Raw genomic sequence first — 57,671 nt, 5'->3', positions numbered from 1 at the left:
GAAAATGATTATTCAAAATTATGTAAAGAAAACGGAATTAACTGTTTTTTAGTACCAAATCAGCGATGGTGGTGGGAGGATGCTCCGGGCATGTTATTTGGTACTGATGAACAACGAGCAACTTCTTTTAGAAGCAATATTTCATTTATTTCAGAAAAAATAAATGAGTTTGATATAGATCTTGTTGTTACAAATACTGTAAATATGTTCCAAGGAGCTATCGCAGCTGCAATCGAGGAAATTCCTCATATATGGTTAATTCATGAGTTTCCAGAAGATGAGTTTAGATATTATAAAAGTAAGATGGATTTTATTAATGATTATGCAGATGAAATTTATGCAGTAAGAGGAAAATTAAAAGATCGTTTGTCGGAACTTTTTAAAAAGGAAGTAAAATCCTTTGCACCCTACACGGAGCTAAAAACTGTAAAATTAAAGGAAGCCACAAAGCATAGAATTGTTTCAGTAGGGCGGATTAATGAAAGAAAAAATCAATTAGAGTTGATCAAAGCATATAGGAGATTGGATAAACAAGATATAGAATTAGTATTTATTGGAGCTTGGGATGAACCATACAAGAAAATATGTCTTGATTATATAAAAAAATATCATTTAAATAATATTACTTTTATGGGTAACGTAGCAGATCCGTGGGAGTATGTGACAGATAAAGATCTTTGTGTATTCTCATCCTCAATGGAGACATTCGGTTTAGTTTATGTAGAAGCGCTATTAAACGGTGTTCCAGTTGTTTTATCAGATAATCCAGGGCACTTATCTGCATTTGATTTTTTTGACCATGGATGTGTCTATCCACTAGGAGACATTGAAAGATTGTCTCAGCTTATTGAAGAAAGACTTGAAAACTATGATTTGTATAAAAGCGAGACAGTCAATTTCTCAGTAGAGGCCCAAGAAAGATACCAGATTTCTTTTGTTTATCAAGAATTGATTGAATCAATATACACAGTTTCGACTTCTTTGAAATCTATTCGGCATTTGAAAAATCTACTAACATTAAATGAAAGAAAAAGTAAATTAGCTCAGCTTGAGTTTCGTATACGAAATTTTTTACAAAGAGTCAAGTATAAAATAAAGAAGCACTAGACGTATGATTAGTAAACTTTATTGAAGATAAGAGATTTGTCTAGAGTAAACCTTAAAACTATAGGTGAAATATGATTTAAACTGAAACAGAATGAAAGAATTTCTGTTTCAGTTTTTTTGTGTTCTTATTAATCAAAATGAGTAGGAAAGGATTTGATCTTGCTAGAAGCATTGGCATTGAAACATATTTCACAAGATTCTAACTAATCTTATTCTAGATTGATTAGCTGAAGTTTTGACGCAACTAGCTGCACTTAGGAGTATCGGAAAATGAAAGCGACAAAAAGGCTTTACTAATTCTGCAAAACTATCCTGCAAGGTGATACCACAAGAATATGAATTTCCAAAACGTTTAGAAAAAACTGACGAATCATCATCCTCGTCTCACGCATCGCGGTAATCGCAACAGTTTCTCAAAGGTAGGACATTCATACGAATGAAAGAAGAAAGATTTCATGACTTGTAGTTGGTGGCTGAAACCTGTACGCAATATGTGTTAAAGCGTGAATGATATCAAAATCCATTAAATACTAAAGTCTTGCTCTTTTTATGAACAAATTGAATCGGATAAGGAATTCAATCTGGTTGTCATTGCACGTTCTGGATCACAAAAAAATTTTTGCTGATGGAAGAATGATTATTCCTAACAGAAAAAATATGATTGAAAAAATTTGTTGTAGAATTTATTTTCGATTGGCTGAGTATTTGTTTCGGCATGGCTTATTCTCATATTCTAGAGCAAAAAAAGCAAAGTCCATGGTTGGGCTCAAATTTGATGAAATTGGCGTTGTGGAAAATTAAACAGCTTTCTTGCATATAAAAATAGCCTTTCTCAGAAATCTTCTAGAAGATTTCTGAGAAAGGCTATTTTTATATTAGCGTTTACTTAAGTCACCATTTTAACTAAGGGGCTGTGCCATAAGTCTCCTACAAGTAACACTATCCGAATAATATATTATTGCTCCTGCGGTGCAGTGGCTCCTCGTCGCAAAAGTCAGAGGAATCTATCCTAGCAATAGTATATTATTCGGTTTAACTTGTTGGATGATGACTTATGTCCCAGTCCCAATAGAACAGACTCGATAGTGAATCAACTATATAAAGATTTATTGCGGGAAAAACATTAATAATTAATCAAAATCGTATAATCTCCAATTGGAAATCAAAGTATTCAATTTGGTGCCATAATTAGGATCTGTTGCATAAGTATTGGTTAGAGCTTTAGTGGCATCTTTAAAAGATGATGTATTTTCACGCCAAACACCTTGATAGCGCAACGAGTCCCAACTAACACCATTTCGAATACGTTTCGAATATCCTTGAGCAGAATTTTGAAAGTCCTTATATTTTGAAAAATCTGCAATAACGTTATAATAGATGCCATTTTCTTCATCCCATTCTTGTGTTTCAGATGGATATATCCCAATTGCATCTTCATTATTACGATATTTTAAGCCAAAATAATTTTGAGCATTTTTTGCTAGAGCACTGGTCCCGTAAGAAGATTCTAAACAAGCTTGGGCAAGCAAAACAGAGGGGTATAATTTATATTTTTGACCAAGCTCTCTGGCTGTCGAGATATGTTCGTTAATAAAATCTGCTTGTTTTGGGGTAGTTCCTAAAGAAGAATCGGCTTTTACTTTCCCGTAAAAGGCGATATTTCCATTGTTGCTAGATAGAGCAGGGAGGTTTTTCGCTTGTATCACGATTTGAATAGCTTCCATTCGATAAGCTAGTCCCAGACTTCCACTGGGCTCATCATTTTGGGTCCATTCAGTCCAGCCTTTCTTTTGAATATGCGTTCGGTAATAGATATCATAGGAAGTTGCAAGTTCTCCTGTCAGACGAATTTGGATCGCTTCTAAACGCTTTGATTCACCTGAAGTACCTGCAAAGCCACCATTTGAGTGATAAGGTTGCCATCCATAAGATTGAACATGCACTCGATATTCTATACCACCACTTAATAAAGGATCAAAAACAGCTAGTGAAATACCTTCCATACGTTTTGCAATACCTGTTGTTCCTCCAGAAACATTTAAGATACCTGATGTTGATTTATTACCTTGTGATTGAATATGAGTGAAAAGGCTTAATTTTGGTAAGCTTGCATAAAAAGGATTGTCTATTTTACCAGGTGCAGGATTGTTTTTAGCAACAATAGAGACTTGAAGAGATTCAATTCTTTTAGCTATAGAAGCAGTTCCGGCAGGCTCACCATTGGATGCCCAATCTAACCATCCTAATGTTTGAACATGTACACGATAATAAATATCGTATTTTTTTTCGAGCTCTTCGGATAGCCTTATTTTGATTGCTTCCAATCGTTTTCCTTGTCCAAAAGAACCTGCCACTTCTCCGTCAGATACATATTCTTGCCAGCCATAACTTTGAACATGCGCAGAATACTCGATTTTACCTCCTGTAACAGACAATGAAAGAGCTTCCAATCGTTTGCCTTCTCCTATTGTACCAGCAGATACAACACTACTAGCAGAGGTTTCTTGCCAGCCATAGCTTTGAATATGACTTGATAATTTTATTAGTGGAAGTGTAGTTGCTAAGTCTTCCTTCTCTGTACCGTCAAGACTGCTCTCCCCCATTATGTGTGTATTCCGTGTTTCTGTTGTTCCATGAGTTGAATCTTGAACTTCAAAATCAGTTGACTTGTTGATTCCATTCTCTGATCCTTGTTCGATCGATTCACTACTTATAGTTTCTAAATCAGAATTATTAAGTGGTGGGCTGAGGCTGTCTTCAGAAGTAGCACTTTGTTGTTCGACAAAACTACTCTCACTTTCGGCAAATATGAGATAAGGTAAATTCAAATTAATAAAAAGGATGGAGAGAAGAGGTAGATAAAAATGTTTTCTTTTCAGTTAAATCACTCCTACTATTTTTTTTAATAATAACATACATTGTGGAGTAAACGAAAATTAATTTCAGATAAATAAACCGTTTTCTACTTTTTAAAATAAGGCCTCAGCTATTGAATTATCACCGCACTCAATAAAATGGATTTTAATGATAAAAAAGAGATTGCTAGAAATAAATTCTTTTATTAGGTAGATTTTATTTCTAGCAAATATGAACTATTGGATATAATAAATTCAAATCAGAATTGATGATTAAAAAATTACAGTTAAGTTCTTTTATAAATTAATCTCAAAGTATACTTCCTAAAAATTTTAAATTAGTTCTTAATTTCAAGATCTGAACCTTGCATGATTTTTTGATTGTAATAGGAAGAATTTTTACTCAGCTCGTTTTTAAAGGTATCGATACCTAGTTGCTCCATTAATGTCTTTTTATCAGAAAAAAGATTTGTTCCTAGTCCCAATCTATCACCTTCTATTGTCACACCTAAAGAAGCGAGTGTTGTTGGGAAAAAATCCAATGTAGAAAAAGCTCTTTTTTGCCTGTTTTCGGTAGAGATTGGGGCATTAAGAAATAGATTAAATACTGTCCGTTCATAGCTCTCATTGACAGAAGCAAAAAAATTAGGGTCCATACTTAAGTGATCACCTGTTATGACGATAGTCGTATTGTCATAGAATGGTTGTTGTTGAACCCATTCGATAAAACGACTTATTAATTCATCAGAGTAATGAATGACGTTACTATATTGTTTATCAAATAGAACTGGAGTGTCAGCGGTCATAAGTCCATCAGGAAAGTGCGTATCAGCAGTTAAAAGTGTGACATTAAATGGTTGCTCAGAAGAAGCCATCTCATTAATGGTTTCTTTGGTAAATTCAAAAAGTTTTTCATCCTCAAACCCCCACCATACTTTGTAATCATCTGGAATCCATTCTTTTTCTACTGCATAATTGTAATCTCTAATCTCATAGTTACCGTGTTGTGAATAAAATTTATCTCGCCCCCCCAAAGCTAGCGTCAGATCCCATTAAAATTGCTTGATTATAGCCTTGTTCGGCCAAGATTGTTCCTATAGAAGTCAATCCGGGCATAAAACTGGTAGTATTCCCATATTCATTCTCGTTGTAACCGCCAGTTACTTTTAGAGGAACTCCAGCACTCTGAGCAACCATCCCACCAACTGTAAAGCCAACACCAGGAACTTGAATAGCGCCCCCTAGGTTATTTTGATGTGAAAAGTTGATACCATTTTCAGTTTGTGCTAGTTCTGATAGATGAGGTAATAAATTTTCCTCTTGTATCCCACCCAACTCTTTTGAAAGATAAGTTGATTCAAGTGATTCAACATATATATATATAAGATTTCTTTTTTGTGAAGGAAAGGTAATTTTCACATCATGTGGATCAGTAAAATAATCCTCATAAAGAGTTGATTTTTCAAAAAAATATGCTTTTAATTCGCTATAACCTATCGTAGATACCCCAGCTAGTATACCTGTACTCATTATTATGAGGCTAACGATAGTTAAGCAGATATTTTTCTTTGAGGAGAGGGTATAAAAGCTTGTATCTTTGTTGGACCAAACAAAAAGAAAGAAGATACGATACAAAAAAACGATTAAAAACGAAAGTACAACGGCATTAAGTAGAGGACCAAGAATAAAAGTATAAATTTGTCCAGCATCAGTTCCAGTCAAAGGCTGCGACAATGTATATAGTATTTCATCAATTCCTACATTACCAAAAAAATTTTTTGTCCATAAAGCACTTTGATAAACAAGAATTCCACTAAAGGTCAATAACCCCATAAAAGAAAAAATAGCCGTAATCAAGATAAATGACTGAACTGATTTATATGTGTAATGAGTGGTCTTATGAAAAAAGAAATATAGCAAGTATAATCCAACTGCTATTGCAAGACTCACACCGTAAACTTTCAATGAATAATCTTCCAACGATAATGACAACAAGTTTGCGCGCAACTTGGTTAAACCAAGTGATCTAGAGATAAAAGCTGTTAATGAAATCTGGAAAGCTGTCAGTACCAATGAACGTGTTAATCTTAGAATAAAGAACTCATCCCTATATGTTAATATAAGGACTGAAAATAATATCAAAGAAACATACATAATATTCCTCCATCAAAAATAGTATTAGATAAATTATACAACAAGTTAACATATAACGTAAAAAAACTTCAAGCATTTCGCTTTTTTTGAGGAAAATAAATATTAGATTTTTAAAGTTGTGAAAGGAAATTAGAAGTTTCTGGATTATCAGTTGAGAATTGTCAGAATGTCGAGTATAATTTTTTAAGATTGGTTATAGTATATTTAAAATTCAAGTGGTTTAAAGGAAGAAAAAATGCATACACATACATTTATTATTTGCGCATACAAGGAGTCCCCTTTTTTGGAAGAATGTATTCAGTCTTGTATGAATCAAAGTAGTGTGAAGAAGCAAATTTCTCGAATTGGTCTTTACACAAGCACGCCCAATAGTTATATTCAAAATCTTGCGGAAAAATATTCTATTCCGATGTACACCAAAAAAGGTGGAAGTATTGGGAGGGATTGGAATAATGCTTTAAGTTTTGTTCAGACAAAGTACGCTACGATCGTTCACCAAGACGATATTTATTTAAAAAATTATGGGGAAGAAATTCTTAAAACGTTTGAATTAAATAAAACAGCCACCATTGTTTTTACCGATTATGAAGAAATTGATGGAAATGGTGAGATTAGGAATCGATCAATTAATCTTAAAATAAAAACTTTTGGGCTAAAAATGATGGACTTAATACCAATCAAGTGGTATCAAAGAAGAATTTATGCATTTGGAAACTTTATTTGCTGTCCTGCTGTTTCCTATAATTTAGATTTGTTAAAAAACTTCAAATTTAATGAAAATATGCGAATGGCCGTTGACTGGGATGCATGGGAAAGAATCATGAAGCTTCAAGGGAAAATTTGTTTTATTCCACTTAAAGAGATGCATCATAGAATTCACGAGGATTCAGAAACAACAGCAACCACTGTTGACAAGACAAGAGAGCTTGAAGAGTTTGAAATGTATCAGCGTTATTGGGGTAAAGGTATCGCTAAGATCTTAATGAAATTCTATGTCCATAACCAAAAAAGCAATCAATTATAGGAAAAGTAAGGGTGTATAGCGTGAGTCCGAGAATATTATTGATTATTCCAGCATACAATGAAGAAGAAGGGATCCTAGAAGTAGTTACTAAAGTTGAAGAGTATAAGAAAAAGTCACCTTATCAGCTAGATTATATCGTAATTAACGATGGCTCCACAGACAACGAGGAAATCGTGCTTTTAGAAAACGACATCCATCATGTGGAGTTAGTTAATAATCTTGGCATCGGCGGAGCTGTTCAGACGGGATACCTTTATGCTCTTGAAAAAAATTATGATATTGCAATTCAATATGATGGAGACGGACAACATGATGTCGAAAGCATTCCTTTGTTAATTGAACCAATTATTCAAGACAGAGCAGATTTTGCTGTAGGTTCAAGATTTGTAGAGGATAGCGAATCGACATTTAAATCTACTGGCGCAAGGCAGCTAGGTATCAAAATATTGTCCAGTCTTATTTTTATGTTAACAAAAATAAGAATTAAAGATGTCACCAGCGGGTTTCGTGCTGGTAACCAGAAGGTGATTAAGCAGTTTGCCCAAAGATATCCAAGTCAGTATCCAGAACCAGAAAGTTACATGCATTTACTTGCAAAAAACATACGTGTCAAAGAGGTTGGGGTAAGAATGTTTGAACGAGCAACTGGACAATCTAGTATTAATTTATTTGACTCTGTTGCTTATATGGTCAATGTGTCTCTGTCTATTTTGATTGCATCGCTCATAAAAAAGGAGGAGTCGTAAGATGCCATTTCAACTGCAAATTATTGCTATCCTCTTATCTATTGGATTTTTTGTATTGACCATTTACTTAATTAGGAAAGATCACGCAGAAGTACGTCAAATGAATAAGTGGCTTTTTTTGGGGATAGTGATGCTGCTCGCTGCATTTTTTCCAAAAATAGGAACAAAAATTGCTCACTTTTTTGGGATAACCACACTAACTTCACTAGCACTATACAGTCTAACTGCATTTCTTTTATTTATCACGTTAACAACTAGTATAACTTTGATAAAGACTCAAAGGCAGGTTAAAACATTGACACAGCAACTATCTTTTCTAAAAAAGGAAATAAGAGAATTGAAAGAAGGAAAAAAATGAGAGGCATCTATTTTTCCCAAGACCTGTCCCATGCTGGTGGAATCGAGAAAAAAATATTTCGACAAATTGAAGAATTTGAAAATCATGGCTTTACGATTTGCCGCCAAATAAATCCTAAACGAAATATTGGTCACTTGTTTCTTAATCTAGTTCCTTTTGTTTCAAAACAATACTTTGTAGAAAAAGGCATTGATTGGACAAACTATGATTTTGTTTACTTAAGAAAAAGTGCTGTATTAGATAAGAGTGTGATTGATCTGTTAAAGGAAATAAAGACAGTAAATCCGCATATGAAAATTATTTTGGAAATTCCTACATATCCTTATATCAACGAATTTAAAGGAATAGTGAAGTGGGACATTCAACTAAAAGAAAAAATTTGGACTCCAAAACTAAAAAAATATATTGACCGGGTTATCACATTTTCTGATGATGAAGAAATCTTTGGTATTCCGTGTATTAATCTTTCTAACGCTTATGATTTTAGTCGCCCAATTAATCAATTAGAAAAAAAAGATCAATCTCTTCATCTTTTAGGCGTTGCTGCGCTTTGCTTCTATCACGGATATGATCGTGTAATTCTAGGTATGGATAAATACTATAATTCCATTGGAAAAAAACGTGATGTAATTTTCACTATTGTAGGGGACGGTCCAGTATTAAAAGACTATGAAAAGATGGTAACACGGTTTCATTTAGAAGACAAAGTGAAGTTCATGGGAAGAGTTGACTTTTCTGAGCTCGATGAGTTCTATCGAAACGCTGATATTGGTATTGATTCGCTCGCAAGACATCGTTCAGGAGTGACGTATAACAGTAGTCTGAAGGGAAAAGAATATTTAGCCAAAGGATTACCAATTCTTTCCGGTGTTAAGACAGATTTAGATGGTCGGAATTTGCCTTTTTATTATCGAGTACCAGGCGATGATACGCCAATTGATATAGCAGATTTGATTGAATGGTATAGTCAATTGGTTAATGATTCAACAAAAGCTGAATTAAGTAAAAAAATTTTTGACTATGGTAAAAATCATTTTAGTTTTGAGCAAACATTTGCCCCAGTAATTGATTATTTAAGAGGTGCAAAACAATGAGTAGTAAAATTAGTATAATAGTACCTGTTTATAATGCTGAGCAATATTTATATGACTGTATTATTAGTCTCTTACAACAAACATATGAGAATATTGAAATTATTATTGTGGATGATGGTTCAACGGATCAATCGTATCATATCGCTAAAGATATCAAAGAAAAAAATCATTCTAAAGATATTAAGCTGATTAATAAAAAAAACGGTGGTCAATCAAGTGCCAGAAATTTAGGAGTTTCTATTGCTAAAGGTGACTATATTGCTTTTGTAGACAGCGATGATTTTATAACTCCGATTTATTGTGAGGAACTAATGAATGCTGTGAAAAAATTTGATACGCAAGTTGCTATGTGTAAATTTACTAAGGATCAAAACGAACTAAATCAATCGAAGATTATTGAGCCATGTTTGCTTGAAGGAACGTTTTTGGAATTAATTGATAAGTTATACGGCTCTGACTTTCCAGCAGTTTCGCCAACTGTCAAGCTATATGATTCTAGTTTGTTCAAAGAGATTAGCTTTTCGGAAGGGATTATTTATGAAGATGGCCTGTTTTTCTATGAACTGATGGATAAAGTTTCTAGTATTTCGTTAGTGGATAGCAAAAGTTATTATTATAGAACAACTGAAAATTCAACGCTAACAAGTTCAATCGATGAAAAAAATTTTGATGTCATCAAAAAAAATGAACTTACAGAAGCTTTTTTTAAAGTCAAACATCCTGAAGCATTAGGACATTTTTACCAAAAAGCCTTAAATCTCAACGATTTTATTGCAGTTAAATGCATTCGAGACAAAACACCTTTGGCCAAGGAATTAATAAAAAAAATTTTTATGATGAATCAAGTTTATTCAAAGAATAAGGGCATGCGAAGTTTCCTTTACAAAAATTATTACCTATACAGTATCTTTCTTAGCATCATGAGCTATGTTTACGTCAATGATGAGAATGGAAAAAAGAATGTAGTTGCAAAACTGATTAAAAAAATTATCTAGTTAAATAGGAAGTAGGATCAATCATATGGATACAAAAATAGGAATTTTGATTCTTAATTACTTAGCTTATCAAGATACTATCGAGTGTATTGATTCATTGCTAAATCAAACATTCCAAAATTTTGAAGTCATTATCGTTGATAATGATTCACCAAACGATTCTTACGAAGTTCTTTCTGACAGATATGCCGATTCTGAGATGGTTACTGTTTATCGCACTGAAAGAAATCTTGGATTTGCAAAAGGGAATAACTTCGGATTAAAAATTTTTAAAGAACGTGGGATCGTGAAAGTTCTAGTGATCAATGGAGATACTTTATTTGAAGATAGATATTTTTTGGAAAAATTAGTAACGCTCCCTTATTCTAAAAATATCGGGATGATCGGTCCGGAAATTTTGAGCAGAGACGGGAAAAATCAAAATCCTATTAAAGTTAATCTTAAAAAAAATAACGACTTGCTTTTACCAAAAATTAAACTAACATTTTTAGAATTAACTTTACGTGTTAATGTTTATCCTATCCTCAAGAAGTTAGCAACTCATTTTGCGGGGGAGAAAACAGCAGAAAAAATTGTCATAAACGAAGAAAAAATCTTGGATCCTTGTGAAGAAACCTTACATGGTGCAGCGATCTTTTTTACTGAAAATTATTTAAACTCCTATGTTGGGTTTTATCCTGAAACTTTTCTTTATTTTGAAGAAGATTTTCTATCTATTGTTTGCCAACGTTTGGGTTTTAAGCAGCTGTATGTACCAACTTTGAGTATCTATCACAAAGAAGATGCTTCCAGTGATTTGCTATATGACAATAATAGTAAAAAATCTTATCTTTTTAAAATTAAATATGCTAAAAAAAATCTGATCCTCGTCAAGGAAATCTTTTCGTTGTCGACTCCTGAATTAAAGAAAAGGATGCGTAACTAGATGAGAAATGCGTTTAAATCTGGAATGATATTTACAGCAATAGGACAATATAGTAACGTTTTGATTCAATTATTAATTAATGTTATTTTATCAAGATTAATACCAGTTGAGGAATTCGGAGTAGTTGCGAATGTTCAGGTATTTTTAGTATTCTTTCAAATGTTTGTGACTGCCGGCTTAGGACCAGCAATTATCCAAAATAAGAAAATGAATGAAAATGATTATGGTATTGTTTTTAACTATACAGTTTTATTTGCAGTGTTATTGGCACTCGGTTTTGGAACTTTTGGCAATATTGTTGCGGCTATTTATGGAAATCCTATATATAAACCATTATTTTGGTTTATGTCAATTATCGTTTTATCGGAAGGAATGAATGTTGTCCCAACAGCTATTTTAAATAAAGAATTGCGATTTCGCGCTCTGAACTTGCGATTACTTTTCTGCAATCTTTTCGGAGCAATTGTGGGTGTTGCTGCAGCCTTTGCGGGTTTGGGCGTATACGCATTGATATTGAGTACTGCAGTTCCAGCTATTGCTACTTTGTTCACAAATTTTGCAATCGTAAAAATTCGTTATACTAAGAACATGGATTTTAAGCCGGTAAAAACATTGTGGACTTTTGCAAGAAATCAACTAGGTTTTACGATTTTAAATTATTTTTCTAGAAATTCTGACAATCTTTTGATAGGTAAGTTTTTAGGCCCGGTTCCATTAGCCAATTACCAAAAAAGCTATCAAATGATTACTATGCCGAATACTGTTTTTTTAGGAATCATTTCCCCTGTCTTACAGCCTGTTTTGTCTCATCATCAAGACGATGTGAAGTTAATACGAGAGACTTTTTTGAAAATTATTCACGTGTTGGGGCTAATAGCTTTTCCCTTAACGGTGTTTATGGTCATAAATTCGAAAGAAATAATCTTATTTCTTTTTGGAACTCGTTGGTATAATGCAGTTGTCCCTTTTTCAATTTTAGCTTTTAGTATTTGGGCTCAAATGTTGACGTCTGCGACGGGAAGCATTTTTATGGCTAGAAACCATTCTAAAACATTATTGAAGACGGGAATATTATCAACTTTTCTAATTCTTGGATTTACTTTCGTAGGGGTTAGCTTTTCATCAATTACATATGTTGCTTTATTTGTTTGTATAGCATATATTCTGAATTTCTTTACTTCCTACTGGATTTTAATGAATAAAGTATTGGATGGAACACTTTTTGATGTTTTGAAGGAGCTTATTACTCCCATTGTGATAAGTGGAATTTTAAGTATAGTGTTGGTACTGTTTAATACATTTGTTGTGTTAAATGTGAATCTCTTTCTACTTTTATTGATTAGAGGAATTCTTTGGTTAGTTAGTCTATTTGGCTCATTAGTCATTACAGGAGAATATAAGAAAATAAAATCTATTTTTTAAGGGAAGTTTATTTAAGGTAGTAGTTATGCCTCAGAGTATCTTTTAAGAAAATTTTATAGTTTTTTATTAAAAAAGGAGTTAAATCTTATATGAAAACAAAAGTTATTCGGTTTTTACTTGTAGTTACGTTGGTTTTAGGTAATGTTGGACAAGTAACTGGGTTTGCAGAAACACTCAGATCTAGTGAAAATGTTGTAAGAGCAACGATGGAATCAAATACTGAGCAGAGCAACATGACCACAAGCTCTTTAACTGATGATTCTGAAACTGTGTCGAGTTCTCAAAATATTTCTGATAGTTCATCGTCATCTAGTGAAGAATCATCAGCTACTTCTACTATTAACTCGAGCAATAATGAAACAATGCCGAGTGAGTCAGCTACAACTTCCACTAGTCATCAAAACGATGATTCATCTACTAAAGAAAACGAAACTGATTCAAAAAAAGTCTTATCTACTCCAGTAATACCTAATTTAAATTTAAAAGTTCACATTCAATCCATAGGGGATGAAGTAGTTCCGCCTTCAAGTAGCGTCACCGGTGGAACCACTGGATTGGCCAAACGATTAGAAGGTATGGAATTGTCCGTAGATCCAAACAGTACTAAGTTGGAAGGAAGCATTGTTTATTCTACTCACGTTCAGACCTACGGGTGGAGTTTAGGAGAGAAGAAGGACGGAGAATTTTCTGGTACAAAGAATGAAGGCAAACGTCTTGAAGCCGTTAAAATTAATTTAACAGGTGAATTGTCTGAAATGTATGATATTTATTATCGAGTTCACTCACAAACCTTTGGGTGGCTTGACTGGGCCAAGAATGGAGCAGAAGCTGGAAGCTCCGGATTTGCGAAACGGGTTGAGTCAATTCAGATTCAACTCGTATTAAAAGGTGAAAAAGCGCCAGGTGCTACGAATAATCCTTATATTTCAAATGAAAGTCTGACCATCCCTACAATGAAATTAGATACTCATGTTCAAACATTCGGTTGGAGCACCTCTAAATCTAATGGGATTGTTTCTGGGGGGGTAACTAATCAAAGCAAAAGATTAGAAGCAATGAAAATCAGCTTGGAAAATAGTGGATATGATGGAAACATTGAGTATCGTACTCACGTTCAATCCTATGGATGGCAATCCTATAAAGCAAATGGCGAATTATCTGGAACTACAAATGAAGCAAAGCGAATTGAAGCTGTCCAAGTAAGATTGACAGGAACTTTATCACAATTGTTTGATGTTTATTATCGTGTCCATATTCAGTCTTTCGGATGGCTGGGATGGGCGAAAAATGATCAGATGGCTGGTAGTGTGTCTCTATCTAGGAGAGTTGAAGCTATTGAAGTTCAATTAGTGCCTAAGGGAGCTGTAGCACCAGGGAATACATCATTACCTTTTATTTCTTATGATACAATTGAAAAACCAAATATAAATCTATCAGCTCATATTCAAACTTATGGTTGGTCAACAACAATTAATTCTGGTGAAGCTGCCATTGGTACGGTTGGGCAAGGAAAACGCCTTGAAGCTCTAACTTTGGGCTTAGAAAACTCTTCGGTAAGTGGCGGAATAGAGTATCGCACGCATGTCCAGACTTATGGGTGGCAAGATTATCAAGCAGACGGAGGAATGGCTGGAACAGTTGGAGAAGCAAAGCGAATTGAAGCTATTCAAATAAGGTTAACAGGTAATATTTCCTTACTCTATGATGTTTATTACCGTGTTCACTCTCAAACATATGGTTGGTTAGATTGGGCAAAAAATGATCAACGTTCTGGCACAAGCTCAATGGCAAAGCGCGTGGAGTCGATAGAAATTAAACTAGTACCGAAAGGACAAGCAGCTCCTGGAAATACTTCAAAACCGTATATCGAAAAAGCAGAATATTTATTTGTAATGGGACATGGAGGAATTGATCCTGGTGCAATAGGAAGTGGTACGAATGAAAGAGAATTTACTCGTAATGAATTGTTACCTTATTTAAAAAAATATGCAGAGAAGTTAAAAGAAAGTAGAATAGTTTTTTATGATGTAAATAGAGATATGTTTACAGATACAAAAGCTTTGAGTGGAGCTCATACAGTAAGTAATTCAATTGCATCTGTTACAGAATTTCATCTAGATGCAGGAGGAACAAAATCTACCGGAGGGCATGTGATTGTGAGACCCAATGGAAGCAATGCTGTTAATTTAGCTTTAGGAAAAACAATAAGATCATTTGTTGGTTTGAACGCTTCATTTGCTTCAAGTGGCGGACTAAGTTATCGGGATGATTTGCTAAACTTAAATGTGTTTAGATCCAGAAATATTGAGTATCGACTACTGGAGTTAGGTTTTATTACGAATTCGTCAGATGTGATGAGAATTAGAAATAACCTAGATAGTATTGCCAAGAGTATAGTCTCAAATGTAACAGGTGAAAATTTATAAAAGATTAAAAAAAGAATGTCGTTTCTTTCCTCCTTATTTTAATGTATAATGTTGTACAGTCATTATAAAAGTTTAAATAAGGAGGAGTTGTTTTGACTAAACAACAACATCCAGAAAAATCAGTTAGGGATCAAGTAATGAAATCGTTAGAAAAAAATAAATCTAATGAGAGTGTCTCAACTGGAAAAAAAATAAACCCAGATACCATCCATTCTCAGAATGGCTCTGTTGGTTCAAGGCGAGAAAAAGGGAAGTTTGATCATCAGACAGATAGAAATAAATCTCAAAAAAAACAACGAACTAAATCAACTAACAACGCTAAAAAAGCTGAGATAAATGAAAAAGTTTCAGGAAAAGATTTTAGAAAAATACAACGAAGTAAAGAAGATAAAATTGTTAATAGAATTGTGTTAATCGTTGTAATCGTTGTGATTTTTGTTGGTGGTATTTTAGGTTTTTCTGCCTATCGCTACGTGACAACAAGTTTGCAGCCGTTAGATCCAGAAAAAACAGAAAAAGTTGCTGTTGAGATTCCAAGCGGATCATCAAATAAAATGATTGGCGAGATTTTAGAAAAAGATAAGATCATCAAAAGTGGTATGATCTTTAATTATTATACGAAATTTAATAATCTGACTGGTTTCCAAGCTGGTAATTATCAGTTTTCTCCAAGTATGACTCTGGATGAAATTAGTGCCCAGTTACAGCAAGGGGAAGGGTCAGTGACATCAGATGCGAAAGTGACGATTCCTGAAGGGTATGATATAGACCAAATCGGAGATGCGCTTGCCAAAGCAACAAGTATCTCGAAAGATGATTTCTTAGCTTTAATGAAAGATGACACCTTCTTTAATAAAATGCATGAAGCATATCCAGAGTTGTTGGATAGCGCGGCAAAAGCAGAAGGCATTCGGTACAAGTTAGAAGGATATCTCTTCCCGGCAACTTATGACTATTATAAAGGAAACACTTTAGAAGAAGTTGTGACCCAAATGATTGATAAAACAAATACTGTTATGTCTAAATATTACGATCAGATTGCAGAAAAAGAAATGACAGTGCAAGAAGTGTTGACGTTGGCTTCTCTTGTCGAAAAAGAAGGTAGTAAAGAAGATGACCGTAAGAACATTGCCCAAGTCTTCTTTAACCGTCTGGCAGTGGATATGCCATTGCAGTCAGATATTTCTATTCTCTATGCGTTAGGCGAGCATAAAGAGTTGGTAACTTACGAAGATACTCAAGTAGACTCACCATACAATTTGTATGTCAACACAGGATATGGTCCAGGGCCATTCAATAATCCAAGCGAGCAATCTATCAAAGCAGTGTTGGAACCAACACCAAATAATTACTATTATTTTGTGGCAGACATCAATACGCAAGAAGTCTATTTTGCTGAAACATATGATGAACATATGCGTTTAGTTGAAAAATATGTAAACAATACTTCGAATTAATTTTTATTAGGATATTAGTTTACATTTAAAAAAAACCATGGTAATCTTTTGTGGACTATTCGCAAAAGATTACCTTTTGCAGTTGATACGAAGTTAAAAGGAGAAATTAAAATGGTAGAAAAAGTATACCCAATGACATTAGAAGGAAAAGAAAAATTAGAGCAGGAATTAGAAGAATTAAAAACAGTCAAACGTGGAGAAATCATTGAAAGAATCAAAGTAGCTCGCAGCTTTGGAGATCTTTCTGAGAACTCTGAATACGAATCTGCAAAAGATGAACAAGCCTTTGTAGAAGGTCGTATTACCACATTAGAAAATATGATCCGGTTTGCTGAGATCATTGATAATGAAGGCGTAGACAATGATGAAGTATCGATTGGAAAAACCGTCACGTTCGTTGAATTACCTGATGGTGATGAGGAAGAATATACAATTGTTGGGAGTGCAGAAGCGGATCCATTTTCTGGTAAAATTTCAAATGATTCGCCGATCGCTCGCGCATTGATTGGTAAAAAAGTCAATGATGAAGTAACGATTTCAACACCAGGCGGAGACATGCTGGTGAAAATCACAGAAGTGAAAAAAAGCTGATTTTTTCGCAAAAGTCTAAGCAGAAGATCCTGATGATCACTTTCTCAAAGAGAAAAGGACCAATCAGGATCTTTTTTCGGACTCGCGACGGATGTATGCCATCGAAGAATCCGTTATGATAAAATAGAATCATTGGGAGGAGGAGCTTATATGAAAAGCCCTTGGCGTTTTTTCTTTGTCGTAGAAGCATTATTATTTCTATTTGCGGTCTGGCAAATTTTATCGAATCCACCGTTATTGATTTTATTGATTTTAGGTGTTGTGACGATCTACTTTGTTTCTCGCAGAGAACGTAAAACAAATTTTAATAATTTTTTGATGGTTACCGGTGGTATCGCCATCTTTATCAGTCTTTTAAATAGTCCGGCTTTGTGGCTGATGTTGATTTTTGCGATCCTTTTTATTGGATTGAAAGGTGTAGAAATCACTGGTGTAGATTTTACAAAAAACACGTTTTGGCGCAAAAAACAAATGATTATTTTAGAAACAGAAGAACCAAAGCAGTTTCATCCTCATAAAACGAAACAGCAATGGATCGGCAATGAGCGGATCGGTAATCAAGTTTATGAATGGGATGATATCAATATCGACATCTTTTCTGGAGATACGATCATTGATTTGGGCAATACATTATTACCAAAAAAAGAAAATATCGTAATCGTCCGTAAGGGATTCGGTCGCACGAGAATTTTAGTACCTGCTGGAGTTGCTATCAAAATGGAACATAGCACCTTTATAGGCACAGTGATTTTCGAAGGCGAGTCAACAGGTCTGAAGAATGAGAAAGTTACGATCTACAGTCCGGATTATGAAGAAAACACCCGCCGACTAAAAATTTTAACGAACACTTTGATTGGGGATATCGAGGTGATTCGGGTATGATTGCAAAATTTTCTCGAGGAATGATCGCTTTTTATAGTGCAGTCACTAGTTTTTTGATGATGATTTTGATTCTTTTTTCGTATCTTTATGCTAGTGGAAAGAAGAATTGGCTGCTAGAAGTCTTTCAAATCAAACTATTCTTTATACCGATCATTTTTCATTTATTAGTTGTTTCGCTGATGGTGGGCCTGGCTGTCTTTCTTTTGATTTCTCTATTCAGAAACCGCCAATACGGGCCAATCGAAGAGAAACTGCGATTGCTTTCAAATGGAGATATTGATAGTCCACTACTTGACACACCTATCCCTCATGCGCAAGAAAATCGGTTGATTGAAGATGTCGATCGAGACATCAGGAAATTACAGGTGAAAATGAAAGATATGTCAAGTGAGCTTCAACAATTAAATGCTCGGCCGCAGCTAGTGGATGGCAGTACAAAAGAAGAAATCCTAGAAGCTGAACGACATCGTTTGGCCCGAGAATTGCATGATTCAGTTTCACAACAATTATTTGCCGCAATGATGATGATGTCCGCGCTGAACGAACAAGCGATTCGGGATGACGCTCCAGAAATGCAAAAGAAGCAATTGGCAATGGTAACGGACATCATCAATGCTTCGCAGTCTGAGATGCGAGCGTTATTGTTACATCTGCGTCCGGTCACATTGGAAGGAAAAAGCCTCAAACAAGGAATCGAGCAATTATTAAAAGAATTGGAAACAAAAATCAAGATATCCTTGAAATGGGATATCGAAGAGTTTACTATGCCAAGCTCTATAGAAGACCAATTATTTCGAGTGATTCAAGAATTATTATCGAATACACTGCGTCATGCCAAAGCGGATGAACTTGAAGTCTACTTGAATCATATTGAACACAACGTGCTGTTGCGCGTGATCGACGATGGTGTAGGATTCGATGTCGACAATCAGAAAGCTGGTAGCTATGGACTGATGAATATCCGTGAGCGAATCAGTGCCGTTGGCGGCACATTAAAGATTATCAGTTTTAAAAATCAAGGAACAAGTATTGAAATAAAAATCCCGCTGCTTAAGGAGGCATAAAAATGATCAACGTTTTGTTAGTAGATGACCACGAAATGGTACGTTTGGGGGTCTCTTCCTATTTATCTATTCAAGAAGATATTGAGGTGATCGGAGAAGCTGAGAACGGCAAAATCGGTTACGAAAAGGCATTGTCTTTACGTCCTGATGTCATCTTGATGGATTTAGTGATGGATGAAATGGATGGTATTGAGGCTACTAAAGCTATTTTAGCAGATTGGCCGGAAGCAAAGATTATCATAGTGACGAGTTTTATTGACGACGAGAAAGTCTATCCTGCAATTGAAGCTGGTGCTGCCGGTTATTTGTTAAAAACATCCACTGCACATGAAATTGCTGATGCCATTCGTGCAACTCAAAGAGGCGAGCGGGTACTGGAACCGGAAGTAACAACGAAAATGATGGATCGTTTAACAAATCGTACGCCGATTTTACATGATGATCTGACAAATCGTGAAAAAGAAGTACTGCTTTTGATTGCTGAAGGTAAAAGTAATCAGGAGATTGCGGATGAGTTGTTTATTACACTAAAAACGGTTAAAACTCACGTATCAAATATATTGTCGAAACTAGAAGTGGAAGATCGAACACAGGCAACCATTTATGCCTTTAAACATGGCTTGACAAAATAAGAATCTCATCATAAGGGTACCTCCTCATAGTCAGTTGAGGAGGTTTTTGATATACTAGAGTAGGATTTGTAAGGTAAAGGAGCGTTTAATGTGAAGCAGAATTACGCGATTATTGGTCTTGGAAGGTTCGGCGGCAGTATTTGTCGAACATTGATAGAATCCGGACAAGAAGTATTAGCCATTGACAGCAATGAGGATCGGGTCAATGAGTATATGAATATTGCCACCCATGCGGTGGTGGGTAATGCACAGGATGAAATGACGTTGCGCTCATTAGGAATTCGTAATTTCGACCATGTGATCGTAGCAATCGGTGAAGATATCCAAGCAAGTATTCTTGTGACTTTGATGGTCAAAGAGATGGGGGTACCGAACGTTTTAGCAAAGGCGCAAAATGAATATCATGCTCGGGTTCTTGAAAAGCTTGGTGCTGATCGAGTTGTCCACCCAGAACGGGATATGGGGATTCGTATCGCTCACAATCTAGTATCGAAAAATATCTTGGATTATATTGAGCTTTCAGATGAATTTTCGCTGGCGGAGATTCGTGTCTCAAATCCGCGTTTCTTTAATAGGTCCTTACTTGATTTGAATTTTCGTCAAAAATATGGATTGACCGTTGTTGCTATTCGTCGAGGACCTGGACAAGTGATCGTTTCTCCCGCAGCTGACTCGATCGTGCGTGAGAATGATAATCTACTCGTGATTGGGAACACGGATGATGTGGATATTCTTGATGAACATATGAATGATTAGGAGTGAAAAATGATGAATATAACTATTACAGAAGCCGCAATTGATTGGTTCAAAAAAGAACTGACAGTCGACCAAGGAAGTGGCGTTCGCTTTTTTGGCAAAATCTATGGGAAAACTCAGATCCATGATGGTTTTTCAGTAGGAATGTCGGTAGATAAACCTGAAAATCCTATCGTTCAAAAGACAGTTTCAGACATGCTTTTTTTTATTGAGGAGGCCGACGAGTGGTTCTTCAAAGGGTATGATCTGCAAGTTGACTACGATGAAAAGCTAGACGAACCTAAATATAGTTTTACTGAAAACAATTAACTAAAATAAAGATACAATGCAACAGTATGAGTCTATGACTGAAGCTTGGTGGATTTCATTTCGCTAACTTTAATCATAGACTTGTTCGTTAGGAGATGAAACCATGTTATCAATTATCGTACCTTGCTTTAATGAAGAGAATAGCTTACCACTTTTTTTTGAAGAGACTGAAAAAGTAAAAGATCAGGTAGGCATGCCTTTTGAATACTTGTTTGTCAATGATGGGTCATCCGATCAAACACTCGCAGTGATGCGCAAGCTGCATCAAGAGCATCCAGAAAGTGTTCGCTATCTTTCTTTTTCACGTAATTTTGGAAAAGAAGCAGCCTTGTATGCTGGCTTAAAAGCAGCAAAAGGAGATTTTGTCACGGTTATGGATGCAGATTTGCAGGATCCTCCAAGCCTTTTACCTCAGATGTTTGACCTGCTTAATGCGAAACAATTGGATTGTGTTGGTACTCGCAGAGCCGACCGTAAAGGAGAGCCTAAAATTCGTAGTTTTTTCTCAGAAGCCTTTTATTCATTGATCAATAAAATTGGTGAGGCTCATTTGGTCAATGGGGCGCGGGATTTCCGTTTAATGCGTCGGAATATGGTAGATGCAGTTTTAGAACTTTCTGAATACAATCGATTTTCCAAAGGAATCTTTAGTTGGGTAGGCTTTGATACAGAATACATTGCCTACGAAAATCGCGAAAGAGTAGCTGGAGAAACTTCTTGGTCATTCTGGAGCTTGTTCAAGTACTCGATTGATGGCATCGTCAATTTTTCTGATACACCATTAAATATTGCTTCTTTTGTTGGCGCGTTGTCTTGTCTAGCTTCTGGAATTGCACTATTATTTATAATTATTCGTACTTTTATTTTTGGTGATCCTACCTCAGGCTGGCCTTCTTTAGTCTGTATCGTATTGTTTGTTGGTGGTTTGCAATTACTTTGTCTAGGTATTATTGGGAAATATATTGGAAAAATTTTTCTGGAAACAAAAAAACGTCCCCTTTACATTTTAAAGGAGACAGAAAAAGATCAAAAATAATTTTTGGGAATAAAAAAGCAGCGCTGGTTGATGATTAATACCCTTTTGTTACATCGACTTGATTTCGAACCAATTTTTTCTCGTGGATAAAATTGCGGAAGTTATCCATAAAGATGGCCATGAATGCTTTTTGAAAATGTGGGGTCAACCCGGAAATATGTGGGGTGATCAACACATTTTCCAGAGTCCATAGCGGGTCATTTGCGGGTAAAGGTTCTTCTTCAAAAACATCAAGAGCCGCAAATGCGATTTCTTTTTGGCGAACGGCTTCTGTCAACGCTACAGTATCTACACTAGGTCCACGCCCAACATTATAAAAAGAAGCGGATGATTTCATACTATTAAAAAAATGGCTATTATAGATTCTTGTAGTTTCAGGTGTCAATGGCAAGATATTGATCACACAATCAGCTTTCTGACTTTGTTCAATCAACTCTTCAAGTGGATAAGTTTCCTTGAAACCATCAACGGCATGCCCCGTTGTATTGATGCCGACAGGTTGGGTGCCAAAAAAATTTAAGGCCTTTGCTAAAGCCTGCCCAATTTTACCTGTACCTGCGATCAGTATTTCTTTATCAGATAATAATGAATAAGGAATACCATGGGGCTGCCATTGTCTCTCAACCTGTTTTTTGATGGCGGTAAAAATTCCTCTGGATTCCATGAATAATAAAGCAATTAAATGATCAGTGATCGATTGTGCATGAATGCCGCTACCATTAGAAAGTAAGATGTTCTTTTGGGCAAACTGTGCTAGAGGTAGGGTATCCACACCGGCTGAAATGCCTTGGACCCATTCAAGAGAAGCGTTAGCCAGTAACTTTCCGGCCCATTCTTCTTTCCAGCCAATCGTGATTGCGACATTTGACCAGTCGATGGAAGTTGCTTTATCATAGTGGATAAACTGATATTCATCACTGATTTCATGAATTTGTGTGATAAATTCATCACGAAATTCTCTGCTAGATAAAATATATTTAGTCATATTTGTTCCTCCTTTATTTTAGTGTATCAAAGAACGAAGAAAAAACCATGCGCAAAGATCTATGCATGGTTGGATAGTTACTAGCTTTTTAATTGGATTTTAGGCGAACCTTTGACGCCTTGAGTGAATAGAAACAGTGCTGCGAATAAGATAAATGTTGTCCCATCAAAATTTGGCATGAATAGTTGGATCAGCACACTCAAAATTGTTGGTAAAGCAGCACTAACGATTAGTATTTTAAGGTTTTCAAAGAAGCTGTAAGAAAAAAGTTTTAGTTTTGTATAAATAGTTGCAATAAATGTACCCATAATCAATGTGATCAATAAATTTAAAAATGTAGGGTAGAGCGCTACTAAGAAAACAATAAGTTGTAGCCACCAAGGAATTTGATTGCTGCTCAGTGTTTCCCGAATCTTTTTGCCATCTAAATTTTTAAATGCTGGTTCATTATAAGAAAATTTTAATTGATTTGTATCCAAGAATGATGTGGAAAGTCCTGTTCCAGGGAAACTGACAACAATTTCTTTTTTTAATAGTCCCACACTCAACACATTTGCAGTGGCATCAGAAGCAATATCAGTAGCGTTGCGCTTTCCTTCAGGGTCGAAAGTAAAAATGATAGAGTCGGTTTGATAGATAAATCCTTCTCCTTGTCCATTCGTTGCTAATTGACCATTTTCAATCGAAAAATTGGGGATTTTTTGCGCAATCTTTTGACTATCTCGCTGGAAATCCTGAAAGATATCATTGACTTGCAAAGTGATTGGTACGGCTAAAATAACGGTAGCTCCAAGTAGAAAAAGAATCACTTTTGAAAAAGCAGCGTCTTTTACATATTTGAGATTTGGGATTTGAATAAATGCACTTTTTAGCATTTGTATGATTGTCATTTGTTTAACTCCTTTTATGTAACTAAAAATAATTGTAACGAAGGCAGCAACAGAACACAAGGACTTATGACAGAAAAGTCCGATTATCTATAAAGTGTTCTTTGCTGATTAATGAGAAGAACTGGAGATCGAGTATGGAAAGTTTAAAAAATGTGAAAAATAAACTACAAGAAAAAAAAATATGGGAGCCGTTGACGTATTTAATTTTTGGTGGATTAACTACTTTGGTCAATTTAGTTGTTTATTTTCTCTTTAGAGAAATCTTTGATTTTCATTATATGATTGCCAATGTGATCTCTTGGGCAGCTTCTGTGTTGTTCGCATTCTTCACGAATAAGATTTGGGTCTTTGAAGCAAAAAGTGAAACAAAAAAAGAATCGTGGCTTGCCTTTTGGAAGTTTCTTTTCTTTAGAGTCCTTTCGCTGGGATTGGATATGGCTTGTATGTATCTATTGATCAGTGTAGTAGGATCCGGTGATTTTATCGCTAAGCTTGTTACACAAATCGTTGTCGTCCTAGCAAACTATGTTTTCAGCAAGTTTCTGATTTTTGCACCAAAAAAAGTTGATAAAAAGTAAGCATATGTTTTGATGAACCACTTTTTATCTGATAATGTTACTTATGTAATCACTATCACTGAGGAGGAATTTTTTATGTCTTACACATTACCAGATTTACCTTATGCTTACGATGCATTAGAACCTTACATTGATGAAGAAACGATGCATTTGCATCATGACAAGCATCACAATACTTACGTCACAAATTTGAATGCAGCAATTGAAAAACATCCTGAATTAGGTGAAAAATCAGTTGAAGAATTACTTGCTGATTTTGATTCGGTTCCTGAAGACATCAAAACAGCTGTCCGTAATAACGGTGGTGGTCATGCAAATCACAGCTTTTTCTGGGAAATCTTGGCACCAAATGCTGGTGGTGAACCAACAGGAGCCATCAAAGAAGCCATCGAAGAAACATTTGGCAGCTTTGCTGATTTCAAAGAAGAATTCAAAACAGCAGCAACTGGCCGCTTTGGTTCTGGCTGGGCTTGGTTAGTCATCAAAGATGGTAAATTAGCGATCACTTCCACTGCGAACCAAGATTCACCATTAATGGATGGTCAAACGCCAGTTTTAGGTTTAGATGTTTGGGAACATGCCTACTATTTGAAATACAAAAATGTACGCCCTGATTATATCAATGCTTTCTGGAGTGTTGTTAATTGGGATAAAGTAAATGAATTTTATGCGAAAGCAAAATAATCAAATTTGAAATATTCTTTTAGCCACCTTAGCTTGAGCCAGTCTTTAGCTAAGGTTTTTTTGTGCAATCATTGATTATATGTGGAAATTGATATAATATGAATTCACTCTGGAAAATAAAACTTCACAATTTTATTTTCAGTAGCCCTTACTTTCATAGGTAAGGGTTTTTTTATTGATAAAATATTGATAACGCTTACGAATTTCGTTATAATACTTTAGAGGCGGTTGCGTCTTATTTTGACTTATTGGAGGATTCATAGAATATGGAACATGGAAAAGTAAAATGGTTCAATAATGAGAAAGGTTTTGGATTTATCACAGTTGACGGCGGGGACGATGTTTTTGTTCATTTTTCAGCGATTCAAGGGGATGGCTTCAAGTCATTAGAAGAAGGACAAGAAGTTCAATTTTCAATTGTTGAAGGTGCTCGGGGACCACAAGCTGCCGAAGTACAAAAAGTTTGATTATAAAGAATATAATTAACTGAAAGAAAATAGTTATAAGGACTTAAAAGTCATTTTCCAAAAGGAAAGTGGCTTTTTTATTGTTATTGATTTTAGTCAGTTTCGTTCGCGTAACGTACGAAACAAAAAAACGCGCGTTTCTACGCGTGGACGAAATAGCTTTAGCAATAAAAGTTTAGCACATACAAGATGGAATTGTAAGTATCACATCGTCTTCACTCCGAAGTATCGAAGAAAAGTGATTTATGGAAAATTAAGAGTAAGTATTGGTCAGATATTAAGAAAATTGTGTGAGATGAAAGACGTTGAAATCATTGAAGCTCATGCAATGCCTGACCACATTCATATGTTAATAAGAATACCGCCAAAGATTAGTATTTCTAGTTTTATGGGCTACTTAAAAGGACGAAGTGCAACCTTAATTCATGAAAAACATGCGAATTTGAAATATAAGTATGGGAATAAAAGCTTTTGGTCCAAAGGGTACTACGTGAGTACGGTTGGGTTAAATCAAAAAACAATTGAAAAATATATTCGAGAACAAGAAGCAGATGATCGAATTAGAGACAGTATAAGTAAACAAGAGTATGTAGATCCATTTAAATAGTTAAAAAGAGATAAGACTGTGAGCGGTTGGTGGTCATTTTAAAAGCCCCTTTTAAGGGGATAGCGAGTGGTGAGCCCTTCTAGGGCTGTTAAAAAGCCACCCGTTTTCACGGGTGGATATTTACTATGAGTATTTTCAATTTTTTCATCAGAAGCGAAAGAATTGATCCAAAGAAGACTGGCGGGGCAAACGAACAAAAGTTAAAGTCCCTTTTATAAAGTACACGAATGATAATGAAATTTTTGTTAAAAGTAAAAAATATTAAATATATATACTAGATCTTTCGTATTTAATTGTATAAAGAAAAAAATAGGATCTTTCTCTTTCGTGTAAGAAAAAGCAACCATTTTAAAAATTGACTAAAAAAATAATAGTTTATGTTTGTCTAATTCTGTTCATATTTCATTTATATTTCAATAACATTAAATTTGTTGTTGATAGATTTCTTACATTGCACAAGTGTCCTTTTTATGGGAAAATTTAAACGATTCTATTAGAACAATTGAGGTGCTTTATGCGAAATTATCAGAAAATAATCGTTACTATTTTATGTGTTTTGGCGCTTGGTATAATCGGATTGACCGCTTACGGTATCAATTTTTATTCTGAGGCCGAAAATACATTTAATAATATCAGTCAACCAGTTGAAAGAACAACAGCGAAAAGGGAAACTCAAGTAAGTATTGAAGACCGTGACGCATTTTCAATTCTATTACTTGGGCTTGATACTGGTGGTAAGGGAAGAACAGAACAAGGCAGATCGGATACTATCATGGTAGTTACTGTGAATCCTAAGAAAAAACAATCAACGATTGTGAGTCTAGATCGAGATATCTATACACAAATCATTGGGTACGGAACAATGGATAAATTGAATCATGCTTATGCGTTTGGTGGGGTTGAGATGTCTATGGATACCGTAGAGAATTTGCTGGATATTCCTATTGATCATTACGCAACCATAAATTTCCAAGGTCTTAGCGATTTAGTTGATGCGCTAGGTGGGTTAGAAATTGATAACAAATATCATTTTGAATTAGATGGTGTTGAATTAACACCGGGAAAATATCATTTAGATGGTGAGCAAGTCCTAGCTTATTCTAGATTCAGAAAGTATGATCCTTATACAGAAATGGGAGATCCTGAAGGAGATGTCGGACGACAAAAAAGACAACGTGAAGTTGTTACAAAAATTGTAAATAAAATTTTGAGTCTGGATGGAGTCAATAACTATCGTGACATTTTAAAAGCTGTTGAGAAGAATACAACAACGGACTTAAAATGGACCGACATGTTGGACATCGCAACCAACTATTTGCCGGCTTTTGATTCCATTAAACAAGATCAGCTTATTGGTGAGGATCAAATGATCAATGATATTTATTATCAAATCCTAGGAATGAATGATTTACTCGAAAAACAAAATTTATTGAAAGAACAATTAGACTTACCTCAAAATGATGAGCTATCAACAGGTGATAAATTTACTCAAGGCTATGTTCCTTATCAATTTTATGACGATAGTGATAATACTTCTAACGGCGATTATTATGAGGATAATGCCTCGGATGGTAACTATTCGAATGATGGGTATTCAGGTAATCAAGAATATGAGGATGATTCACTGAGTGACGATGGTTATTAATAAGCGAATAATATTTAAATAGAGTATCTTAAATTAAAGAACCTAAATGAAGTGATATGCCTCATTTAGGTTCTTTAATTTAAAGTGACTGAAAGAATGAGACTTTTCCACAGATGGAAGATAGGAAAATGTGTTTCACGGGATTAAAATTGGAAAAGATTAAGAAAGCTTAAAGTGAAGCAGATTTTTTCTCAACAAAAAAATCTTTTTGCGTAACTGTGAAACATTACAGTGGATGAGAACGAATTCTTATAATTTTCTCTAAGGATACTTGGATAATTTTGATTTCTTCTGTTTATATTGAAAATTTTTGGTAAAATAAGACGGTAAGCAGTTTGTAATGAGAGGATAGAAGAGATGAAGAATCTAAAAGATAAAGTCATTAAGAATATACGAAAAGGGCCTGAGGAGCCTAAGACAAAATCTTATCGCAAATCCCATGTTCCCTTTCGATTGAATTTTCTCTTTTTTGTGATTTTTGGTCTTTTTGTTGCGTTGATCGTGCAATTAGGTTATTTACAAATCGTGAATGGTGATAATATTGAGAAGCAATTGAAAGCTTCATCCGTGGTAGAAGTCAATGGCAGCTCTCCACGAGGAATGATTTATGATGCATCTGGCAAACCGCTTGTCAAAAATCAAGCCAATGCAGCCATTACCTTTACAAGAGGAAATAAGATGACAGCTGAAGATTTATTGAAGACTGCACAAAAATTAGCTACATTGATCGATATTCCAATCGATAAGAATCTGACAGAGCGGGATCTGAAAGATTTTTGGTTGGCAGATCCTGAAAATTTGAAGAAAGCGCAAGATCAATTAAGTTCTAAGCAAAAAGCGCTCGGGGCTTCTGAACAGTATGCGGCAACTGTCGATAAAGTAACTGATGAGGATATTGCCTTTAATGATGATCAGTTAAAAGTAGCTTCCATTTTTAAACGAATGAATAGTGCACAATCTTTAAGCACTGTTTATTTAAAAAATTCTGATGTATCTGATGAAGAACTAGCAATTGTGGCTGAGAATATGACCGAACTTCCCGGAGTTTCGACCGGCACAGACTGGACTAGAAAAATTGTTGAAGGCAGTTCATTGGCAAGTTTGATCGGAACTGTGACAACAGAAGAACAAGGGATCCCTGAAGAAAATTTGGATGAATATCTAGCAAAAGGGTATGCTCGTAATGATCGTGTAGGACGAAGTTACTTAGAGAAGCAATATGAAGAAGTCCTTCAAGGATCAAAATCAAAGTCTCAAATCACATTAGATAATAGCAATAATATTGAAAGCCAAAAAGAAATCTATGCGGGCTCTAAGGGAGATAATCTTGTACTGACGCTAGATGCCAAGTTCCAAAAAGAAGTTGATGAAATCTTACAAGATAACTTTAAATCTTTGATGGATTCAGGAGCTGCAGAATACTCGCCTGGTGTCTATGCTGTTGCGATCAATCCTAAAACTGGCGGGATTTTGGCAATGTCAGGTTATCAACATGAGGCAGAATCAAGCAAATTGCAAGAGAATGCAATCGGAACCTTCATCAATGCTTTTGTTCCAGGGTCTGTAGTCAAAGGTGGGACGTTAGCAGCTGGTTGGGAAAATGGTGTCTTGAATGGAAATGAAGTCTTATATGACCAACCAATCCGCATCGGCTCTGATGTCAAAGCTTCGATCTTTAACCCGACAGGAGCAAACAACCGTAATTTGTCAGCTGAACAAGCATTAGAAGTTTCTTCCAACTCCTACATGATGCAGGTTGCTTTACGATTGATGGGCATTGAGTATCAGCCTGGGATTTCAATTCCAACAGTTGATCGTCAAACAGAAGCCTACAGTAAGTTGCGTACAGCCTTTGCCTCTTTTGGGATGGGGACGAAAACAGGGATCGATCTTCCTGGCGAAGCAACGGGGATCAGCACACCTGTCGACAAATTAGATACGGTCAGTGATGGCGGTAAGATCCTGGACTTAGCCTTCGGACAGTTTGATACCTATACGACATTACAATTGGCTCAATATGCAGCAACTGTGGCCAATGGCGGCCAACGATTGCAGCCACATATCGTTTCGGGTATCTATGGGAATGATGAAACCGGTGGTTTAGGAAGCTTGAAATCAGCGGTAGAACCTACCGTTTTGAACGAAGTTGGTTTAACTACTGATCAGATGAAAATCATCCAAAATGGATTTTATGATGCCGTTCACGGAACAGATGCTTGGGCTACAGCAACAGGACTAGCTTCTGCTAAAATGGAACTTTCTGCGAAAACGGGTACTGCGGAGACGCCGATTGTCGATGAAAATGGCAAAACCATCAATCTGGTCAACTTAAATATTGTTGCTTATGGACCAAGTGATGATGCAGATGTAGCAGTTGCAGTGGTTTTACCACAGGTTAAATCTTCAACTACTTCGCATCCAAACGTAAAAATCGTGAAAGAAATCATGGATGCTTACTATGATTTATATATGAAATAAGCAAGGCATAATCGTTGAATGAGTAAGAGGGTGTTGATGAACGGTTCGTTCGCTGATGATTTTCCAAATCAGTGAAGGACGGTTCATCAACTTTTTTATAGCAAAATACTTTCTATCGGAATTATTAAGAGATTATCAATAATTCGGAGAGAAACCTCTTTTTTAGTAAGTGGGTCTTGCTATTTTTGGTTGAATGGCATAGAATACTCTCGGTCAACAAGAAATGAAAAAGTAGGATTGGTTTCAATCATTTTTCATTTTAACTGACTTCTATTATAATTGACTAGAATTGCAGGGGGCTATCATGACGAAGCAATGTTTAACGAAACAAGAATTGATGGAACGCCTAGGGGAGTTCTCACCAGCAGAAAAAAAAGAAATCCGCGAATATTTGCAACGGAAGAATCCATTGCTGTTTCGCAAATTTGAACGCATGAAACATGAATTATTTCGTCTAGAATCAAGACGGATTCAATGTGAAATCGAAAAAAATGAAAAGGAGTTGAATCAGCTCGATCATAAGATTCTCATGAAAAAAGAACATTTTCTTGAGTTATTAATCGCAATTCGAAAGAAAAGAGGATAATGGATGGAATTTATTGAACTTATCATCATCATCGCGATCCTCGTGACCTTTTCAAATATTGTCAGCAAAATACTGCCATCAGTACCGATTTTCTTCATTCAGATTATCTTAGGCATTCTGCTAGGATTGACTGAAATGGGACAAGAAATCGCATTTGAACCAGAGATGTTTCTAGTGATGATCATTGGACCGCTATTGTTTCGAGAAGGAGAACGAGCCGATGTTCCGGAAATCTTGAAGAACAGTAAGATCGTTTTGTTTCTGGCCTTTGGTGGTGTTTTGCTGACATTATTTGCAGTGGGAACGACACTGCATTGGCTGATGCCGTCGATTCCTTTGGCTGCTTGCTATGCTTTTGGCGCTGCCTTAGGACCAACAGATGCGGTAGCCGTCTCATCTTTAGCGAAACGCCTAAAAATTTCCAAGAACATCATGCATATTTTAGAAGGCGAAGGTCTTTTGAATGATGCTTCCGGGGTAACAGCGCTCCAATTTGCTATCGTTGCTTTAGTCACTGGTAGCTTTTCTGTTATGGGGGCTGGCTTTCAGTTGCTTTTTTCGAGTATTGGCGGCGGCTTGATTGGTTACTTGATCGTTTGGTTAAAACGGCGGATCATTCGCTTTATTGAAAAAATATCTGCCCAAGATGTCACTGTTTATCTGTTGATCGAACTACTATTGCCTTTTGCAGCCTACTTGATTGCAGAAATGGTTGGAGTATCTGGTATCATTGCGGCAGTTGTTGCCGGTGTAGCGCAAGCACAAAGAAGACGACGAGTCTCTTTGTTCGATGCGGAACTAGCCAATATCTCTGAAAGTACGTGGTCAACAATTGTATTTACGTTGAACGCCCTTGTTTTTTTATTTTTAGGGATTGAACTTTCGCAAGTATTTTCACCCATTTGGGAAAGCAACTCTTATGCGAATGGTCATTTAGTCTTGACCATCGTAGTAGTAACACTCGTTATCTTCTTCATTCGTTTCTTATTCCTTCTTTTTTATTATCAGTTTTTACAATCAAAAAAAATCGTGGACTTGAAGCAAGTAGCTTTGTTGACCTTTGGAGGGGTCAAAGGAACGGTCAGCTTAGCGGCAATTTTTATCTTACCTGTAACGATCAACGGTGACCAATTTGAAGCTCGCAGTTTGCTCTTATTTTTGACGGCTTGTGTCATCTTAGCAACTTTAGTGATCAGTGTACTTGTCTTGCCCTATTTGGCAGATGGTGAAGCTGCCGAATCTGTTGATTTCAATCAGTTGCTGATTTTAGAAGAAGTCATCCAGATCTTGGAAGAAGAAGAGAAAGAAACTACGGATGCCAAAGAGCGCCTAGCGACAGATGCAGTAATCAATACTTATGAAAATCGACGCTGGGAGTTGTATCGCAATAGTTTAACTGATTCTGAAAAGCAAGAGATACAGGAAATTCAAGGATTGATTCTATCCATTGAACAAGATGGTTTGGATGAAGCCTACCGAAAAGGTGAGGTTAGCTCCAATGGGTATCGCTTTTATTCCCGGTTCATTTCGCAGCAGCAGCATTCGTTAGCAAAACAGTTCTTGTCTTTTTTCAGTTTTTGGCTTTTGATCATTCAACGTTTTGTACGGATCATTTTTCATCCCAAGCTGTTTTGGCAGCGCCAGCAGCAGCTGAAGGATGCATTGAAACAAAGAGATATTTCAGAAGTACAAAAAATCTATATCAAAAACAGTGATTATATTTTTCATAGTTTAAGCAACTTAGAAGATGTCTACGATTCATCTTTGATCAACTTCTTTATACGTCAACGGGAAATGAGCTTAAAGCGTTTTGAGCATAATAACTTCATTGAGACCATCATGATTGAACAAGAACCGATTTTTGTCAAAAAAGTTTTACGGGGCTATTATTTAGAACGAAAAACGATCGATGAATATGAGGTAGCCGAAAAAATTCCAACGATCTCTGCAAACGAATATCGACGCAACGTAAATCTCTTGGAATCTTATGCGATGGCTCGCGCAGATGAACAGCCGAAACAGCGAATGTTTCGTAGATAAAACAACAACTTCTTCGTCTCAAGGTTGAGATGGAGCGGTTGTTTTTTTCTTTTTTCTTAAAGACCCTGTCATGCTTATGTGGTACAATGGGCGAAGAAAAATAGATCTCAGGAGGGATTCTGTGAAAGAATTAAAAGTAAGTGAGCTTACAAAAACTTACGGCGATAAAACATTATTTGATCAGCTTTCTTTTCTGATACATGAGAAAGACCGGATTGGCTTGATTGGTGTCAATGGGACAGGCAAATCAAGTTTACTGACGATCTTGGCTGGAATTGAAGCCGGAGATGGCGACCGTCCCTCTGTTTTTAAACCACAAGATTATCGAATCGGCTTTTTGGCGCAAGAAAGTCAATTAAAAGAAGAATTATCGGTTGTTGATGCGGTCTTCCAAGGAACAAGTCCATTAATCAAAACCGTTCGTGACTATGAGAAAGCTTTGATTCAGCTGGAACAAAATGGCTCAGATCCTACAGTGCAAGCTGCCTACAGCAGAGCAGAAGAAGCTATGAATAAAACAGATGCTTGGAATACGGATACAACGGCAAAAATTATTTTGCAGAAATTAGGGATTTCAGATTTAAAACAACCAGTCAACGAACTTTCAGGTGGGCAAAAAAAACGGGTGGGGTTAGCGCAAGTGTTGATCGATGAACCGGATTTACTATTGTTGGATGAACCGACGAACCATCTTGACTATGAAGCTATCCAATGGCTAGAAGGCTATTTGAAAAACTATCGCGGCGCACTGATGATGGTCACTCATGATCGCTATTTTCTTGACCGGGTAGCCAATCGTGTTTTTGAACTCTCTTTTGGTAAACTTTATGAATATCAAGGAAATTATGAAGACTATTTATTAGCCAGAGCAGAAAGAGAACGTATTGAAGAAACCCAAGAAGAGAAACGGCAACAGTTATATAAACACGAGCTGGCATGGATTCGGACAGGCGCCAAAGCGAGAACTACTAAGCAACAAGCGCGAATCGATCGTTTCGACGATTTGAAAGAGAATATGAACCAAGTCAAGCGGAATGGAGAAGTGCAGATTGATGTTGCGACCTCACGTTTAGGTAAACAAGTGCTGGAAATCAAAGAAGGTAGTTATGCAATTGAAGGCAAACCAATTCTATCTCAATTTGATTTATTGATTCAGTCGCGAGAACGTTTAGGCATTACTGGTGAGAATGGTGCAGGTAAATCAACCTTGCTGAATGTGTTGGCGGGACGTCTCTCATTAGATTCAGGAACACGGATTATTGGCTCAACCGTCAAATTAGCTTATTATACGCAAACCAATGAGACGATGGATCCGGAACAGCGGATGATTGCTTATTTACAAGAGGCAGCAGAAGAAGTAGAAAAAACAGATGGTGCCCATGTCAGTGTAGCGGAAATGCTGGAACAATTTTTGTTCCCCCGTTTCATGCATGGAACAAAGATCGGTAAATTATCTGGTGGTGAAAAACGCCGCCTATTCTTATTGAAATTATTGATTGGTCAACCAAATGTTCTATTGTTGGATGAGCCAACGAATGATTTGGATATTGATACATTGACTGTTTTGGAGAACTATCTTGAATCATTTCCTGGTGCCGTAATTACAGTTTCTCATGACCGTTACTTTTTAGATAAAGTTGCTGAAAAATTACTTATTTTTGAAGGCAATGCGCAAATTGTTCGCTTCTATGGTTCGATAAACGAATATTTACAAAAGACAGCAACGAAACAGGGGGCAAAGAAAACGGCAGCCTCACAATCTGACAAAGAGCTACAAAGTAAACCTGTTTCCGAAAAGCCAGTCAAAAAGAAACTAAGCTACATGGAACAAAAAGAATGGGCAACGATCGAAGATGAGATTGCTCTATTAGAAGAACGAGTCGACGCACTAACTGAAGCAATGAATCAGCAGGGGGATGACTTTACGAAATTACAGCAGCTCCAAGTAGAAGTTACAGAAACAGAACAATTGTTAGAAGAAAAAATGACACGTTGGGAATATTTAAGCGAGTTTTCAGACGACTAATAAGGAGGCCCATTATGGAACAAGCATATCTTGATTTAGGGAAAAAAATTTTAGAAACGGGAAATGTCAAAGGGGATCGCACAGGGACTGGAACCAAAAGTATTTTTGGTCATCAAATGCGTTTTGACCTGTCTCAAGGATTTCCATTATTGACAACCAAGCGTGTACCTTTTGGTCTGATCAAAAGCGAGTTACTCTGGTTTCTTAAAGGAGATACCAATATTCGATTCTTACTGCAACATAAGAATCATATTTGGGATGAATGGGCTTTTGAGCGGTATATTAAAAGTGAGGATTATACAGGTCCTGATATGACTGATTTTGGGCGTCGTTCATTAATTGATGAAGAATTCAATGCCAGCTATCAAGAGGAACTGCAAAAATTTTGCGAGCGTATTTTAAATGACGAAGCATTTGCAGAAAAATTTGGTGATCTAGGCCATGTTTACGGTTATCAATGGCGTCATTGGGAAACTACTAAAGGCGAATTTATTGATCAGATCAAAGAAGTGATTGAAATGATCAAAACAACGCCAGATTCTCGGCGCTTGATCGTTTCCGCATGGAATCCAGAAGATGTTCCGACGATGGCTCTGCCTCCTTGCCATACCATGTTTCAGTTTTATGTTCATGAAGGTCGACTAAGTTGTCAGCTTTATCAACGAAGTGCCGATGTTTTTTTGGGGGTGCCTTTCAATATTGCTAGCTATGCGTTATTGACTCACTTGATCGCTCACGAGACAGGACTTCAAGTCGGCGAATTTATCCATACTTTAGGGGATGCCCATCTCTATAGCAATCATATGGAACAAATGAAAGAGCAGCTTTCCCGAACAATTCGTTCTGCACCTACGTTACACTTAAATCCTGAGAAACAATCGATTTTTGACTTTGAGATGGAAGATATCACGATTGAAGGCTACGATCCGCATCCCACGATCAAGGCACCGATCGCTGTCTAACTTATTACAGTTGGGAGTGAGAAGATAGATGACAAACGATTTACAGCGGGGAATCGTCGCAACGCTGCATATTACGTCAAAAGATACCATTTCATTATCAGATGTAGAAAAAACAATTACGATCCTTCGTTCTTATTTTTCGCAAGTCATTTTAGCAGTTTCTGAAGTAACGAGACCTGAAATCAAGCGGTATTTATGGCAGCTGCCGCCGCAGATCTATCTCTTTGAATTGCCAGCAGTCGGTGCTGGTCCAGCACGTCGACAAGCTGTGGCACGCGCTGGAAAGGCATTTCCGCAACTTGCTTCCTTTCAATTATGTGATTTTGATCGTTTGATCACTTGGTGTGAGGAATACCCAGATGAACTGGCAGCTTTGAGCTGTCAGCCATTTCCTACGAATACTTTCTGTATATTAGGGCGTACAAAGAAAGCCTTCCTAAGCCATCCAACTGCTTGGCAGCGGACGGAAAAGCTGGTCAATGAAATTGCAGCGGAAGTTTTTCATATCAAGGGTCTTGATATTACCGCCGGCAGTGTCTTGTTTTCTGCGGAATTGATTCCTTTACTAGTATCCGCAGATTCTTCAAGATGGACGGATGGCGAATGGCCAACCAAAGTGAAGCATCATGGAGGGCATATTTTTTATCAAGCGTGCGAAGGCTTATGTTATAAAGAAAGGAATACCGATCATCTGCAAGCACAGCCTGCTTATCAATTAATGAGAAGACTGCAGATTGCAGCTGCTATTGCAGATTCACTTTATCTAGAAAGGGAGTTTTGAAACATGTTGATTGCACTTTGGGCACAAGATAAAAATGGTTTGATTGGAGAAAACGGCACATTGCCATGGCATTTGCCAAACGATCTGAAATTCTTTAAAGAACAAACTACTGGAAATTCGCTCATTATGGGGCGAAAAACTTTTGAGGGCATGAAGAAAAAAGCATTGCCAAATCGAACAACAATCGTTTTGACCAGTGACACAGCATATGAAGCAGAAGGCGTATTAGTCATGCATGATCGACAAGAAGTCTTGGATTATACTGCACAGCAAGACCATCCTGTGTTTCTAACTGGGGGTTCTGGAGTTTTCGAATCGATGATCGAAGATTGCGATCAGTTGTATCGGACAGTAATCGACGAGACATTTATCGGGGATGTCTATTTTCCTGAGATCGATTGGTCAAACTGGCATTTGGATAAAGTTATAGAAGGCGTAGTGGATGAAAAGAACATCTATCCGCACCGGTTTGAGTTTTATAGTAAACAGAAAAAATAAATAAGACAGCTGTTACAACATATGGTTGTAGCAGCTGTCTTATTTAAGTAAAAGTGAGTTGGATCATGTAAACCAAAGAACGGAAAAATACATTAGTCCAGCTCCGAGCATAACAAACAAATGCCAGATCACATGCATGAAGCGTACAGATTTGATACTGTAGAATAATGCGCCGACGGTATAAGAGACACCACCGCTTGCTAACAGAAAGGTACCCCAAAAACCTAGTGAAGCAATCAATGGTTTAAATGCAATCACGCAGAGCCAGCCCATAATAATATAAATTAGTGTGGATATTTTTGAAACCGTCTCTTTTTTATGCAGTGTGAGTGACTTATAAACGATCCCGCTGATGGCTAATAACCAAATCAAAATGAAAAGTGTCCAGCCCAACCAACCTTGAATACTCAACAAGCAAAACGGCGTATAACTGCCTGCGATCAATAAAAAAATCGAGGCGTGATCAAAGACTTGGAAAACTTTTTTTGCTCGTGTGAACATCAAACTATGGAAGAGCGTAGAGAATAAGAACAACAAAATCATCATAGAGCCATAAATTGCATAGGAAACGATGTGAAGAGGGGAATCTAATCGAGCCCCTTTAATCAAAAGAATAACGAGTCCAGCTATACTTAATCCAAATCCGATACCATGGGTCACCGCATTGAGTACCTCATTCAGAATCAAGTAGCGTCGTGTAAATTTCATATGATCCATCAAGCACCTTCCCTTCGAATTTAAATAAGATGAAAAAATTTTTTCTCTCTGTTATACTGATTATAAATGGTCTATGGTTATTTTACCACGAAAAGAGACTTGATTTAAAGAGAGAGTGAATGTATGATGGCAAAGCTTAAAGTTGTAACGGATTCCTCCTGTACGATGGAGCCAACCGTTCGAGACCAATTGAATATCCATGTAGTTCCGTTATCTGTAATGATCGATGGGATGGTTTATCCAGATGATGATTCATTGCCCGGAGAACGTTTCATGCAAATGATGGCACAAGCAAAAGAACTTCCAAAAACGAGCCAACCACCGATTGGTCATTTTGTGGAACTGTTCGATGAATTAGGAAAAGATGGTAGTGACGTTTTATCGATACATATGACAAAGGGTCTGAGTGGAACTGTCGAAGCTGCCAGACAAGCAAGTAATTTGTCGAAAGCAAATGTGACAGTGATCGATAGTGATACGACAGACCAAGCATTGTCGTTCCAAGTGATTCGGGCAGCTCAATTAGCACAAGAAGGCAAGACATTAGCTGAAGTTTTGCCGGAAGTTGACAAAGTTCGAGAAAATACCAAATTATTTATTGGTGTCTCTACATTAGAGAATCTGGTAAAAGGCGGTCGAATCAGTCGTGCCAAAGGGTTGTTATCCAGTTTATTAAATATGAAAGTGATTATGGATTTCGACCATTCAGAATTGATTCCAATCGTAAAAGGACGCGGTGTAAAAACATTTAATAAGTGGTTTGAAGAATTGAAAGACGAATTGAAACGCATGCCGAATGTGAAACAAATAGGGATCTCTCATGCAGAGGGGTTAGAGATCACAGAACAATTCAAAAAAGAATTGCAACAACTCTTCCCAGAAATGAACATTCCATTACTTCATACCACCCCAATCATCGCTACCCATACCGGCAAAGGCGCATTCGCCATTACGTATTACACCGAATAATTTTAATCACAGTATCCAAGCGATTCGTACTCACGAATCGCTTTTTGCTGCAAATCACAATGATTGGCTTGCGAAGCAAGACAGAATTGATGATGAGCAACACTAGGCGAGCCAAGCGAGCGTAGTAACTTTGAAAAGAATCACTGCGACTGGCACACGAAGAGTGACAGAGCAGATGGTGAGCAACGGCGAGCCAAGCGAGCGTAGTAACTTTGAAAAGAATCACAATGATTGGGCACACGAAGAACGACATTTAAATTCTTTTTAATGTAAGTTTAGAAGCAACTGCAGGCGAAACAATGAGTACAATGTGTAACCGAGCAGTTGATGAAGCGGGACTCAAATCAAGCAGATGGGTGAAAATTGCTTCATACTCCACTGCTCTTCGTTGATTGAGTTTCTCGTCAATCAAAACATTTCGACTATGAATTTCATGAGAATTTTGATAAAATAGCTTAGATTATAGGTTAGGAGATTGAAGATCCGTGAAGTGGAAAAAAGTAGCAATTTATCTCTCAGTTGTATTGATCGTAGCTTTAGGTACTGGAATGCTCGGTCATTTTTTGATTCCAAAAGCGCAACCATTGCTCACGCCAGTTGCGAGAACGGCAGAAGAGGGAAAGACCAAAAATGTGATCAATTACATGGCCTTAGGCGATTCGCTGACTGAAGGAGTCGGTGATGAGACGCAACAAGGAGGATTTGTGCCCATCGTTGCAGCCGATTTGCAAGATCGGTATCATTTAGCAAATGTTGTGACGACGAACTATGGAATTGCTGGAGAGCGCAGCGATCAAATCCTGAAACGAGTGAACAAAGACAAAGAATTGCGCAGTGATCTAAAGAAGGCTGACTTGATTACATTGACCGTCGGCGGGAATGATGTATTAAAAGTGATTCAAACTAATTTTTTTGGTTTGAGTGTCGATTCTTTTACCAAACCAATGGCCGACTATCAAGAACGATTAGTAGAGATGTTTGAGCAGATTCGTCAACTGAATGAAACAGCACCCATTTATGTGTTAGGGATATATAATCCTTTTTATTTAAATTTTCCAGAAATTACTGATATGCAAACGATTATTGATAATTGGAACAAAGCAACAGAAACATTTGTCAAACAACAGCACAATGCTTATTTTATCCCAATCAATGATTTGCTGTACCAGGGGCTAAGTGACGAAGTAGGGATCGCAGATACGGATTCTTCTGAAGCAGGCGCTGCAGGATCAGCAGAAACTTCGGATACCACAACTTCCACCACCAATGGTATGACCGGTACTTCAGAAACTGGGGGAACAAAAGTTACCAACAATGTACTGTACGATGGGGATCGTTTCCATCCAAACAATCTAGGGTATCAGCTAATGGCGAATGCTGTTCGTGATGAACTAATCAAAACCCAAAATGTTTGGCTGATGAAGGAGGCAAAATAATGAAACAAGAAACTAACGATGTGGATAAAAAAAGTCCAATCAAAAAAATGAATTACTGGAAAATTGCTTTTCTAGTTTTAGTAGGCATTCTGCTGGGAACAACTGTCTTTTTTGCTTCACGGGTGTTTCAACAACGTGAATCTGGGATCTCAGAAAGTGCAGAATTAGTCAAACGGGACGGTAATCCTGTTTTGACCATCAACAGTAACAAGAGTCAAGTCAATCAATTGATCGATTTCTATTTAACTGATTTCCAGAAAGACCAAGAAGTAAAATACAATTTCGAGTTGAGAAATGAGGCACTATTGACAGGCCAATTTACAGTGCTGAACTTTCCAATCACGTTTTACTTATACTTTGATCCTTATGTCACCGAAGAAGGCAATGTTCAGTTAAAAGCCAAAAGTTTATCAATTGGTACTTTAGATCTGCCAACCAGTGAAGTGTTAAAAATGATCAAGCGCAGCTTCAAGTTTCCAGAGTGGATCGAGGTCAATGCGGATGAACAAATCATTTTGATTCGCTTGGATCAATTCCGCATGCAAAACGGCTTGTTTATCAAAGCGAATAAAATCAATCTAGTAGATGATGAGATCCAAATGAGTCTCTATCTGCCAGCGGAAACGGAGGACAAATAATGGAACGAGCAATTTTTGCGGGAGGGTGTTTCTGGTGTATGATTCAGCCATTTGATGAGTTAGAAGGAGTACAATCCATCTTTTCTGGTTATACTGCTGGGCATACTGTTGATCCAACATACGAGGAAGTGAAAAGTCATACAACCGGTCATACAGAGGCTGTTGAGATCATTTTTGATCCAGAAAAAATCAGTTTCGAGGAATTATTGACTATTTATTGGCAACAGACGGATCCCACGGATGCTTTTGGGCAGTTTGAAGATCGAGGAGACAATTATCGACCAGTCATTTTCTATTTCAATGAAGAACAAAAACAAAAAGCAGAAGCAAGCAAAGCCGCTTTGCAAGCATCGGGTCGCTTTAATGATCCAATCGTAACGAGTATCGAACCTGCACAACCTTTTTATTTGGCAGAGGAAGAACATCAAGAATACTACAAAAAGCATCCTGAAAATTTTGCTCGCAATCATGCGAGACGAGCAGCTTTTCTTGAGGATCACTGGGAGAATACGCATGCGTAAAAGTTTTTATACTTATTTAATGGCCATCAAAGGGCCTAGTCATACTGATGAGGCACAGATCTTTGCGACACATGCAAGTCATGATATTCAATTCCCAAAACATACCGACGATTATGATGAAGTTTCTTCTTATTTAGAATTGAACGTCGATTATTTGCCTTCTATGGATATTTTTGATCGTATTTGGGAACAGTATGTGGAGGATAATAAATAAAAGAGAGTGGAGTGGAAACTTCCTCTCTTTTTACACTAGAGGCTAAAAAATTAATGGACAGAAAGGTGTCTTTCTATGAAAAATGTTTCTTTTCACCGTTATGTGATCTCACTGATTTGTGTCGCGATCCTCTCGGGAGGCGGTGTCTACATTTGGCAAAAAAGTACGGCTGCAACACAATACCCACAGAATCAGCCCACAGTGCCGACATCAAACGAACTGGAAAAAGTTCAAACGCTTTTTGACCAAATTCGTGCCAATTATTACCAAGAAGTAGATGAAGATGTCTTGGTCGAAGGGGCATTAAAAGGAATGACCGATGCATTAGGTGATCCTTATACAACGTATCTTAGTGAATCAGCAGCCAATGAATTGGATCAGTCTTTATCAAGCAGTTTTGAAGGAATTGGCGCCACCCTTACCCTTGTCAACGACTATCCAGAAGTGGCACAAGCCCCTATCAAGAACTCTCCAGCTGAGAAAAACGGCTTACGTCTAAACGATCGTATTTTGAAAGTGGATGGGAAAGAAACGAAAGGCCTGTCATTAACAGAGGTCGTAAACAACATTCGTGGCAAAAAAGGGACCACAGTCAAGTTGACGATCCAACGGGAAAAAGAGACCTTTGACGTATCGATTACACGAGATACGATTCCAGTAGAAACTGTTCATACAGACCTTGATAGTGAGAAAGAAATCGGGAAAATCGAAATTACGACTTTTGGTGAAAGTACTGCCTCCGAATTAAAAGAAGGAATTGAGTCACTGAGAAAGAAAGGAGCAAAATCATTTATTCTGGATGTCCGGCAAAATCCTGGTGGACTTTTAGATCAAGTACAGATCATGGCTAGCATGTTTTTAGAAGATGGAAAAACTATCGTTAAGTTCGCAGATGATAGTGGCGTCATAAGTGAAACAAAGGCAAGTGCTGCTCTTGATGAAGGATTCAAAGTCACAGAACCGGTTGTCGTTTTAGTTGATGGCGGCAGTGCATCGGCCGCAGAAATTTTTGCAGCTGCGTTGCAAGAATCCGCAGATATACCAGTTGTCGGTACAGAAACCTTTGGCAAAGGAACTGTACAAAATGTAAAAGAATTAGGAGACAATAGTGAGTTAAAGATGACGGTCATGAAGTGGCTGACGCCAAATGAAGAATGGGTCAATGAGCAAGGCGTAATGCCAGATCATCAAGCAGATTTTCCTGAGTATGCCTATTTAGCTCCATTACCAAGAGACAAAGAATTGCAAGAAGGGCAAAGCTCAGAAGCAGTTGATCGGTTGAATCAGTTTCTTTCTGCACTAGGTTATCGGACCACCGGAGATACATTTGGGCAAACCACCGTATCAGCCGTTCAAGCCGTGCAGCAAAAAGCTGAGTTGGAAGTGACAGGGAAAGTGAATGCAGAAACAGCACAAGCAATTGAGAAAGCTGTGACGGATCAATTAAAACAAGAAGATCATGCTTATTTGAAAGCTGTCGAGTTATTATCAAAGTAGTACCAAAGTAAAAGAGGAGGGACATCATGCAGCGAAGAAAAATCTGGATCGATCGCTTTTGGTTCATCATTAAATACGCGATTATTGCATTGGCATCTGCATTCCTGATTCGTGCATTCTTGCTGATCCCTGTACCGGTGGGCGGAAATTCAATGGAAGGTACCTTAAGACAAGGTGATATGGTTTTGATTGAGAAAATCTCACCCATCAAGCGATTTGATGTCGTCGTTTTTCAAATGCCGGATGGTTCCACCTACATTAAGCGAGTGATTGGATTGCCGGGTGAATCCATTCGTTACGAAAATGATCAACTATATGTTAATGATCAGCCGGTAGATGAGAATTTCCTAGTGAAAAATCGAAAGAATGATCACGAAAATGTCTCTTATACAAATGACTTTGATCTACAGTCATTGTTGGGCGTTGAAAAGCTGGGGAAAGACAGCTATTTCGTGATAGGTGACAATCGTCGTGCCTCTAAAGACAGTCGATCATTTGGTGCGATTTCTGGAGATGCGATTTTAGGAAATGCCCGTTTTGTTTATTACCCACTAACCCATATGCGCTTTATATAATGAAAACAAAAACATCATTTATTCATATTTTTGCGTAGGTATCGCTACTTTCAAAAAATATGAGTAGATGATGTTTTTAATAGCAGCTAGTATTTTCTGCAGAAATCAATGTTGTTGGATCCTCTACTTGATAATAAAATGCTGTTGTTGTGTCATGTCCTTTACATAATTATTTAACACTTACTATGTTGTTTTTAGTTATTCTATTGAAACGAACAAGCAAGAAATAATTTTATAAGTAAGCGTTGACAGTGCCATTTTAAGCTGATATACTTTGGCTGTAAGTTAGAAAAAGGAACGAGAAATAGCGCCGCAGCTGTTTCTTGAGTTATGTTACTGAGACGATCAGGCAGAACTCAGAATATATATCAAGTATACTTTCTGTTGTAAAGTTTATTTGATATTTATTCTGAGTTCTTTTTTCTGGAAAGGAGAAACGAATGAAAGTTAAAAAGATTATCAATAATAATGTTGCCTTAGTGGATAGAGGAGGGCATGAGTCGATCATCTACTTAACAGGAGTCGCATTCAAGAAAAAAGTTGGCCAACATATTTCTGACTCTGAAGTAGAGAAGACCTTTGTCTTAGATAGCCAAGATCGATTAGAGCATTTTAGCTACCTCTTATCTCGCGCCGATGATCAATTGATCCTGCTTGTAAACGAGCTCGTACAATATGGAGAAAAAGAAATCGGCAAAAGTGCCAATGATTATCTTTATTTAGCTTTGTTAGATCATTTATCCTTTGCATTGAAACGGGCAAAAAAAGATCAATATTTGAGGAGTCCATTGACTTGGGAGGTAAAAAAATTCTATCCCAGTTATTACAAAATTGGGTTAGAAGCATTGGAAAGGATCAATCAAACCTTTCAAGTCGATTTTCCTGAAGATGAAGCCGTTGCCATTGCCTTACATTTTGTTAACTTGCAGGAAACGAAAGCAAAGTTTGATGAACAATTAGCTGATATGGAAACGTTGCGGGATATGCTGAATATTATCAAATATCATTTTACGATTACTTTAGATGAAAACAGCATGAATTATATGCGCCTTGTGACCCATCTCCAGTATTTCATCGAACGATTGCGGAACAACCAGACCTATTCCGACAATGAGTCTCAACTTTATAAACAAGTGAAAGCAATGTATCCGGAAGCATTTGCCGCGGTTGAAAAAATTGAGATCTATGTCAAAGGAAAGTTCAACAGTTACCTGACACAAGAAGAGTATACCTACTTAATGATCCATATCAATCGTGTAACAGAAAGAGGAGAATGACATGAATCAATACCATGATTTCAACGAGCAAATCATCAAATTAGTTGGCGGAAAAGCCAATATTCAAGCTGTTGTGCACTGCATGACTCGTCTTCGTTTTACTTTAAAAGATCGCTCAAAAGCAGATACAAAAAAATTGCAAGAGTTGGAAGGGGTTATTGATGTGGTAAGCAATAATGTTGCTTATCAAATTATCGTAGGAACCCATGTAAACGATGTTTACAAAGATTTAATTGACCAATTGGGAATGTCAGGAGACGAGGCAGACCAGCCAAAAACGAAGAAAAATCCGATCAAGGCGATGCTAGATGTGATTTCGGAATCAATGAATCCCATTTTAGAACCAATCATCTGTGCAGGTTTATTAGCCGCATTTCTTTCAATTATTTCATTAACCGGTTTGATTTCGACAGACAGCTCAACGTATCAAATTTTTGATGCATTACGGTCGGCAGTTTTTTATTTCTTACCTATTTTAATGGCGATGAGCTGTGCCAAACGATTAGGCGCCAGCCCTTATCTAGCAGTGGCTTTAGCAGCAACCATTTTATCTGAACCGATCAACAATGTTTCGGGATTGAGTTTATTTGGTATTGGGTTACCACAGATCACTTATTCAAATAGCTTTATCCCGATTTTATTAGCAGTATGGTTCATGGGCTATGTAACAAAGTTTGCCAAAAAAGTCATTCCTAAAAGTTTGCAGTACTTTATGTCTCCATTAGTGATCATGCTGATTACTTTACCAGCCACACTCCTGGTTTTTGGTCCATTAGGGTTTTATATTGGGGAAGGCATTATTGGCTTCTTCAATCTATTGATGGACACGATAGGTAGCTGGTTTGTGATGATGCTCTATTCTGCATTACAGCCATTCATCATTATGTTAGGCGCCGGCAATTTCATTATGCCTGTTGTGGCTTCATTGATTGCAGCGAATGGGTATGATCCAGCGTTTATCTCATCATGTACAATCTCTGACATCGCTGTCGGCGGAGCAATGCTTGGATACTTCTTGCGTGCTCGCAACTTGAAACAAAAACAACTATTTGGGACCGTGACTTTATCCGCCATTTTAGGAGTTACCGAACCAGCCATCTATGGTGTATTCGTTAAATTCCGTCGTCCGTTTATTGCTGTGATGATCGGTGGAGGTTTAGGGGGACTATTCGCCGGTTTAACAGGTGTCAAAGCTTATTCAATTGCTTGGGGATTATTTGGATTACCAGCCTATATTGGCGAAGGCGACTTCATGAATCTTTGGCTAATGGTGGCAGCGGTTGCGATCAGTTTTATTGGTGCGACTATCGCAGCCTATATGTTAGGGATTCCAGTAGAAAGTGATGAAGTACCGGCGGTTAAAGAGAAAGAACGACCTGCATCTTCTGAAATGATTCGTTCTACTGCTTTAAAAAGTGTAGTGGAAGGAGAAGTGGTTCTCCTCAATGAAATCAATGACCAAGCTTTTTCAACTGGTGCTTTAGGGAAAGGAATCGGTATCAAACCGACAAGTCATGTGATTCATTCGCCAATCGATGGGGAAGTGCTAACAGTCTTTCCTACCAAACACGCGATTGGTCTTCGCAGTGACCAAGGCGTTGAGGTCTTGATCCATATTGGTATCGACACTGTTTCGTTAGAAGGCAAGTATTTTACGATGAATGTGAAGCAAGGTGATCGTGTGAGGACAGGACAACCAATCGGTGAAGTAGATTTTGAAAAAGTTCGTGAAGCCGGGTATGATACAACGACTATTGTGGTCATTACGAATACGAATGATTTTCTTGATGTGATCCCAACATCCAATAACCAGTTGGTAAAGTCGGATGATTTACTAAATATTGTCTTGCAATAGAAACCGTAATAAAGAAGATAGAAAAGGTGAGCAGATGAAGTTAAGAAATGATTTTTTATGGGGCGGCAGCATTGCCGCTCATCAATGTGAAGGTGCTTGGCAGGAAGATGGCAAAGGCCCAGCTATTATGGACTATGTCACAGTAGGCAGCTATGAACAGCCTCGTGAGATCGATAAAGAACTTCTTGCTAACAAGGTTTATCCTTCTCATACAGGCATCGATTTTTATCATCGTTATCAAGAAGATATTGCTTTGTTTGCGGAAATGGGATTCAAGGCATTGCGAATTTCTATCGACTGGTCAAGAATTTATCCTAAAGGGGACGAAGCAGAACCAAATCAAGCCGGTATCGATTTTTATCAACGAGTCGTTGACACGCTATTGAAACATGGTATCGAACCGATCATTACGCTCTATCACTTCGAAATGCCGATTCATCTAGTGACTGAATATGGTTCATGGACAAATCGCAAAGTCGTTGATTTCTATTTGCGCTTTTGTCGCACGATGTTTGAAGCATTCAAAGGAAAAGTCAGATACTGGGCCACATTTAATGAGATGAATCATATCGATCCTCAAAGTGAGGCTAGTGATATTTTCACCTATATCATTGCCGGATTAAAGTACTCTGAAATCGATGCTAAGGCCCAGACATTAGCCATGATTGGCTACAATATGACGCTTGCAAGTTGTGCTGCTGTCAAAATGGGACATGAAATTGATGAGAACTTCCAAATTGGCTGTGTTTTTGGTATCGAGCCAGTCTATCCAGCAAATTGTGATCCCGTCAATGTTCTAAATGCCTATAAACAAATGGATCGTGACTTTTATCAGATCGATGCAATGTGCAATGGTCTGTTTCCCCAATACAAACTGGAAGAATATGCAGATCAAGGCATAAAAATCGTGATCTCTGAGTCAGATAAAAAAGTGTTTGCTGAGGGCAAACTTGATTTTATTGGCATGAATTACTATGCGTCTTCTGTCGCAGAATATGAAGGTGCATCGGAAGGAAAAAGTGCTTTATTTGGCGGTCTGCAAAATCCTTATTTGGAAAGCAGTAAGTGGGGATGGACGATTGATCCGATTGGCATGCGGTATTTGTTAAATTACACTTATCGAAAATACGGATTACCAATCATGATTACTGAAAACGGACTAGGTGCAGTGGATGAAATCGCAGAAGATGGGCATATTCACGATGCGTATCGCATTGATTACTTGCACAGACATGTCGAACAATTGTTGCTGTCAGTTGAAGAGGATCAGGTAGACTGTATCGGTTATCTAACGTGGGCGCCGATTGATTTAGTCAGTGCTACGACAGGTGAAATGAAAAAACGCTATGGATTTATCTATGTCGACAAACAAGATGATGGAACAGGGTCCTATATGCGTAAGAAAAAAGATTCCTTTGAGTGGTATCGGCAAGTCATTAACTCCAACGGTGAGAGTATCAAAAGGGAGAATCGTGAGTAAAAATTAGTTTTCTATTCATTTCATTTGTATTATTTTTCATCAAAACTTGTATCGATACGCGCTTTAATAAGAAATGATGGCGATCTAGAAAGAAGTAAATTCTTTCTAGATTTTTTTGTTTTCATTGTTTTCGTAAATCAGTATGAGCTATGAGAACCTCTTGGTTTCAAAAAAATTTGATCTTTTTGATTTTGTTAAACTTAGTACTTAGCTACGATACATAGCTACATAGCTGTATTTCGTTTTATTTTTTCTATTACTTATATATTCAAACGAGGTAGCCGCTTGCTTGAGCAAATGCGAGAAAAAATGTTCTAGAAATAACGACAAAATTTTTTACAGTGTTGTAATTCTGTCAGACTTTCAGCATTTTTTTCTTCAAAATTGATAAGATGATTTGAGTAAAAGACGTAAAATGAAGTATAATTTTAACTAGGCTGAAAATTGGTTTTTTCTCAAAAAAAGTTGGCTTCCTACATCCTGACACTCAGCTAGCTAATTTTAGCTACTCTTAGCTACTTTTGGCTACCTTTTCCTAATTTTAGCTACTTTCAAGCCAGCAAGTTCTCTTGGACTGACATTGAGTGACAGAATGAATTGAGCCGTGGATCAAATCCCCTCATGTCATTATTAAAGCGGTCTGCCAAATAATCCTAGTGAATGAATTAACAAGGAAAGGCTGCGGAATCAGCCAAATAATGGCATATAGCAGAATAGTCAGCGTGGTCTGGCAGTTTTTTGGCCATTCTTTGGAATTTTGCTGGACTGTAAGAGCACGTTGAATGAGCAGATCAGCTCTACAATACGCGTCTCATAGGCATAGTCGCAAGTGATTGGCAGGTAGTATTTCCAATTAAACCAATTCGTGTTAAAATGCGTAGGATACTCGGCAATCAGGAAATTTTCTTGATTCGTCCGATACTTTTAAGAGAAAGCCAAAACAATGTCTGAAAAAGACTGGTATGAAAGGAAATTAATTATGAGTACCATTCAATGGTTTCCAGGCCACATGGCCAAAGCAAAACGTGAAGTAAGCGAAAAACTAAAATTTGTCGACATCGTGTTTGAACTTGTAGATGCTCGTCTCCCCATTTCTTCAAGAAACCCCATGCTGGATCAAATTTTACAACAAAAGCCACGCTTGATCTTGATCAATAAAGCAGACTTAGCTGACCCTCAGCAAACAAAACTCTGGGAAGGCTATTTTAGAAAACAAGGTTTCTTAGCCATGGCAATCAATGCTCAGGATAGTCAAGGAATCAAAATGATTGTTCCTAAAGCAAAGGAAGTTCTGCAAGAAAAAATTGCTTGTGACAAAGCTCGTGGACTCAAACCACGTCCGATAAGAGCAATGGTCATTGGGATTCCTAATGTAGGAAAATCAACATTGATGAATCGCTTAGTCGGCAAAAAAATTGCTCAGACTGGGAATAAACCAGGTGTTACCAAAGGGCAACAATGGTTGCGTTTTGGTACAGAATTGGAATTGCTGGATACACCAGGAATTCTCTGGCCTAAATTTGAAGATCCTGAGATTGGCAAAAAATTAGCTTTGACTGGCGCTATCAAAGATCAACTCATCCATTTAGATGATATTGCTTTGTTTGGGTTAGACTTTTTTGCTCGCTACTATGAAGGAAGAATTGCTCAGCGTTATTCACTTTCTGCGGAAGAAGAACAATGTTTAGCACCAGAACTATTGATGAAGATCACTGAAAAACGTGGTTACAAAGACAATTATGATCGCGGCAGTGAATTAGTCGTTTTTGATATTCGACAAGGGAAGCTGGGAAGGTACACATTAGATCGTTACGAGGAGTTAGGTGAAAAAGATGAAAGAGCCGATTAAAACTATCAAAGAGCGCTTATTTGCCGAGGAGGTTGACCCGGCTTATGTGGCTCAACTGATGGCAGACGAACGCTCTGGTGTCCAAAAGCTGATTACCAAGTATCAAAATCAGCAGCGTAAACAGCAACAAATGCAAGAAAAATATGCAGAAATGTCTGTATTTGAACAAGAACTCTATCAGAAAGGGCTTCGGTTTGTTGCCGGTTTAGATGAAGTCGGCCGGGGACCGTTAGCTGGACCTGTAGTTGCCGCGGCAGTGGTTTTACCGAAGAATTGCGGGATCATTGGCTTGAATGATTCGAAACAACTTTCTGCGAAAAAAAGAGAAGAATTATTTGTTGAGATCCAAAATAAAGCGGTAGCGATTGGCATCGGTATTGCAGATCATGAGGAAATTGATCGTGTGAACATTTATCAAGCCAGTAAGAATGCGATGAAACGAGCGCTAGCTGACTTATCGATTACACCAGAGCATTTATTGGTGGACGCTATGACGCTTGATACCGATATTCCTCAGACCAGTCTGATCAAAGGGGATGCCCGGTCGATCTCTATCGCTGCTGCAAGTATCATGGCCAAGGTATTTCGGGATAATTTAATGAAAGATTATCATGGTGTTTTTCCTCATTATGGATTTGATCAAAACGCTGGTTACGGTACGAAAACCCATTTAGAAGGATTAGCTGCCCATGGGATTTGTCCTATCCATCGCAAAACATTTGCACCAGTAAAACAGTATGTAAAATAATTCATCAAACAGCCTCATTTTTACGAATCTTATTAGTGAGATTCTTTAGAAATGAGGTTGTTTTATGTACTATCAGGAATGTACGCCCTTCGATAAAATCCTCCTTCGCTTGTCATTTGCACAAGGAGTCGGTATTCAAAGTCAGTGGCGGGTGGTCAAAGGCTGCCTCTCACAAGAAAATTGGACTATAACGGCTGAAGAAGTGATTCAAATGACAGGGATCACACGCAATATTCTTCGTTTTCAACAGTCGTGGCATCAGTTGACAGAGAGTGCCTTAGCGGAAAAAATGGCCGACCAGTCATTTATCACCTTTTTTTCAAAAGACTACCCACCTGCACTGAGAAAAATCGCTGATTCACCATTGATCCTCTTTTACGAAGGGAATCTGTCATTAATCCAAAAGCATTCACTGGCTGTTGTCGGTGCTAGACAAGCGACAAGCTATGGTCAGCAGATTTGTAGAAAAATCATTCCGGAACTAGTGAAAAAGAAGTACGTGATCATTAGCGGCCTTGCCCAGGGATTAGATAGTTTCGCCCATGAAGCAGCGATTGAAAGTGGTGGACAAACCATTGCAGTTATAGGAACGGGACTGGATCAGTGTTATCCTAAGAGTTCGCAACGTCTTTATTCTCAGATCAAGCAGGAACATTTGTTGGTTAGTGAATATTCGCGAGGAACATTGCCGCATAAACATCATTTTCCCATGCGGAATCGTCTGATTGCGGGAATCGCACAGGCAGTTTGTGTGATTGAAGCCAAAGAAAAGAGCGGCTCATTGATTACTGCACAGTTGGCTTTAGAAAATGGGAAGGATGTATTTGCCGTGCCTGGAGAAGCTTTGACCGATCGATCAAAGGGGTGTCATCAGTTGATTCAAGATGGAGCAAAATGCACGCTGACAGCAGAAGATATCTTAGAAGAATTGCCTTAGGCTTTTGAACTTATGATGATCCTTTCTTGACAAAACTTTTTCTGAAAGCTATGATAAGCTACGATTTGGATGTTTGGAAAGCAAGTGGATTGTTTGCCGAATATATTATAGTAGGAAAAAATGAAGGAAGGAGCCATTTTTTATATGGCATATAAATATCTAGTGATCGTGGAGTCGCCAGCAAAGGCGAAAACCATTGAAAAATACCTCGGGCGCAACTATAAAGTTGTTGCGAGTGTTGGGCATATTCGTGATTTGCCGAAAAGCAAAATGGGCATTGACGTCGAAAATGACTATGAACCTCATTACATCTCGATTCGCGGCAAAGGCGATGTCATCAAGAGCCTTCGTTCTGCAGCCAAAAAAGCAGAAAAAGTTTATCTCGCAAGTGACCCGGATAGAGAAGGGGAAGCTATTGCTTGGCATTTAGCTTTCTTACTAGGACTAGATTTAAAAGAAAAGAACCGTGTCGTTTTTAATGAAATCACAAAAGATGCAGTTAAAGCTGCGTTTAAAGAACCTCGTACGATTGATGTCGATTTAGTAGATGCGCAACAAGCTCGTCGGGTGTTGGACCGTCTGGTAGGTTATTCGATTAGTCCAATTTTGTGGCGCAAAGTCAAAAAAGGATTGAGTGCGGGCCGTGTTCAGTCAGTAGCATTGAAAATCATCATTGATCGCGAAAAAGAAATTCGCGAGTTTATACCTGAAGAATACTGGAGTATCGATGGCAACTTTAAAAAAGCAACGAAAAAGTTCAAGGCGGCTTTCTGGGGGCTAGATGGTAAAAAGAAAAAACTACCAAACGCTGAAAGCATCAAAGAAGTGACCGATCGTTTAGATGGCAAAGATTACCAAGTGACCAAGGTAGAAAAGAAAGAACGAAAACGCAATCCTTCGGCTCCTTTTACAACCAGCAGTCTTCAACAAGAGGCAGCCCGCAAATTGAATTTCCGTACACGGAAAACAATGATGGTAGCGCAACAGCTTTATGAAGGAATCCCATTAGGCAAGCAAGGAACGGTCGGATTGATCACCTATATGCGTACCGATTCTACACGGATCGCGGATACAGCAAAAGGAGAAGCAGCGGAATTCATCGAAACAACCTATGGTTCAGCTTTTTCAGCTCATGGTGGCAAGAAAATCAAGAATGCGCAAGGGGCGCAAGATGCCCACGAGGCTGTACGTCCTACAAGTGTCATGCGTACACCAGAAGAAATGGAAAAGTACTTGGACAAAGATCAGTTGAAACTCTATCGCTTGATTTGGTCTCGTTTTGTAGCCAGCCAAATGACCCCTGCGGTTTTGGATACAATGAAAGTGACGCTACAGCAGAATGGCGTCATATTCATAGCTAACGGATCCAAAATCAAATTTAAAGGATTCATGCAAGTGTATGTTGAGGGACGAGATGACGGCAAAGAAGACAAAGAGAATATTTTGCCGGAATTAAACGAAGGGGACGTTGTTCAGTCGATCTCTATCGAACCAAAACAACATTTCACACAACCACCTGCTCGTTATAGCGAAGCAACGTTGATCAAAACTTTAGAAGAAAATGGTGTAGGGCGACCATCGACTTATGCACCAACTTTAGAAACGATCCAACGGCGCTATTACGTTAAATTAACTCAAAAACGTTTTGAACCAACTGAATTGGGAGAAATCGTTAATTCGTTGATTGAGGAATTCTTCCCCCAAATCGTCGATACCCATTTCACAGCCGAGATGGAAAGCAGCTTAGACAGTATTGAAGCGGGCAAACAAGAATGGATCAAAGTCGTGGACCAATTCTATCGACCATTTGAAAAAGAATTGTCCAATGCAGAAGAAAATATTGAGAAAATCCAGATCAAAGATGAACCCGCTGGCTTCGATTGCGATATTTGCGGTCATCCAATGGTCATCAAGTTAGGTCGTTATGGAAAATTTTATGCTTGTAGCAATTTTCCAGATTGTCGAAATACAAAACCGATCGTAAAAGAAATCGGAGTGGAATGTCCAGTTTGTCACCAAGGACAAGTTGTTGAAAGAAAATCCAAGAAGAACCGAATTTTCTTTGGCTGCACACGCTATCCAGAATGTGACTTTACGTCATGGGATAAACCAGTAGGCAGAAACTGTCCAAAATGTGACAACTATTTGGTTGAAAAGAAAGTCAAAGGCGGCAAGCAAGTCGTTTGTATCAAAGGTGATTATGAGGAAGACGTTCAAAAGTAAGTTATTGATCGTTTTTGACCTCTCAATAAAAAAATGAAGTGAGCGCAAGAAGTGTCTGCTGGGAGACAGCAGACTTCTGCGTTCCTTTTCAAAAAACAGAGCTGTGACACAAGGAATAGAATAAAAAATAAGCAGAGACAAACGGTGATCTGAAGATCAACATCTGCCAATGTAAGGGTTATTTTTTGTTTTGATGACTTTTGGCACAGACTCTTTTACTATAAAGGAGACGAAGTATGAAAAAAATCAATGTAATTGGTGCTGGATTAGCAGGAAGCGAAGCTGCTTGGCAAGCTGCTGAAGCAGGAGTGGCTGTCAATTTGTATGAAATGCGTCCTAAGAAAACGACAGAAGCCCATCATACGAATAATTTTGCGGAACTTGTTTGTACAAATTCTCTTAGAGGTAACAATTTAACCAATGCAGTAGGTGTTTTGAAAGAAGAAATGCGCCGCTTGAATTCGGTCATTATCTCTTCGGCCGATCAGACAGCGGTTCCGGCTGGCGGTGCACTAGCCGTTGATCGGGATGATTTTTCTGAATTAGTTACAAAGCGGGTGAAAGAACATCCGTTGGTAACTGTGATCGAAGAAGAGATCACCGAAATCCCAGAAGGAATTACGGTAATCGCTACTGGACCATTGACTTCAGAACCGTTATCCAAGGCGATTCAAGCATTCAATGGATCGGAAGGCTTCTATTTTTATGATGCCGCAGCGCCAATCATTGATAAATCAACTATTGATATGGATAAAGTTTACTTGAAATCACGATACGACAAAGGAGAAGCAGCATACCTGAATTGTCCGATGAATGAAGAAGAATTTTATGCCTTTCGTGAAGCCTTGGTGAATGCCGAAGTCGCTCCTTTGAAAGAGTTTGAAAAAGAGAAATTCTTTGAAGGCTGTATGCCAATTGAAGTGATGGCCTCTCGTGGTCCAAAGACGATGTTGTTTGGACCAATGAAACCTGTTGGTTTGGAAGACCCTAAGACAGGCAAACGGCCTTATGCAGTGATCCAGTTGCGTCAAGATAATGCTGCTGCCTCGTTGTACAACATTGTAGGTTTCCAAACGCATCTAAAATGGGGAGAACAAAAACGAGTCTTTCGGATGATCCCTGGATTAGAGCAAGCTGAATTTGTCCGCTATGGCGTAATGCATCGGAATAGTTTCATGAACTCGCCAGAACTTCTGCAACAAACCTATCAATCTCGCAAACGTGATGACTTGTTTTTTGCTGGTCAAATGACAGGAGTAGAAGGGTATGTTGAAAGTGCGGCTAGCGGTCTAGTAGCTGGAATCAATGCAGCAAAACTTGCAAAAGGGGAAGAACCAATCATCTTTCCGCAGGAAACAACAATCGGCAGCATGGCGTACTACATTACGCATGCAGAAGGCAAACATTTCCAACCAATGAATGCCAATTTTGGCTTGCTTCCTGAACTGCCCGAACGAATCAAAGATAAAAAGTCCCGTTATGAGGCATTGGCTAATCGTGCGCTTACAGCTTTAGAGGCTGCCAAAGAAACAGTTGCAAATTAATTGTCGAAAACTTTCTCACGAGAAATTGTTGAGAAAGTTTTTTTTTGAATTGTCTTGAAACTTGGTAGCGGTTATCATATGATTAACAGTAACAATAGCGAAGGTGGTGACGATCGTGATTGGGGAATGGGTCACATTGCTTCAAGAGTATCTGCAGCAGTTTCCATTTTATATTCAAATAGTGGGCTGGCTGATCGTACTATTTGTTTTGATATTTGCCGTTTTTCTGCTTTTCAGTTTGTTGCTAGGCCCGTTTATGTGGCTTTTCAATCGCTTGACAGATAAAAATCGTAGCAATGTTCTTGGTCATGAAGATTTTTTGATTGGTGAATTGACAGAAAAGATCGTCGGAAATACCCTCGGTGAAGTGATGGAGATTGGCAGTAAGACAGCGCGTTCTGTTTATCCGGCAAAGTTCTATAAAGAAGAGGATATTCGGGAAAAGCGAGAATTACCAGTCGGAACCAAAGTGATTATTGTTGATTTTGACAAAAAAGGTATTGCTTTAGTGGTAGAAAACCACAATTTTATTGAATAGGGAGTGTTGGAAAATGTTAGACACAGGGAATGCATTAGATTTTTTAAGTAATCCAATTTTATGGATCATCGTTTTAGTCGTGTTATTGATCGCATTTTTAATGATTCGTTACCGAATCGGCAAGCCAGATGAAGCGTTGATTGTAACGGGGTCATTTTTAGGTAAAGAAGGCATCAAGATTTTAAAAAATAGCGGAACATTCGTGATCCCAATTGTTCAAAAAGCACATAAATTGAGTTTACTGACGCATAAACTTGAAATTGGCACACCAGAAGTTTATACCGAACAAGGGGTACCGATCAAAGCAAGTGCGACGGTTTTAGTTAAAGTTGGTAACAGTACGGAATCGATCAAAACAGCTGCAGAACAATACTTAGGCAAATCAACCGGCGAGTTGGAAGATGAAGCACAAGAAGTACTGGAAGGCCACTTGCGGGCGATTCTAGGTACAATGACCGTTGAAGCAATTTACAAAAATCGAGATGATTTTGCGGAACAAGTGCAAGAAGTTGCATCTACCGACTTGAAAAAAATGGGATTAGAGATCGTTTCATTTACGATCAAAGATGTTAGTGACAGCAACGGCTACTTAGATGCTTTAGGACGACCACAGATTGCTGAAGTGAAGAAGAATGCAGAAGTTGCAGAATCAAATGCATTAAGAGAAACACGAATCAAGCAAGCCGAAAATGAACAGTTGGCACAGCACGAGGAAATTCGTCGCCAAACGGAAATCGCAGAAGCAACGAAAGATATGGCATTGAAACAAGCACAATACAAACAAGAACGGGAAGTAGCAGATGCTAAAGCAGAACAGATTGCCGTGGGCGAAAAAATGAAAGTTCAATTGATCGAACAAGAAAAGAACATCGAGATCCAAGAAAAGCAAGCTGAACTGACGGAAAAAGAATTGAATGCTACAGTCCGTAAAAAAGCAGAAGCCGATAAATATGTTGTAGAACAAAATGCCTTGGCAGATAAAGCAAGAGAAATTGCTCGTGCCCAAGCAGAGGCTGAAAAAGTTAAACTAGCTGCCCAAGCAGAAGCAGAGAGAATCGAAAAACTCGGTTCGGCAGATGCTGAAAGAATCGCTAAAGTCGGTCAAGCAGAAGCCGAAAGTCGCGAAAAAATGGCGATTGCTTTAACTAAACTGAATGAAGCAGGTATTTTGATGGAATTCATCAAGGTATTGCCTGAAATTGCCAAAGAAGTTAATGCGCCACTTAGCAACATCGATAAAGTGGTCAGCTTTGGAGGCAACGACGGACTCCACGACATGGGAGAAGCCGGCTTGGCACGGACATTTGATACTATCAAAGAAACAACTGGCCTCGATTTAGTCAACCTCATCAATCAAACCATGTCTACTAAACAAGGGAACAAAGAGTTAGTAGCAGCCATCGAAAGCCAAAGGCCAGTAGAAAATCAATCAAACACAGACAATAACACCCAACCAATCGAATAACCCAAACAACGCACTCAAACGAGTGCGTTTTTGCTGCGAATCACTGCGACTGACACTCGAAAGAGTGGCAGAGCAGATGATGAGCAGTACTAGGCGAGCAAAGCGAGCGTAGTAACCTTAAAAAGAAT

At 37.7% G+C, this 57,671-nt stretch carries 51 protein-coding genes and 1 pseudogene (1 of these 52 running past the window's edge); 46 read left to right on the top strand and 6 right to left on the bottom strand.

Translation table 11 applies throughout. The annotated features are described in order from the left end of the window. Positions 1–1,107, top strand: partial view of a glycosyltransferase family 4 protein gene (locus tag EG2_RS10005; RefSeq protein WP_060814634.1) — the 3' portion only. 138 nt of this gene lie to the left of the window's left edge; the window shows 1,107 of its 1,245 coding nt (coding positions 139–1,245); its start codon lies beyond the left edge, outside the window; it ends in the stop codon at positions 1,105–1,107. Between the two features lie 1,130 nt (positions 1,108–2,237). Here EG2_RS10005 and EG2_RS09995 read toward each other — a convergent pair. The 3 genes from EG2_RS09995 to EG2_RS19600 all read right to left on the bottom strand — a co-directional run bounded on the left by EG2_RS09995 (position 2,238) and on the right by EG2_RS19600 (position 6,116). After that, positions 2,238–3,935 carry a glucosaminidase domain-containing protein gene (locus tag EG2_RS09995; protein ID WP_139243308.1) on the bottom strand — a complete coding sequence of 566 codons (1,698 nt, stop codon included), beginning with the start codon at positions 3,933–3,935 and terminating at the stop codon, positions 2,238–2,240. Positions 3,936–4,300: 365 nt separating this feature from the next. Next, entirely contained in the window at positions 4,301–4,996 is a 696-nt protein-coding gene (locus EG2_RS19605) for a sulfatase-like hydrolase/transferase (protein WP_060814628.1), read from the bottom strand. Further along, positions 4,980–6,116 carry an alkaline phosphatase family protein gene (locus EG2_RS19600; RefSeq protein ID WP_060814626.1) on the bottom strand — a complete coding sequence of 379 codons (1,137 nt, stop codon included), beginning with the start codon at positions 6,114–6,116 and terminating at the stop codon, positions 4,980–4,982. Before EG2_RS19600 ends, EG2_RS19605 begins: the two co-directional genes overlap by 17 nt. A gap of 235 nt (positions 6,117–6,351) precedes the next feature. On the opposite strand from EG2_RS19600, the gene EG2_RS09980 reads away from it, so the two are divergent. The 16 genes from EG2_RS09980 to EG2_RS09905 all read left to right on the top strand — a co-directional run bounded on the left by EG2_RS09980 (position 6,352) and on the right by EG2_RS09905 (position 21,833). After that, a complete protein-coding gene (locus EG2_RS09980; RefSeq protein WP_060814624.1) occupies positions 6,352–7,140 on the top strand; it encodes a glycosyltransferase family 2 protein in 789 nt (262 codons plus the stop codon). Between the two features lie 20 nt (positions 7,141–7,160). Then, complete coding sequence (locus EG2_RS09975; protein ID WP_060814677.1) at positions 7,161–7,886, top strand: glycosyltransferase family 2 protein; 726 nt, start codon at positions 7,161–7,163, stop codon at positions 7,884–7,886. A gap of 1 nt (position 7,887) precedes the next feature. Continuing rightward, complete coding sequence (locus EG2_RS09970; RefSeq protein ID WP_029486989.1) at positions 7,888–8,244, top strand: DUF2304 domain-containing protein; 357 nt, start codon at positions 7,888–7,890, stop codon at positions 8,242–8,244. Next, a complete protein-coding gene (locus EG2_RS09965; RefSeq protein WP_060814622.1) occupies positions 8,241–9,338 on the top strand; it encodes a glycosyltransferase in 1,098 nt (365 codons plus the stop codon). The genes EG2_RS09970 and EG2_RS09965 overlap by 4 nt, the downstream gene beginning before the upstream one ends. Next, a complete protein-coding gene (locus EG2_RS09960; protein WP_071870136.1) occupies positions 9,335–10,333 on the top strand; it encodes a glycosyltransferase family 2 protein in 999 nt (332 codons plus the stop codon). The genes EG2_RS09965 and EG2_RS09960 overlap by 4 nt, the downstream gene beginning before the upstream one ends. Positions 10,334–10,358: 25 nt before the next feature. Then, positions 10,359–11,258, top strand: coding sequence for a glycosyltransferase (locus EG2_RS09955; protein ID WP_060814620.1), 900 nt, complete (start codon positions 10,359–10,361; stop codon positions 11,256–11,258). Continuing rightward, positions 11,259–12,680: a lipopolysaccharide biosynthesis protein gene (locus EG2_RS09950; protein WP_060814618.1), complete on the top strand. Its 1,422-nt coding sequence runs from the start codon at positions 11,259–11,261 to the stop codon at positions 12,678–12,680. Positions 12,681–12,769: 89 nt separating this feature from the next. Next, a complete protein-coding gene (locus tag EG2_RS09945; RefSeq protein ID WP_060814616.1) occupies positions 12,770–15,106 on the top strand; it encodes an N-acetylmuramoyl-L-alanine amidase in 2,337 nt (778 codons plus the stop codon). 137 nt (positions 15,107–15,243) lie between these two features. Then, a complete protein-coding gene (mltG, locus tag EG2_RS09940) occupies positions 15,244–16,563 on the top strand; it encodes an endolytic transglycosylase MltG (RefSeq protein ID WP_082709552.1) in 1,320 nt (439 codons plus the stop codon). Between the two features lie 111 nt (positions 16,564–16,674). Then, positions 16,675–17,154, top strand: coding sequence for a transcription elongation factor GreA (gene greA / locus EG2_RS09935; protein ID WP_060814612.1), 480 nt, complete (start codon positions 16,675–16,677; stop codon positions 17,152–17,154). A 150-nt stretch (positions 17,155–17,304) separates the two neighbouring features. After that, positions 17,305–18,036: a cell wall-active antibiotics response protein LiaF gene (gene liaF, locus EG2_RS09930; protein ID WP_005472252.1), complete on the top strand. Its 732-nt coding sequence runs from the start codon at positions 17,305–17,307 to the stop codon at positions 18,034–18,036. After that, positions 18,033–19,100 carry a sensor histidine kinase gene (locus tag EG2_RS09925; RefSeq protein ID WP_003126937.1) on the top strand — a complete coding sequence of 356 codons (1,068 nt, stop codon included), beginning with the start codon at positions 18,033–18,035 and terminating at the stop codon, positions 19,098–19,100. The genes liaF and EG2_RS09925 overlap by 4 nt, the downstream gene beginning before the upstream one ends. A gap of 2 nt (positions 19,101–19,102) precedes the next feature. Continuing rightward, positions 19,103–19,732 (top strand): response regulator transcription factor, encoded by a 630-nt coding sequence (locus EG2_RS09920; protein ID WP_003126938.1) that lies wholly within the window; start codon positions 19,103–19,105, stop codon positions 19,730–19,732. Between the two features lie 90 nt (positions 19,733–19,822). After that, entirely contained in the window at positions 19,823–20,488 is a 666-nt protein-coding gene (locus EG2_RS09915; RefSeq protein ID WP_003126939.1) for a potassium channel family protein, read from the top strand. Positions 20,489–20,500: 12 nt separating this feature from the next. Next, positions 20,501–20,797, top strand: coding sequence for a HesB/YadR/YfhF family protein (locus EG2_RS09910; RefSeq protein ID WP_029486982.1), 297 nt, complete (start codon positions 20,501–20,503; stop codon positions 20,795–20,797). A 103-nt stretch (positions 20,798–20,900) separates the two neighbouring features. Further along, positions 20,901–21,833 carry a glycosyltransferase family 2 protein gene (locus tag EG2_RS09905; RefSeq protein WP_060814610.1) on the top strand — a complete coding sequence of 311 codons (933 nt, stop codon included), beginning with the start codon at positions 20,901–20,903 and terminating at the stop codon, positions 21,831–21,833. A 34-nt stretch (positions 21,834–21,867) separates the two neighbouring features. Here EG2_RS09905 and EG2_RS09900 read toward each other — a convergent pair whose 3' ends face one another. Beyond that, positions 21,868–22,818, bottom strand: a complete 951-nt coding sequence (locus tag EG2_RS09900; protein ID WP_060814608.1) for a phosphoglycerate dehydrogenase — start codon at positions 22,816–22,818, stop codon at positions 21,868–21,870. Between the two features lie 80 nt (positions 22,819–22,898). Further along, a complete protein-coding gene (locus tag EG2_RS09895; protein WP_060814606.1) occupies positions 22,899–23,708 on the bottom strand; it encodes a DUF1189 domain-containing protein in 810 nt (269 codons plus the stop codon). A 134-nt stretch (positions 23,709–23,842) separates the two neighbouring features. Here EG2_RS09895 and EG2_RS09890 point away from each other — a divergent pair, with 134 nt between their 5' ends. The 12 genes and pseudogenes from EG2_RS09890 to EG2_RS09835 all read left to right on the top strand — a co-directional run bounded on the left by EG2_RS09890 (position 23,843) and on the right by EG2_RS09835 (position 37,060). Continuing rightward, complete coding sequence (locus EG2_RS09890; protein ID WP_060814603.1) at positions 23,843–24,286, top strand: GtrA family protein; 444 nt, start codon at positions 23,843–23,845, stop codon at positions 24,284–24,286. Positions 24,287–24,361: 75 nt separating this feature from the next. Next, positions 24,362–24,970, top strand: coding sequence for a superoxide dismutase (locus EG2_RS09885; RefSeq protein ID WP_029486977.1), 609 nt, complete (start codon positions 24,362–24,364; stop codon positions 24,968–24,970). Between the two features lie 266 nt (positions 24,971–25,236). Continuing rightward, positions 25,237–25,437, top strand: a complete 201-nt coding sequence (locus tag EG2_RS09880) for a cold-shock protein (RefSeq protein WP_060814601.1) — start codon at positions 25,237–25,239, stop codon at positions 25,435–25,437. Between the two features lie 166 nt (positions 25,438–25,603). Next, a pseudogene (gene tnpA, locus EG2_RS09875) lies at positions 25,604–26,044 on the top strand (IS200/IS605 family transposase); the annotation flags it as partial. A 514-nt stretch (positions 26,045–26,558) separates the two neighbouring features. Beyond that, a complete protein-coding gene (locus EG2_RS09870) occupies positions 26,559–27,689 on the top strand; it encodes an LCP family glycopolymer transferase (RefSeq protein ID WP_060814597.1) in 1,131 nt (376 codons plus the stop codon). A 357-nt stretch (positions 27,690–28,046) separates the two neighbouring features. Continuing rightward, the gene (locus EG2_RS09865; RefSeq protein WP_029486973.1) at positions 28,047–30,167 is read left to right on the top strand and encodes a peptidoglycan D,D-transpeptidase FtsI family protein; all 2,121 of its coding nucleotides are present in this window, start codon (positions 28,047–28,049) and stop codon (positions 30,165–30,167) included. 304 nt (positions 30,168–30,471) lie between these two features. Then, on the top strand, positions 30,472–30,753 hold the full coding sequence (locus EG2_RS09860) for a hypothetical protein (RefSeq protein ID WP_003126954.1): 282 nt from the start codon (positions 30,472–30,474) through the stop codon (positions 30,751–30,753). A 3-nt stretch (positions 30,754–30,756) separates the two neighbouring features. Next, positions 30,757–32,793: a cation:proton antiporter gene (locus EG2_RS09855; RefSeq protein ID WP_029486972.1), complete on the top strand. Its 2,037-nt coding sequence runs from the start codon at positions 30,757–30,759 to the stop codon at positions 32,791–32,793. Positions 32,794–32,914: 121 nt separating this feature from the next. Further along, on the top strand, positions 32,915–34,819 hold the full coding sequence (locus EG2_RS09850; protein ID WP_060814595.1) for an ABC-F family ATP-binding cassette domain-containing protein: 1,905 nt from the start codon (positions 32,915–32,917) through the stop codon (positions 34,817–34,819). A 14-nt stretch (positions 34,820–34,833) separates the two neighbouring features. Then, positions 34,834–35,781: a thymidylate synthase gene (locus EG2_RS09845; protein ID WP_060814593.1), complete on the top strand. Its 948-nt coding sequence runs from the start codon at positions 34,834–34,836 to the stop codon at positions 35,779–35,781. 28 nt (positions 35,782–35,809) lie between these two features. Beyond that, on the top strand, positions 35,810–36,562 hold the full coding sequence (locus EG2_RS09840) for a hypothetical protein (RefSeq protein WP_060814590.1): 753 nt from the start codon (positions 35,810–35,812) through the stop codon (positions 36,560–36,562). Between the two features lie 3 nt (positions 36,563–36,565). Then, complete coding sequence (locus EG2_RS09835) at positions 36,566–37,060, top strand: dihydrofolate reductase (RefSeq protein WP_060814587.1); 495 nt, start codon at positions 36,566–36,568, stop codon at positions 37,058–37,060. Between the two features lie 63 nt (positions 37,061–37,123). Here the strand turns inward: EG2_RS09835 and trhA are convergent, their stop codons facing one another. Next, positions 37,124–37,777, bottom strand: a complete 654-nt coding sequence (gene trhA / locus EG2_RS09830; protein ID WP_060814585.1) for a PAQR family membrane homeostasis protein TrhA — start codon at positions 37,775–37,777, stop codon at positions 37,124–37,126. Positions 37,778–37,903: 126 nt separating this feature from the next. Between trhA and EG2_RS09825 the strand changes: the two genes are divergently transcribed. From EG2_RS09825 to EG2_RS09745, 17 genes are all read left to right on the top strand, one after another. Further along, on the top strand, positions 37,904–38,746 hold the full coding sequence (locus tag EG2_RS09825) for a DegV family protein (protein WP_034704768.1): 843 nt from the start codon (positions 37,904–37,906) through the stop codon (positions 38,744–38,746). 506 nt (positions 38,747–39,252) lie between these two features. Then, the gene (locus EG2_RS09820; RefSeq protein ID WP_282956889.1) at positions 39,253–40,182 is read left to right on the top strand and encodes an SGNH/GDSL hydrolase family protein; all 930 of its coding nucleotides are present in this window, start codon (positions 39,253–39,255) and stop codon (positions 40,180–40,182) included. Next, positions 40,182–40,820 (top strand): YpmS family protein, encoded by a 639-nt coding sequence (locus EG2_RS09815; protein ID WP_029486963.1) that lies wholly within the window; start codon positions 40,182–40,184, stop codon positions 40,818–40,820. The genes EG2_RS09820 and EG2_RS09815 overlap by 1 nt, the downstream gene beginning before the upstream one ends. Further along, on the top strand, positions 40,820–41,341 hold the full coding sequence (gene msrA / locus EG2_RS09810) for a peptide-methionine (S)-S-oxide reductase MsrA (protein ID WP_060814581.1): 522 nt from the start codon (positions 40,820–40,822) through the stop codon (positions 41,339–41,341). The genes EG2_RS09815 and msrA overlap by 1 nt, the downstream gene beginning before the upstream one ends. Then, positions 41,334–41,555, top strand: a complete 222-nt coding sequence (locus EG2_RS09805; protein ID WP_003126967.1) for a YozE family protein — start codon at positions 41,334–41,336, stop codon at positions 41,553–41,555. Before msrA ends, EG2_RS09805 begins: the two co-directional genes overlap by 8 nt. A gap of 75 nt (positions 41,556–41,630) precedes the next feature. Continuing rightward, complete coding sequence (locus EG2_RS09800; RefSeq protein WP_060814579.1) at positions 41,631–43,052, top strand: S41 family peptidase; 1,422 nt, start codon at positions 41,631–41,633, stop codon at positions 43,050–43,052. Positions 43,053–43,078: 26 nt separating this feature from the next. Continuing rightward, positions 43,079–43,627 (top strand): signal peptidase I, encoded by a 549-nt coding sequence (gene lepB / locus EG2_RS09795; protein WP_003126969.1) that lies wholly within the window; start codon positions 43,079–43,081, stop codon positions 43,625–43,627. Between the two features lie 440 nt (positions 43,628–44,067). Beyond that, a complete protein-coding gene (locus EG2_RS09790) occupies positions 44,068–44,904 on the top strand; it encodes a PRD domain-containing protein (RefSeq protein ID WP_003126971.1) in 837 nt (278 codons plus the stop codon). A gap of 1 nt (position 44,905) precedes the next feature. Continuing rightward, positions 44,906–46,759 carry a beta-glucoside-specific PTS transporter subunit IIABC gene (locus EG2_RS09785; protein ID WP_060814577.1) on the top strand — a complete coding sequence of 618 codons (1,854 nt, stop codon included), beginning with the start codon at positions 44,906–44,908 and terminating at the stop codon, positions 46,757–46,759. Between the two features lie 34 nt (positions 46,760–46,793). After that, positions 46,794–48,239 (top strand): family 1 glycosylhydrolase, encoded by a 1,446-nt coding sequence (locus tag EG2_RS09780; protein ID WP_060814575.1) that lies wholly within the window; start codon positions 46,794–46,796, stop codon positions 48,237–48,239. Positions 48,240–49,218: 979 nt separating this feature from the next. Continuing rightward, positions 49,219–50,088 carry a ribosome biogenesis GTPase YlqF gene (gene ylqF, locus EG2_RS09775; RefSeq protein ID WP_060814573.1) on the top strand — a complete coding sequence of 290 codons (870 nt, stop codon included), beginning with the start codon at positions 49,219–49,221 and terminating at the stop codon, positions 50,086–50,088. Beyond that, on the top strand, positions 50,072–50,836 hold the full coding sequence (locus tag EG2_RS09770) for a ribonuclease HII (protein ID WP_060814571.1): 765 nt from the start codon (positions 50,072–50,074) through the stop codon (positions 50,834–50,836). The genes ylqF and EG2_RS09770 overlap by 17 nt, the downstream gene beginning before the upstream one ends. Positions 50,837–50,900: 64 nt before the next feature. Next, positions 50,901–51,773, top strand: coding sequence for a DNA-processing protein DprA (gene dprA, locus EG2_RS09765; protein WP_060814568.1), 873 nt, complete (start codon positions 50,901–50,903; stop codon positions 51,771–51,773). Positions 51,774–51,917: 144 nt separating this feature from the next. Beyond that, positions 51,918–53,996, top strand: coding sequence for a type I DNA topoisomerase (gene topA, locus EG2_RS09760; protein ID WP_060814567.1), 2,079 nt, complete (start codon positions 51,918–51,920; stop codon positions 53,994–53,996). A gap of 236 nt (positions 53,997–54,232) precedes the next feature. After that, positions 54,233–55,540, top strand: coding sequence for an FADH(2)-oxidizing methylenetetrahydrofolate--tRNA-(uracil(54)-C(5))-methyltransferase TrmFO (gene trmFO / locus EG2_RS09755; protein ID WP_003126978.1), 1,308 nt, complete (start codon positions 54,233–54,235; stop codon positions 55,538–55,540). A 112-nt stretch (positions 55,541–55,652) separates the two neighbouring features. Next, positions 55,653–56,078 (top strand): hypothetical protein, encoded by a 426-nt coding sequence (locus EG2_RS09750; RefSeq protein WP_060814676.1) that lies wholly within the window; start codon positions 55,653–55,655, stop codon positions 56,076–56,078. Between the two features lie 13 nt (positions 56,079–56,091). After that, positions 56,092–57,543, top strand: a complete 1,452-nt coding sequence (locus EG2_RS09745; RefSeq protein WP_060814565.1) for a flotillin family protein — start codon at positions 56,092–56,094, stop codon at positions 57,541–57,543. Positions 57,544–57,671: the final 128 nt, after the last annotated feature.

Source organism: Enterococcus gallinarum NBRC 100675, assembly GCF_001544275.1.
Taxonomy (GTDB): domain Bacteria; phylum Bacillota; class Bacilli; order Lactobacillales; family Enterococcaceae; genus Enterococcus_D; species Enterococcus_D gallinarum.
This window is presented reverse-complemented; position numbering and strand designations above follow the sequence as displayed.

Bases quoted from the DNA above. Each gene is read 5' to 3' on its own strand.
- EG2_RS09905 (WP_060814610.1), top strand. From the start codon at position 20,901: ATGTTATCAATTATCGTACCTTGCTTTAATGAAGAGAATAGCTTACCA.
- EG2_RS09925 (WP_003126937.1), top strand. From the start codon at position 18,033: ATGATTGCAAAATTTTCTCGAGGAATGATCGCTTTTTATAGTGCAGTC.
- liaF (WP_005472252.1), top strand. From the start codon at position 17,305: ATGAAAAGCCCTTGGCGTTTTTTCTTTGTCGTAGAAGCATTATTATTT.
- msrA (WP_060814581.1), top strand. From the start codon at position 40,820: ATGGAACGAGCAATTTTTGCGGGAGGGTGTTTCTGGTGTATGATTCAG.
- EG2_RS09865 (WP_029486973.1), top strand. From the start codon at position 28,047: ATGAAGAATCTAAAAGATAAAGTCATTAAGAATATACGAAAAGGGCCT.
- mltG (WP_082709552.1), top strand. From the start codon at position 15,244: ATGAAATCGTTAGAAAAAAATAAATCTAATGAGAGTGTCTCAACTGGA.
- EG2_RS09920 (WP_003126938.1), top strand. From the start codon at position 19,103: ATGATCAACGTTTTGTTAGTAGATGACCACGAAATGGTACGTTTGGGG.
- EG2_RS09800 (WP_060814579.1), top strand. From the start codon at position 41,631: ATGAAAAATGTTTCTTTTCACCGTTATGTGATCTCACTGATTTGTGTC.
- EG2_RS09950 (WP_060814618.1), top strand. From the start codon at position 11,259: ATGAGAAATGCGTTTAAATCTGGAATGATATTTACAGCAATAGGACAA.
- EG2_RS09870 (WP_060814597.1), top strand. From the start codon at position 26,559: ATGCGAAATTATCAGAAAATAATCGTTACTATTTTATGTGTTTTGGCG.
- EG2_RS09815 (WP_029486963.1), top strand. From the start codon at position 40,182: ATGAAACAAGAAACTAACGATGTGGATAAAAAAAGTCCAATCAAAAAA.
- EG2_RS09960 (WP_071870136.1), top strand. From the start codon at position 9,335: ATGAGTAGTAAAATTAGTATAATAGTACCTGTTTATAATGCTGAGCAA.
- ylqF (WP_060814573.1), top strand. From the start codon at position 49,219: ATGAGTACCATTCAATGGTTTCCAGGCCACATGGCCAAAGCAAAACGT.
- EG2_RS09890 (WP_060814603.1), top strand. From the start codon at position 23,843: ATGGAAAGTTTAAAAAATGTGAAAAATAAACTACAAGAAAAAAAAATA.
- EG2_RS09835 (WP_060814587.1), top strand. From the start codon at position 36,566: ATGTTGATTGCACTTTGGGCACAAGATAAAAATGGTTTGATTGGAGAA.
- EG2_RS09805 (WP_003126967.1), top strand. From the start codon at position 41,334: ATGCGTAAAAGTTTTTATACTTATTTAATGGCCATCAAAGGGCCTAGT.
- EG2_RS09955 (WP_060814620.1), top strand. From the start codon at position 10,359: ATGGATACAAAAATAGGAATTTTGATTCTTAATTACTTAGCTTATCAA.
- EG2_RS09845 (WP_060814593.1), top strand. From the start codon at position 34,834: ATGGAACAAGCATATCTTGATTTAGGGAAAAAAATTTTAGAAACGGGA.
- EG2_RS09840 (WP_060814590.1), top strand. From the start codon at position 35,810: ATGACAAACGATTTACAGCGGGGAATCGTCGCAACGCTGCATATTACG.
- EG2_RS09885 (WP_029486977.1), top strand. From the start codon at position 24,362: ATGTCTTACACATTACCAGATTTACCTTATGCTTACGATGCATTAGAA.
- EG2_RS09745 (WP_060814565.1), top strand. From the start codon at position 56,092: ATGTTAGACACAGGGAATGCATTAGATTTTTTAAGTAATCCAATTTTA.
- EG2_RS09970 (WP_029486989.1), top strand. From the start codon at position 7,888: ATGCCATTTCAACTGCAAATTATTGCTATCCTCTTATCTATTGGATTT.
- EG2_RS09880 (WP_060814601.1), top strand. From the start codon at position 25,237: ATGGAACATGGAAAAGTAAAATGGTTCAATAATGAGAAAGGTTTTGGA.
- greA (WP_060814612.1), top strand. From the start codon at position 16,675: ATGGTAGAAAAAGTATACCCAATGACATTAGAAGGAAAAGAAAAATTA.
- EG2_RS09770 (WP_060814571.1), top strand. From the start codon at position 50,072: ATGAAAGAGCCGATTAAAACTATCAAAGAGCGCTTATTTGCCGAGGAG.
- EG2_RS09780 (WP_060814575.1), top strand. From the start codon at position 46,794: ATGAAGTTAAGAAATGATTTTTTATGGGGCGGCAGCATTGCCGCTCAT.
- trhA (WP_060814585.1), bottom strand. From the start codon at position 37,777: ATGGATCATATGAAATTTACACGACGCTACTTGATTCTGAATGAGGTA.
- EG2_RS09910 (WP_029486982.1), top strand. From the start codon at position 20,501: ATGAATATAACTATTACAGAAGCCGCAATTGATTGGTTCAAAAAAGAA.
- dprA (WP_060814568.1), top strand. From the start codon at position 50,901: ATGTACTATCAGGAATGTACGCCCTTCGATAAAATCCTCCTTCGCTTG.
- lepB (WP_003126969.1), top strand. From the start codon at position 43,079: ATGCAGCGAAGAAAAATCTGGATCGATCGCTTTTGGTTCATCATTAAA.
- EG2_RS19600 (WP_060814626.1), bottom strand. From the start codon at position 6,116: ATGTATGTTTCTTTGATATTATTTTCAGTCCTTATATTAACATATAGG.
- EG2_RS09965 (WP_060814622.1), top strand. From the start codon at position 8,241: ATGAGAGGCATCTATTTTTCCCAAGACCTGTCCCATGCTGGTGGAATC.
- EG2_RS09790 (WP_003126971.1), top strand. From the start codon at position 44,068: ATGAAAGTTAAAAAGATTATCAATAATAATGTTGCCTTAGTGGATAGA.
- EG2_RS09945 (WP_060814616.1), top strand. From the start codon at position 12,770: ATGAAAACAAAAGTTATTCGGTTTTTACTTGTAGTTACGTTGGTTTTA.
- trmFO (WP_003126978.1), top strand. From the start codon at position 54,233: ATGAAAAAAATCAATGTAATTGGTGCTGGATTAGCAGGAAGCGAAGCT.
- EG2_RS09895 (WP_060814606.1), bottom strand. From the start codon at position 23,708: ATGACAATCATACAAATGCTAAAAAGTGCATTTATTCAAATCCCAAAT.
- EG2_RS09900 (WP_060814608.1), bottom strand. From the start codon at position 22,818: ATGACTAAATATATTTTATCTAGCAGAGAATTTCGTGATGAATTTATC.
- topA (WP_060814567.1), top strand. From the start codon at position 51,918: ATGGCATATAAATATCTAGTGATCGTGGAGTCGCCAGCAAAGGCGAAA.
- EG2_RS09785 (WP_060814577.1), top strand. From the start codon at position 44,906: ATGAATCAATACCATGATTTCAACGAGCAAATCATCAAATTAGTTGGC.
- EG2_RS09855 (WP_029486972.1), top strand. From the start codon at position 30,757: ATGGAATTTATTGAACTTATCATCATCATCGCGATCCTCGTGACCTTT.
- EG2_RS09860 (WP_003126954.1), top strand. From the start codon at position 30,472: ATGACGAAGCAATGTTTAACGAAACAAGAATTGATGGAACGCCTAGGG.
- EG2_RS09825 (WP_034704768.1), top strand. From the start codon at position 37,904: ATGGCAAAGCTTAAAGTTGTAACGGATTCCTCCTGTACGATGGAGCCA.
- EG2_RS09980 (WP_060814624.1), top strand. From the start codon at position 6,352: ATGCATACACATACATTTATTATTTGCGCATACAAGGAGTCCCCTTTT.